Raw genomic sequence first — 57,671 nt, 5'->3', positions numbered from 1 at the left:
AGAAGCCCTTAAATAAGGCTTGAAAATGTATTACAAAGGTGCGGGGCAGCTTGCACCGATATCAATATGAGTCGAACTAACGTGGAACCAGTTAGTCATATTGAATTGGGTATAAAACATAATAACTAGGAAGGCATGATGGTTGCGGTACGAAGCGCACATTTAAACCCAAGCGAACAGTTTGAGCTAGATAATTGGATTGCGTCACTGAATCAAGACGCAAAAACCTCGAATAAACTGACCAAAGTTTATCGTCACTGTGAAGAGCTATTAAAAGATCACGAGCAAGGTGAACTTTTGCTTTGGCGTGGACGAGAGATGATTGAAATTTTGGTCACCTTGTCGATGGATCGCGCTACTTTAGTGGCGGCACAACTCTTCCCTGTCGTATCAAGCGGTGTTTTTGAGCGTGAAGCGTTTGAAGAAAGTTACGGAAAGGAAACCGTAAAGCTGATTGATGGCGTGGAAGAAATGGCGGCTTTGGGCCAGCTAAATGTCACCCTTGAAGGCAGTGCTGCCTCGGGTCAAGTCGATAATGTTCGACGAATGCTATTGGCAATGGTGGATGATTTCCGCTGCGTAGTCATCAAACTAGCAGAGCGAATTTGTAACCTCATAGAAGTGAAAAAAGCCCCTGATGCTGTGCGCCGTGCGGCAGCAAAAGAGTGTGCCAACATCTATGCGCCTCTTGCAAACCGTTTAGGTATTGGTCAGCTAAAGTGGGAAATTGAAGATTACGCTTTCCGCTACCAACAACCAGATACATACAAGCAGATTGCCAAACAGCTGTCTGAGCGACGTATTGTGCGCGAACAATACATCACCGACTTTGTTGATGATCTCACGTCAGAAATGAACCGTTCAAGCATCAATGCTGAAGTCAGCGGTCGACCAAAACACATCTACAGTATCTGGCGTAAAATGCAGAAAAAAGGCTTAGAGTTTGATGAGCTTTTTGACGTGCGTGCGGTGCGTATTATCGCAGACCAACTGCAAGACTGTTATGCCGGCTTAGGTGTGGTTCACACCAAATATAAACATCTACCTAGTGAATTTGATGACTATGTGGCGAACCCTAAGCCGAATGGTTATCAGTCGATTCATACCGTAGTTCTTGGCCCTGAAGGCAAGACCATTGAAATTCAGATCCGTACCAAGCAGATGCATGAAGACTCTGAATTAGGCGTTGCAGCGCACTGGAAGTACAAAGAAGGTGCTTCAAGCGGCGTACGCAGTGGCTACGATGAGAAAATCACCTGGCTTCGTAAGCTTATCGACTGGCAAGAAGAGATGTCGGATTCTGGTGAAATGCTGGATGAAGTGCGTAGTCAAGTCTTTGATGACCGTGTTTATGCCTTTACACCTCGTGGTGATGTGGTCGATTTACCAATGGGTGCAACCCCGTTGGATTTTGCTTACCACATCCACTCGATGGTTGGACACCGTTGTATCGGTGCCAAAGTAGCAGGTCGAATCGTCCCGTTTACGCATAAGCTAGCGATGGGCGATCAAGTTGAGATCATCACTCAAAAAGAACCGAATCCATCACGTGATTGGTTAAACCCGATCACAGGCTTTGTTCACTCAAGTCGAGCACGTGCAAAAATTAACGCATGGTTCCGCGCTCAGAGTCGTGAGAAAAACCTTGAAGCCGGACGAGATATTCTAGAAGTCGAGCTAGGCAGAGTCGGAGCGACGCTGAAAGATGCCGAGCAATACGCGCTGAAACGATTCAACGTCAATACTCCAGATGAACTGTATGCGGGTATTGGTAGCGGCGATATGCGTATCAACCAAGTCGTTAATCACATCAATGCTTTGGTCAACAAGCCGACAGCGGAAGAAGAAGATAAAAAAGCGCTCGAAAAGTTGCTTGAGTCTGACAACAAGCCCGCTCATCAGAGTCGTCCGAAAAAGGATGCCGTCGTCGTTGAAGGTGTCGATAACCTAATGACGCACTTAGCTCGTTGTTGTCAGCCAATCCCTGGCGATGTGATCAAAGGTTACATAACTCAAGGTCGCGGTATTTCAGTGCACCGTAGCGATTGTGAACAGTTAAGTGAGCTTAACCTGCATGCACCCGAACGTATCATCGATACTGTGTGGGGAGATGGTTTTGTCGGCTCGTATATCTTAACGCTGCGTGTAGAGGCCCTTGAGCGTACCGGCTTGTTGAAAGACATCACATCCTTGTTCTTGAACGAAAAAGTCAGTGTAACGACAATGAAGAGCCGTATTGACTATAAACGTCAGCTGTCGGTGATGGATTTCGATTTGGAAGTGACCAATATTGAGATTCTGAGTCGAGTGACCAGTCGAGTAGAACAAATCAAAGATGTCATGAGTGTAAAACGCCTCGGCTAACTTTCACGTTGCATTAGTCACTTTTACTGCGTTAACTGCGCTTTCTTGTTCCATCACATAGGCGAGCTATGCTCAGGAATCGCGAAAGCTTGTTGCCTTGTTAAAGTAACAACTGCTTAGTGAAAGATGCGTAATTTAGAGAATTAGACAGTATCAACAAAGGTGAGTGGTTTTGGCTGCTCACCTTTTTTAGTTTTAGAAGACGTTATAAATTTAAAAATCAAAGACAGTGAATAGGAAGAAAACGATGAATCACCCGATTGAACAACTTGAACAGATTATGGCTAAGCTGCGCGATCCTGAAGGTGGCTGTCCTTGGGATTTGAAACAAAATTTTGAAACAATTGTGCCGCATACTATCGAAGAGACGTATGAGGTGGTGGACGCGATTCACAACAAAGACTGGCCGAATCTACAAGAAGAGTTGGGCGACCTGTTGTTTCAGGTGATTTTCTACAGTCAGTTAGCAAAAGAGCAGGGCTTGTTTGAGTTCTCTGATGTGGTCGACGGTATCAATGAGAAGCTAACGCGCCGCCATCCGCATGTGTTCTCTGATACTGAGTTTGCCAGTGATGAAGAAATTAATGCGAACTGGGAAGCTGAAAAAGCCAAAGAAAAAGCACAGGCAGGCAAAACTCAAGAAAGTATTCTAGACTCAATACCAAACTCTCTACCTGCACTTTCACGTGCTACAAAGATTCAAAAGCAAGTCGCGAAATTTGGCTTTGATTGGGACTCTATCGGCCCGGTTGCAGATAAGGTTTTAGAGGAAGTTGATGAGGTGCTAGAAGAAGCACTTCAAGTAACGCCAAACGAAGAGTTAGTTGAAGAAGAACTGGGTGATTTGTTGTTTGCTACCGTCAATTTAGTGCGACATTTGGGTAAAAATCCAGAAACGGCTCTCAATAAAGCCAATCTGAAATTTTCACGCCGCTTTAAAGGTGTGGAACAAAAAGTTCGTCAGCAAGATAAAATTTTGACCGACTTTTCTCTACAACAGCTTGATTCCATGTGGGATGAAGTCAAAGTGGCGGAGAAAAGATCATCAAAGCTTTTATCATGAATTGATTTGAAGCAAAAAATAAAAAATTGCAGTGTGATAGATTTCACGTTGTGGCGATAAGGGGCTTCTGGTATATTTTCATCCCGTCCAGAAGTAATCCATTTCCCTCATTCAACCAATTTCAGGTTAAACATGACGACAAATTACATTTTTGTTACTGGCGGGGTTGTATCCTCTCTAGGTAAAGGTATTGCAGCAGCATCTCTTGCGGCTATTTTAGAAGCTCGTGGTCTTAAAGTGACTATGATGAAGCTTGACCCTTACATCAACGTTGATCCAGGCACTATGAGCCCAACTCAGCACGGTGAAGTGTTCGTTACGGAAGATGGCGCTGAAACTGACCTTGACCTTGGTCACTATGAGCGATTCATTCGCACCAAGATGACTAAGCGTAACAACTTCACAGCAGGTCGTGTTTATGCTGACGTTCTACGTAATGAACGTCGTGGTGACTACCTAGGTGCAACAATCCAGGTTATTCCTCACATTACTAACTCTATCAAAGAACGCGTAATCTCTGGCGCTAAAGGCCACGATATCGCGCTTGTTGAAGTTGGTGGTACTGTTGGTGATATCGAATCTCTACCATTCATGGAAGCGATTCGTCAGTTAGCTGTAGAACTAGGTCGTGAACGCGCGATGTTCATGCACTTAACTCTCGTTCCTTATTTAGGTGCAGCGGGTGAGCTTAAAACTAAGCCAACGCAACACTCTGTAAAAGAGCTACTGTCTATTGGTATCCAACCTGACATTCTAGTTTGTCGTTCAGATCGTGTTATCCCAGCAAACGAACGTAAGAAAATTGCTCTTTTCTGTAATGTACAAGAAAAAGCCGTTATCTCTATGAAAGACGTAGATTCAATCTACAAGATCCCACAGTTAATCCGTGCACAGGGTACTGATGATCTTGTATGTAAGCGTTTCGGTATCGATGCTCCAGAAGCTGATCTGTCTGAATGGGAACAAGTAATTTACGAAGAAGCTAACCCAACGGGTGAAGTAACGATTGGTATGGTTGGTAAGTACATTGAACTGCCTGACGCATACAAATCAGTAAATGAAGCGCTGAAACACGCAGGCTTGAAAAATCGCCTAAGTGTCACAATTAAATATGTAGATTCACAAGATGTTGAGTCTAAAGGCACTGAAGTTCTACAAGGCCTAGATGCAATCCTAGTTCCTGGTGGCTTTGGCGATCGTGGTGTTGAAGGTAAGATCCTTGCTGCACAATACGCTCGTGAAAACAAAGTACCTTACTTAGGTATCTGTCTAGGTATGCAAGTTGCTCTTATTGAGTACGCTCGTAACGTTGCGAAAATGGAAGGGGCACACTCTTCTGAATTCTGCAAAGAAACTAAATACCCTGTTGTTGGCCTAATCACTGAGTGGATTGACGGCGAAGGTAAAGTTGAAGAGCGTACTGAAAAATCTGACCTAGGCGGTACAATGCGTCTTGGTTCACAGCTTTGTCACCTTGCTAAAGGGACGAAAGCTTACGAATTATACGGTAGCGCGACGATCCATGAACGTCACCGTCACCGTTACGAAGTGAACAACAATCTTCGTCCACAAATTGAAAAAGCGGGCCTAAAAGTATCGGGTCTATCTGCGGACAAGAAACTGGTTGAAGTTATTGAGAACCCGAACCACCCATGGTTCGTTGCTGCTCAGTTCCACCCAGAGTTCACTTCAACACCTCGCGATGGTCACCCATTGTTTGCAGGTTTCGTTAAAGCGGCTGGCGAATTCCAGCGCGGCGAATTAGAAAAGTAAAAAGGAATCCAGGTAGCTGCGTAAGTTGTGCTGCTACCTTTAAATTTGACATTTATATATTCAACGAGAAGGAAACATTCAATGTCTAAGATCGTTAAAGTTCTAGGTCGTGAAATCATCGATTCACGTGGTAACCCAACTGTAGAAGCTGAAGTACACCTAGAAGGCGGTTTCGTAGGTATGGCTGCTGCTCCATCTGGCGCATCTACTGGTTCTCGCGAAGCTCTTGAGCTACGTGACGGCGACAAATCACGTTTCCTAGGTAAAGGTGTTCTTAAAGCAATTGAAGCTGTAAACGGCCCAATCGCTGACGCTCTAGTTGGTAAAGACGCTAAAGCACAAGCTGACGTTGACCAAGTTATGATTGACCTAGACGGAACAGAGAACAAATCTCAGTTCGGTGCTAACGCTATCCTTGCTGTTTCTCTAGCGAACGCTAAAGCTGCTGCTGCTGCGAAAGGCATGCCTCTATACGAGCACATTGCTGAGCTAAACGGTACTGCTGGTCAGTTCTCTATGCCTCTACCAATGATGAACATCATCAACGGTGGCGAGCACGCTGATAACAACGTTGACATCCAAGAGTTCATGATCCAACCAGTTGGCGCTAAAACTCTTAAAGAAGGTCTGCGTATCGGCGCTGAAGTATTCCACAACCTAGCTAAAGTTCTTAAGTCTAAAGGCTACAGCACTGCAGTTGGTGATGAAGGTGGTTTCGCTCCTAACCTTAAATCTAACGCTGAAGCTCTAGAAGTTATCGCAGAAGCTGTTGCAGCTGCTGGTTACGAACTAGGTAAAGACGTTACTCTTGCTATGGACTGTGCAGCATCTGAGTTCTTCGACAAAGAAGCTGGCATCTACAACATGAAGGGCGAAGGTAAAACTTTCACTTCTGAAGAGTTCAACCACTACCTAGCTGAACTAGCGAACAACTTCCCAATCGTTTCTATCGAAGACGGTCTTGACGAGTCAGATTGGGATGGCTTCAAGCACCAAACTGAACTTCTAGGCGACAAGCTTCAAATCGTTGGTGACGATCTTTTCGTTACAAACACTAAGATTCTTGCTGAAGGTATCGAGAAAGGCGTAGCTAACTCTATCCTTATCAAGTTCAACCAAATCGGTTCTCTAACAGAGACTCTAGCTGCTATCAAGATGGCTAAAGACGCTGGCTACACTGCAGTAATCTCTCACCGTTCTGGCGAAACTGAAGATGCAACTATCGCTGATCTAGCGGTAGGTACAGCTGCAGGTCAAATCAAAACAGGTTCTATGAGCCGTTCTGACCGTGTTGCTAAGTACAACCAACTAATCCGTATCGAAGAAGCTCTAGGTTCTAAAGCTCCTTTCAACGGTCTTAAAGAAGTTAAAGGTCAATAATTCCTAGCGAATTAGTCATCTAAGCTTTTTAAATGCCTCGCTTATGCGGGGCATTTTTTTTGCCTCAAATTCGTCATTCCCTAGACTGACGAAGAAAGGAGTAGGGAACTTCATTGTTACCACTCACTATTCTGTCCAATAATTCCCCGACTTATTGATTCCCTGACACCACATATCTCGCACCAATAAGCGCATTATGGTATATATGTGCCTTATTCTAGTTCCTTCTTTTTCAACCGGCGAAAGGTGTTATGCGAATTTTTGCTTTAGTACTGCTCATAGTGTTTGGCTGGCTACAACACACACTGTGGCTCGGTAAAAATGGTATTTCTGATTACTACGGTGTGAACAACGAAATCCAAGTTCAGCAGCAAGTAAATGAAAAGCTTCATCTTCGTAATGCTGAGATGTTTGCGGAAATCGACGATCTACGCCAAGGCTTAGACGCGATAGAAGAGCGCGCACGTCATGAGCTGGGAATGGTGAAAGAAGGCGAAACGTTTTATCGTATTATTGGTGAGGAATCTCATTAATGTCGAACCAACTTCAAAGCGTTATTGCAGTGGTTCCCGCTGCGGGCGTCGGCAGCCGAATGAAGGCAGACCGTCCCAAGCAATATCTTCAAATTCACGGTAAAACGATTTTAGAGCACACGGTTGAGAAACTGTTGTCTCACCCTCAAGTGTCTAAAATTGTGGTAGCGGTCAGTGATGATGATCCTTACTACCCTGAATTACCGCTTAACCTTAATCCACTGGTGATCAGAGTTTCCGGCGGAACGGAAAGAGCCGACTCGGTGCTTTCTGCTCTGGATTATATTGCCCAACAACAACTCAGTGATTGGGTGATGGTGCATGATGCCGCTAGGCCTTGTATCCAATTGAGCGATATCGACAAACTGATCTCTGGTGCTATGACCCATGATGTTGGCGCGATTTTAGCTGCGCCTGTTCGCGATACAATGAAACGTGGTGTGCAAGGACAAATTGAACACACGGTCGATCGCGTCGATCTTTGGCATGCGCTTACCCCTCAGATGTTCCGATCTAAGCCTTTACGGAAAGTCTTGAGTGAAGCCTTGCAACAAGGCGTTTCGATTACCGATGAGGCCTCTGCATTTGAGTCGAAAGGTTTATCACCAGCATTGATTGCTGGGCGTTCAGATAATTTTAAGATTACTCAGCCTGAAGATTTGGCTTTGGCTGAGTTCTATTTAAGTCAGAATAAGGAATAATGATGATTCGTATTGGCCATGGCTTTGATGTACACAAATTTGGTGGTGAAGGCCCGGTAATTATTGGTGGCGTGAGTGTCCCTTATGAACAGGGTCTTATCGCACACTCAGACGGTGATGTTGCCCTGCACGCATTATGCGATGCTTTACTGGGTTCAATTGCAGCCGGTGATATTGGTCGTCATTTCCCTGATACGGATGATGAGTGGAAAGGCGCAGATAGCCGCGAATTACTGAAAGATGTTTACCGTCGAGTAAAAGAGCAAGGTTATGTGATTGGTAATGCGGATATTACTATCATGGCGCAAGCTCCAAAGATGGCTCCTCATATAGACTCTATGTGCCAAGCTATTGCTCAAGATTTAGAAACAAGCATTAGCAATGTGAATGTAAAAGCCACGACTACTGAACGTTTAGGTTTTACAGGTCGCAAAGAGGGCATCGCATGTGAAGCGGTGGTCCTAATTACTAAAAGTGCGTAAGCACCAACACGAAAAGAACAGCATGTCAGATATTTTATCTTCATTGGCTTACCTAAACGGTAAACCAACTGCGAAAGCAAAACTAAAAGCAAAAGCCGAACACTTTGTCGTTAATGAAGACTTGGGTTTTGAGTTTACTGGTGAAGGCGAGCACTTAATGGTGCGTATTCGTAAAACTGGTGAGAACACGAGCTTCGTAGCAAACGAACTGGCTAAAGCGTGTGGTGTTAAGTCGAAAGACGTGAGCTGGGCTGGTTTGAAAGACCGTCATGCTGTGACAGAACAGTGGTTGAGCGTGCATCTGCCAAAAGGTGAGCCTGACTTTTCTGCTTTTCTCGCACAATACCCAAGCATTGAGATCTTGGCGACAGCACGTCACAACAAAAAGTTACGTCCAGGCGATTTAGTTGGCAACCAATTCGAGCTAACTTTGTCTGAAGTAACGGATTGTGATGATGTGGTAAAGCGTTTAGAAAAAGTCGCTCAAGTGGGCGTGCCAAATTACTTCGGTGCTCAGCGCTTTGGTAATGAAGGTAACAACTTATCTGAAGCTCGTCGTTGGGGTCGTGAAAACGTTCGTACGCGTAATCAGAATAAGCGCAGCTTGTATCTTTCTGCGGCTCGTTCTTGGATTTACAACTTAATTCTTTCTGACCGTATTGAGCAAGATGCGTTTGCGTCGGCATTGGTTGGCGATATTGTCGTGAAAGATGGCGCTCAATTAGCGGTAACAGCGGATAACATCGAAGCGGTAAACCAAGACATCGCGAACGGCTCTGCGTTTATTACTGTTGCTTTAGCTGGAGATAATGCGTTACCGACGACGGATGCCTCTCAAGCTTTAGAGCAGAAACACCTTGATGCTGAACCGGATCTAATGGCTCTGATTTGTGGCAACCGTATGCGCCATGATCGCCGTGAAGCTTCATTGAAACCGATGGGTTTAGCGTGGGAAGTGAACGAAGACAATGTCACTCTTAAGTTCTCTCTCGATGCAGGTTGTTTCGCAACCGCTATTGTTCGTGAATTGGTTGAAGAAGTTCACGTAGAGAGAAGCTACGAGCAATAACGATTCTGCTTGGAGCGAAGTCACTTGATATCGGAAATTAAGTGACTTGGCATTGGAACAAAAGAAAGGATACAAGATGAAGATTTTACTCAGCAACGATGATGGTGTGCATGCTCAAGGTATTCATGAGCTGGCCAATGAATTACGTGATCTTGCTGAAATTATCATTGTGGCACCTGACCGTAATCGCTCGGGTGCTTCAAATTCATTAACTTTAGAACAGCCTCTACGTGTTCAAGAAATTACCGAAAATACATATTCGGTACAAGGGACACCGACCGACTGTGTACATTTTGCGTTAAATGAACTGCTAAAGAATGATATGCCTGATCTGGTATTAACGGGTATTAATCATGGTGCTAACTTGGGTGACGATGTGCTTTATTCAGGTACAGTGGCAGCCGCCATGGAAGGGCACTTTTTAGGCGTTCAATCGGTGGCGTTTTCTCTGGTGGGTAAAAAACATTTTAAGACAGCGGCGGCCATTGCTCGTCGTATCGTCGAACAACATTTAGCAAACCCAATCCCAACCAATCGCCTATTAAACGTCAATATCCCTGATTTAGCTTTAGAGCTGCTGTCTGGTACTCAGGTGACACGCTTAGGTGCTCGTCATCATGCTGAAGATATGATTAAGCAAAAAGACCCACGAGGTCATGATATCTACTGGCTTGGTCCTCCGGGAAAAGAGCAAAATGCCGGTGAAGGCACGGATTTTTACGCTATCGAGCATGGCTTTGTATCGGTAACACCATTACAAGTTGACCTGACTGCGCACGAGTCGTTGGGTGCGATGACAACATGGTTAGAGGAGAAGTAAGTGAGTAATCCGCATGCAGAGCGCTTAATTACTTTTCTGATTGAAAATGGCATTCAGGATCAAAAGGTTCTTGATGCTATTTATCAACTGCCGAGAGAGAGCTTTTTATCGCAGGCGATGTATCATCAAGCTTATGATAATAATGCGCTTCCTATCGGACAGGGCCAGACGATTTCTCAGCCGTACATTGTTGCTAAGATGACAGAGTTGCTAGAATTACAGCAAGATAGCCGTGTTTTAGAAATCGGAACCGGCTCAGGTTATCAAACGGCGGTCTTGGCTCAACTGGTTGATCATGTGTATTCGGTTGAAAGAATTAAATCATTGCAATGGGATGCCAAGCGTCGTCTTAAACAGCTCGATTTCTACAATATTTCAACCAAGCACGGTGATGGTTGGCAAGGGTGGTCTTCGAAAGCCCCTTTTGATGCGATTATCGTAACTGCTGCTGCAGAGTCGATTCCTCAAGCGCTTTTGCAACAGCTGAAAGATGGTGGTCGATTGTTGATTCCTGTCGGTGATGACGAACAGCAATTGTTGAAGATTGTTCGCCATGGTGACGAGTTTTTATCGAGTGTTATCGAGATGGTGAGATTTGTACCTCTCGTCCCTGGTGAGCTAGCTTAATAAAAGACTAATGGTGTAGGTGGATAGAGAGTCGATGCGTTCGAAGTTGTTAAAAGGAAGTACTTTATTGCTTAGTTGTGCACTTGTTGGGTGTGCGGCGAATTCACCTGCGCCCGTTTCAAGCCTAAACAAGAATTACTCATCGATTGATCGTGGTAGTTATCGCGGCAGTTACTATGAAGTAAAAAAAGGCGACACCCTTTACTTCATTGCTTATGTCACCAATAAAGACGTTAAAGACCTCATCGGTTATAACAAACTCGCTGCTCCTTACACTATCCACCCGGGGCAGAAGCTTAAGTTGTGGCGCCCGAATTACAATGCGCCAGCGTATGGTAAATCAACAGTAGCGGTTGCAGCCGTTGCTGCGCCTGTCACGGCATCCACTACGTCATCGACAGCAAGTAAACCGAAAACTACGCCACAGAAGAGCAAAAACTCTAAACCTGCTCCAGCTCAAACTACCACCAAAGTGGTGAAAAAAGATCCACCAAAGAAGGTTGAACAATCCAAATCAAAGGAGTATGTTGGTTCTAAAGGTAAACAGAATGTTACACCGTCCACCAAACCAACAAGTGATAAAGTATCCAAATGGTTATGGCCAACTAAAGGGAGAGTAATCAAGAATTTCTCTGTAGGCGAACAAGGAAATAAAGGCATCGACATAGCAGGACAGCGAGGTCAGCCAATAGTATCTACTGCAGGGGGAACGGTTGTTTATTCGGGTAATGCACTACGAGGCTACGGCAATCTAGTGATTGTGAAGCACAATGATAATTACTTAAGTGCATACGCGCATAACGACCGACTATTAGTATCTGAAGGGCAAAGTGTGAAACCAGGGCAGAAGATTGCAACTATGGGAAGCTCTGGAGCCAGCAGTGTTAGGCTGCACTTTGAGATTCGTTACCAAGGTAAATCGGTTAATCCAAAACGATATTTACCTTAAATACAATATGCAAAAATTACGTATTGTATGGAGTGACATAGTCATTTAGCGACATATCAAGTTGTGATGTCATGCTAATTTCGCCAGGGGGAGGCGTTATGAGTATAAGCAATGCAGTAACCAAAGAAGAGTTCGATCTTAACCAAGCAACCACGGAACCGGAAGCTCTTGGAAAAGCAAAACGAACAGTCAAAAAGAAAACCGAAGCGAAAGAAGAAGTTGAAGTTACGTCTAAAAGTTTAGATGCTACTCAGCTTTATCTAGGCGAAATCGGTTTCTCACCACTACTAACCGCTGAAGAAGAAGTGCTTTATGCACGACGAGCTCTGCGCGGTGATGAAGCAGCACGTAAACGCATGATCGAAAGTAACCTGCGTTTAGTGGTAAAAATTTCACGTCGTTATAGTAACCGTGGTCTTGCACTTCTTGATCTTATTGAAGAAGGCAACCTAGGTTTGATTCGCGCCGTAGAGAAATTTGACCCAGAACGTGGTTTCCGCTTCTCAACTTACGCGACATGGTGGATTCGTCAAACCATTGAACGTGCGTTAATGAATCAGACTCGCACTATCCGTTTGCCAATCCATGTTGTGAAAGAGCTGAACATCTATCTGCGTACCGCAAGAGAGCTATCACAAAAACTTGATCATGAACCAACGGCAGAAGAAATTGCTTCTAAGCTAGATAAGCCTGTTGGTGATGTGAGTAAGATGCTTCGTCTAAACGAAAGAGTGAGCTCTGTTGATACGCCAATTGGTGGTGACGGTGAGAAAGCACTGTTGGATATTATTCCAGACATCAACAATTCAGATCCTGAGGTTTCAACTCAAGATAGCGATATCAAGAACTCGTTGATTTTTTGGCTTGATGAACTGAATCCTAAGCAGAAAGAGGTGCTTGCACGTCGCTTTGGACTACTGGGTTACGAACCGTCAACACTAGAAGAAGTAGGCCGTGAAATTAGCCTGACTCGCGAACGTGTTCGTCAAATCCAAGTTGAAGGTCTTCGCCGTCTACGTGAGATTCTTATCAAGCAAGGTCTGAATATGGAAAATCTGTTCAATGTAGAAAACGACTAAATGAACTGATGATGTTTCTTTGAATAGAAGACAAATAAAAACGCTGACTTTAAGTCAGCGTTTTTTTGTTTGTGGCTTTTGTATTTCATGCTGCTGACTTAAGCGACAGTACAAAACGACAATAGCAAGCGACAATAACAAGCTACTTGGAAAGAGACTAAAGCAACTTCTTCAAACGATAGAGTTCTTCTAACGCTTGGCGAGGAGTTAAATCATCAGGGTCAACATTCGCTAATGCTTGTTCCACTTCACTCGGTTCAGGTATCAGGCTCAGTTGGTTGGCGATATCAACGCCGCTTGGCTTTGATGTCGGAGAGTCGATACTCAATGCCTCTAACTGAGTCAGCTTCGCGCGCGCATTTTTGATTACCGCTTTAGGTACACCAGCCAATCCAGCTACCGCGAGGCCGTAAGATTTACTTGCAGCACCTTCTTGAACTGCGTGCATAAAGGCGATGCTGTCGCCGTGTTCAACCGCATCCAGGTGTACGTTCGCTAAGGTTGGGATTTGGTTCGGCAGTTCAGTGAGCTCAAAGTAGTGCGTTGCAAATAGTGTCATCGCATTAATTTGATTCGCTAGCCATTCCGCACTTGCCCAAGCCAGAGACAGACCATCGTAAGTACTGGTACCACGACCGATTTCGTCCATTAGCACAAGGCTATTTGGTGTTGCGTTGTGCAGAATATTCGCGGTCTCTGTCATCTCAACCATGAAGGTTGAACGACCCGAAGCTAAATCATCCGATGCGCCAATACGCGTAAAGATACGGTCGATAGAGCCAATCGTCGCGCTTTCTGCTGGTACATAACAACCGATATGAGCCATCAGCGAAATGAGTGCGGTCTGACGCATGTAGGTCGACTTACCACCCATGTTTGGACCAGTGATGATCAGCATCTTACGTTGATCGTTGAGGTCGATAGGGTTAGCAATAAAGGGTTCGTCCATCACTTGTTCAACAACGGGGTGACGACCAGCCTGAATTTGTACACCAGCAGACTCTGTCATTGTTGGACGACAGTAATCAAGGGTGTCTGCACGTTCAGCTAAGTTCTGTAGAACATCAAGCTGAGACACTGAATATGCAATGTTTTGCAGTCGCTCTAAATAAGGCAATAACAAATCAAACAGCTCTTCCCACAACTTCTTCTCGATAGCTAGGGCTTTCGATTTAGAGCTGAGAACTTTGTCTTCGTGCTCTTTCAGCTCAGGAATAATGTAACGTTCTGCATTTTTCAGCGTTTGGCGGCGAACATAGTGTGGTGGCACAAGATGGCTTTGTCCGCGGCTTACCTGAATGAAGAAACCGTGGACGTTGTTGTAGCCAACTTTTAGCGTGTCGATACCGTGACGTTCACGCTCTTCTTGCTCAAGCTTATCCAGAAACTCGGTTGCACCTGCAGCAAGGTCGCGCCATTCATCTAGCTCGGCGTTGTAGCCTTCTGCTATCACACCACCATCGCGGATAACCACGGGTGGGTTCTCTTTGATCGCACGCTCAAGCAGTTCAGATACTTCATCCACAGGCGAAGCATACTGAGCAAGCTGAGTTAGGTATGGGTGTTTAAGTTGCGTTAGCGTTTCAGCAAGCTCTGGTAAGAATTCCATTGCTTGGCGAAGTCGTGCCATATCACGTGGACGTGCAGAACGAAGGGCAAGACGCGCAAGAATACGCTCGATATCACCGATCTGTTTCAGCGTTGGTTGTAACTCAGTAAATAGAGCCAGATCTTTCATCTCACCAATCGCATCTAAACGTTGATCAAGAGCTGAAATATTACGCATGGGTTGATGTAACCAACGCTTAAGCATGCGGCTACCCATAGCCGTCGCGGTGTGGTCAAGCACTTCAGATAGGGTGTTATCGGTGCCGCCACTAAGATTTTGGGTGATCTCCAAATTACGGCGAGTAGCCGCATCAAGGATCACAGAATGATCTTGCTTATCCATTGTGAGTGAACGGATATGCGGAAGGGCAGTACGTTGCGTATCTTTAACGTATTGGATCAGACAACCCGCAGCGCATAAACCTAGTTTTGCGCTTTCAACACCAAAGCCAACTAAGTCACGAGTACCAAATTGTTGATTCAGTTGCTGCTTCGCTGTATCTAATTCAAATTCCCATACCGGGCGACGGCGATTGCCATTACGACTTGCCATCAAATTTACAGGTTCGAAATCTTCAGGGAACAGCAGTTCACGTGGTGACGTTCTTTGTAGCTCTGCCGCCATTGCTTCTTCGGTTTCCGGCTCACATAGTTGGAATCGACCAGAAGTAATATCAAGCGTCGCGTAGCCAAATTTACCATTGTGGTGGTAAATGGAGGCTATAAGGTTATCAACACGCTCAGAAAGCAATGCTTCATCCGTTACAGTTCCCGGTGTCACAATTCTTACGACAGCGCGATCAACCGGGCCCTTTGAAGTTGCTGGATTACCAATCTGCTCACAAATCGCTACGGACTCGCCCAACTGCACTAACTTCGCAAGGTAACCTTCAACGGCGTGGTATGGAACGCCCGCCATAGGAATAGGCTCACCGTTTGAAGAGCCACGCTTGGTTAGCGAAATATCGAGGAGTTGAGAGGCTTTTTTAGCATCATCGTAGAAAAGCTCGTAGAAATCTCCCATGCGATAGAACAGCAAAATTTCTGGATTTTCTGCTTTTAGTTTTAGGTACTGCTGCATCATAGGAGTATGTTTTTGATCGGCTTTCACAGTTAACTTCTTTCGTTTATTTCTATTGCGGCTTAGGATACGTGAAAGCGTTTCGTGCGAAAAGCGACACATGCGAAAAGATGCAAATCCAAATGATATACATCTAGATTAAGGGAAGCCAAAGATGCAGACGACTCAAGCACTTAGTGAAAAACTCGGACACTTACTTGCGAAACATAAACATGTATTAGTGACGGCTGAATCTTGCACTGGCGGTGGTGTTGCTAGCGCGGTAACGGATATCGCAGGGAGCTCCGCATGGTTTGACCGTGCTTTTGTGACCTACAGTAATGAAGCGAAACAAGAGATGATCGGTGTTCAGCTTGAAACCTTAGTTGAGTTTGGTGCTGTGAGTGAGCCGGTGGTTATAGAAATGGCTCACGGGGCACTACAACATTCAAACGGCACTATTTCTGTGTCTATCAGCGGTATTGCTGGCCCGGGCGGCGGCACGGAAGAGAAACCGGTAGGGACTGTGTGTTTTGCTTGGAAAGCAGTAAATGGGTGGAACAAAGTAGGAACGCATGTATTTACAGGCGATAGATCACAAGTACGCCAACAAGCTACGCACCATGCCTTACAAGTTATTTATGATTACCTATCAATGGAAGACAAGTAACATTTGTACAAATTATTTTCATACAGGTATAGACACTGTATGAATCAACAGTATAATAAAAGCCAATTAGTCACCCCTTTGTGGGTTAGAAATAGATTCTAAGTCGCTTGTTGAAACAACCGATTATGTGGAGATAGAAATGGACGAGAATAAACAAAAAGCGTTAGCTGCAGCCCTTGGTCAGATTGAAAAGCAATTTGGTAAAGGTTCTATCATGCGTCTTGGTGATAACCGCACAATGGACGTAGAAACTATTTCTACAGGTTCTCTATCTCTAGATATCGCACTAGGTGCTGGTGGCTTACCGATGGGACGTATCGTTGAAGTTTACGGTCCAGAATCATCAGGTAAAACAACGCTAACGCTTGAGCTTATTGCTGCAGCGCAGAGAGTGGGTAAAACGTGTGCATTCGTGGATGCGGAACACGCACTTGACCCTATCTATGCTCAAAAGTTGGGTGTTGATATCGATGCTTTGCTTGTATCTCAACCTGATACCGGTGAACAAGCTCTAGAAATCTGTGATGCACTGGCTCGCTCAGGTGCTATCGATGTTCTTGTTATTGACTCGGTTGCTGCACTAACACCTAAAGCTGAGATCGAAGGCGAAATGGGCGATAGCCACATGGGTCTTCAAGCACGTATGCTTTCTCAAGCAATGCGTAAGCTGACAGGTAACCTTAAACAGTCTAACTGTATGGCTATCTTCATTAACCAAATTCGTATGAAAATTGGTGTAATGTTCGGTAACCCAGAAACAACAACAGGTGGTAATGCACTTAAGTTCTACGCATCTGTTCGTCTTGATATTCGCCGTACTGGTGCAATCAAAGATGGTGATGAAGTTGTTGGTAACGAGACTCGTATCAAGGTTGTTAAGAACAAGATTGCTGCACCATTCAAACAAGCTGAAACTCAAATCCTTTACGGCAAAGGCTTCAACCGCGAAGGTGAGCTTATCGATTTAGGTGTTAAGAATAAGCTAGTAGAGAAAGCGGGCGCTTGGTACAGCTACAAAGGCGACAAGATCGGCCAAGGTAAATCAAACTCTTGTAAGCACCTACGTGAAAACCCAGAGATCGCTCTGGAACTTGACACTAAGCTTCGCGAATTGCTACTGACTCCTGCTGTTCTTGAAGAAAAAGGCGCAGAGAAAGAAGAAGAAAACGAAGAGCTATAAGCTAACGGTTTATAGAGCGGGTGTTTGAAAGGAACATCCGCTTTGAAAGAATAGGAAGCCTCGCATATTTTATGCGGGGCTTTTTTTGTCAAAGTATCTGTCCCCATCCTTGCAGCGCCTTGCTAGATCTATTTGGTTGTTTGAGGTAGCTTGCCAATTTTTGGTTTGTTCCCTATCTGAGCTAGTGGAATATTCTTCATTTTATCGATTTCCAACTAAAATCCTGCCCAAGGGTGTCTTTTCTACAAGAAAACTAGTCGAAGCCTTAACCATGATCTACAATACGGCAAAATTCTAACTCGACTATTTTCAGGAAGAGCTGCATGTACATGAGCACTGATGAGGTTCGCAACGCGTTCCTTAAGTTCTTTGAGAGCAAAGAACACCAAATCGTAGACAGTTCATCGTTAGTTCCACATAACGATCCAACCCTGCTGTTCACTAACGCAGGTATGAACCAATTCAAAGATTGCTTCCTAGGCGCCGAAAAGCGTGCCTACTCTCGAGCAACTACGGCTCAGCGTTGTGTACGTGCGGGTGGTAAACACAATGACCTTGAAAACGTAGGTTTCACGGCTCGTCACCACACATTCTTCGAAATGCTAGGCAATTTCAGCTTTGGCGATTACTTCAAAGAAGAAGCGATTGGGTTTGCTTGGGAATTCCTGACTGAAACATTAGGTCTGCCAAAAGATCGCCTGTTAGTAACGGTTTACGAGACAGATGACGAAGCGTTCGATATTTGGAACAAGAAAGTAGGTATTCCTGCTGATAAGATTGTTCGTATCGGCGATAAAGAAGGCGGCAAGAAGTTTGAATCTGATAACTTCTGGACGATGGGTGACACAGGTCCTTGTGGTCCATGTACTGAAATCTTCTACGATCACGGTGAGCACATTTGGGGCGGCCGTCCTGGTACACCTGAAGAAGATGGTGACCGTTTCATCGAGATCTGGAACAACGTATTCATGCAGTTCAACCGTCACGCTGACGGAACTATGGAACCGCTACCTAAGCCAGCTGTAGATACTGGTATGGGTATTGAGCGTATCTCTGCAATCATGCAGGGCGTTCACTCTAACTACGAAATTGATGTATTCCAAAAGCTAATCAAGGCGACAGCAGAAGTAGTAGGTCACGACGACCTATCTAACCAATCGCTGCGCGTTATTGCTGACCACATCCGTTCTTGTTCATTCCTAATCGCTGATGGCGTAATGCCTTCAAACGAAGGTCGTGGCTACGTTCTACGTCGTATTATTCGTCGTGCAGTTCGTCACGGTAACAAGATTGGTGCACAAGGCGTGTTCTTCCACAAACTTGTGGGTGTACTGGCTGAAGTGATGGGCTCTGCAGCTGAAGAACTTAAGAAACAACAAGAGCTTGTTGAAAAAGTACTTCGCATCGAAGAAGAGAACTTTGGTCGCACGCTAGAGCGCGGCATGGTTATCCTAAACGACGCATTAGACGCACTTGAAGGCAAAGAGCTTGACGGTGAAACAGTATTCAAACTTTACGATACATACGGCTTCCCTGCTGACCTTACTAACGATGTAGCTCGTGAACGCGACTTTACTATCGATGAAGAAGGCTTTGAGAAGGCGATGGAAGCACAGCGTAAGCGTGCACGTGAAGCAGGCCAATTCGGTACTGATTACAACGCGACGATCAAAGTAGACACGAACACTGAGTTCTGTGGTTACACAGCGACTGAAGGTGCGGGTGAAATCTCTGCGCTATTTGTTGACGGCGAAGAAGTATCTTCACTATCGGCTGGCGACAAAGCAATCATCATCCTTGAAGAGACACCATTCTACGCTGAGTCAGGCGGTCAATGTGGTGACGCTGGTACGCTAAAAACAGCATCTGGTCTATTCAAAGTACAAGACACTCAGAAGCTAGGTAACGCATTTGCTCACCACGGTGAGCTAGTTGAAGGTGTATTTGCTCAAGGCGATAAAGTAGAAGCAACGGTTGACGCTGAGCGTCGTGCTGCTATCTCACTAAACCACTCTGCAACTCACTTACTTCACTCTGCACTGCGCGAAGTTCTAGGTGAGCACGTTGCACAAAAAGGTTCTTTAGTTAAGCCAGACAACCTACGTTTTGACTTTTCTAACCTTGAAGCGGTAACACCGGCACAGATTAAAGAAGTAGAGCGTTTGGTTAACGTACAAGTTCGTAAGAACCACGTGATTGAAACCAACATCATGGACATCGAGTCAGCGAAAGAAAAAGGTGCAATGGCACTGTTTGGCGAGAAGTACGATGATGAAGTTCGCGTTCTGTCGATGGGCGATTTCTCTACTGAGCTTTGTGGTGGTATCCACGCAAGCAATACGGGTGATATCGGCCTATTCAAGATCACATCTGAAGGTGGTATCGCTGCAGGTATTCGTCGTATCGAAGCGGTAACGGGTGAAGCTGCTCTAGATGCAGTAGAAGCTCAGGCTAACGCTTACGAAGAGAAATTGGCTGAATCAGCTAAGAAAGCGAAATCGCTAGAGAAAGAAATCCAACTGCTTAAAGAAAAGATGGCTGCTGCAGAAAGCGCAAATATCATGGGCAAAGTAGAAGACATCTCTGGTACTAAAGTTTTGGTTGCTGCAATTGAAGGCGCAGACAACAAGAACCTACGCACTATGGTTGATAACGCTAAAAACCAAGTAGGTAGCGGCATCATCCTGATTGCGAATATCGCAGACGGTAAAGTTGGCTTGATTGCTGGCGTAACCAAAGACCTTATCGGCAAAGTAAAAGCGGGTGACCTCGTTAAGATGGTTGCTGAGCAAGTTGGCGGTAAAGGCGGCGGTCGTCCAGATATGGCTCAAGCGGGTGGTACCGACGTTGAAGCACTACCTGAAGCGCTTAAATCTGTGCGTACTTGGCTAGAAGAGCGTCTTTAAGCTTAAGTAATTGATACAAAGATGCCCGATCAGTTGATTGGGCATCTTTTATTTTGCCTATTGGAAGCGTGATTAAACAAGGTTTGATTGAGATTAACCAAGAAGTCCAATGGAAACGTTAGACTCCTTGGTTAATTTTTTATTGCTTCGCTCTGACGCGGAGTATTTGTTTTTTTGTCATATATAGACATTGGTCTTGGGAAGGTGAGGACGGGTGAAAATGCCTCTTATCGTGCAGAAATTTGGTGGAACGTCGGTGGGTTCAATAGAGCGGATCCATCATGTAGCAGAAAAAATCATTGAAGCGAAAAATGAAGGGAACCAGATCTTGGTTGTCGTTTCTGCTATGTCAGGTGAAACAAATCGGTTAGTTAACTTAGCTTCACAAGTTGATAGTGTCCCAAACGCTAGAGAATTGGATGTGTTGTTAACGGCTGGAGAACAAGTTTCCATGGCTTTGTTGGCGATGACGTTGCACAAGTTGGGTTATGAAGCGACATCGATGACCGGCTATCAAGCCAAGATACACACCGATTCTAATCATAATAATGCGACGATTGAGCGTATTGATACCGCTCCTATTAGAGCGCTGTTAGATGATGACCAGATTGTCATTGTTGCAGGTTTTCAAGGCGTTAATGCGAAAGGTGACATCACAACCTTAGGGCGAGGTGGTTCAGATACCACGGCTGTTGCATTAGCGGGCGCGCTTCAAGCTAAAGAGTGTCAGATCTATACCGACGTTGATGGCGTATATTCCTGCGACCCTAGAGTGGTTAAGCAATCTAAAAAATTAGACACCTTAGACTTTCCCTCTATGGAAGAAATGGCTCGCAGAGGCGCGAAGGTTTTGCACCTGCCATGTGTTCAGCATGCATGGCGACACAATGTACCACTGAGAGTACTTTCGAGTTTTGAAGAAGGCGAGGGCACTCTCATCGCGGGTAATGATTGTTTGAATGATATTGCTGGAATAGCCATTCAAAGAGATATGGTTCGCATCGAATGTTTGAATCAAGATTTACCGTCTCTCATGTCGCATTGCCAGTTGTTAGGGATCGAAGTCTGTAGTGTGATCGAGGAAACAGAACGGGCAGCGCTCATTATCAAACCGGACATAAGTGCTAAATTAAAACTAGTTTTTGCTGAAAAAATCCGTAATAGTGAATATGTTAGTTTGTTAACTGTGGTAGGAAGCCGAACGCAAGAAATTGTGGTCAGTTCACATGGATTGTTGTCTGAAGGCGAAATTGATGTACAACATCACTTATTGCAGCAGCAGTCTTTAACTTTGGTGATATCACCAACGCAAGTCGATATAGCTGCTAACATATTACACAATGCATACATCGTAGCGCGTGAAACACAGGGTTATCTTAAAAAAGAAGTGCATTTTGGTTAAATAAACTCAATCGATAGTTTACGAAAATATAACTTTTGTTGGATAATGCTCTCGTAGCTAGATAAATTTAGAGATTACTCAAGGAGCAAAGAATGCTAATTTTGACTCGCCGTGTTGGCGAAACACTGATGATTGGTGATGAAGTAACAGTTACTGTACTAGGCGTTAAAGGTAACCAAGTACGTATTGGTGTTAACGCACCTAAAGAAGTATCTGTTCACCGTGAAGAGATCTACATGCGCATTCAAGCTGAAAAAGGTAATGGTAACGTTGCATCTGGCAACTACTAATACTTTTGCGTAGAAGAGGGGCTAGCATTGTTGCTAGCCTTTTTTGATCTTGGGGTGCACATAATCACAACTTAGCAATAGGTTGATTCACTAGCTGGCTTAGTTATAGATGCTGGATGGAGTGCTTGATATAGAAAAGCCACGCCACCAGAGTTAACTCTTATTGAAGCACCGTGATATTTGTTTGCCATAGTTCAAGTTTTACTGACTTACCCTATGGCGAAATCGAGCATCCCGTAGTATGGTGCAATCAGCAGTGACACTTACTGCGAGATAAATTAGATAATTGTTTTCCGCTGTTAATTATTGCCAATCTTTCACCTTAATTTTTAAGGGAAAAAGCTCTAATTGGATGTTATAAGTTCAATTTGCAAGCGCTTTGATTAAATTGCAAACGGTTGAATGTTTTTGTCCGGTTTTTTTCAATAAAGTGTTTGACATATTTTCGGTAAAACGTAATATGTGCCTCCGCAAGACGGTGAGGTGGCCGAGAGGCCGAAGGCGCTCCCCTGCTAAGGGAGTATGTGGTTTATAGCCGCATCGAGGGTTCGAATCCCTCCCTCACCGCCATTTCTTGCACGTTTGAATTTGCAAGCAAACACAGAAGTAACAATGTGCGCCCTTAGCTCAGCTGGATAGAGTACCTGGCTACGAACCAGGCGGTCGGAGGTTCGAATCCTCCAGGGCGCACCATTCTTTAGATTACTTTGTTAATAAGTAATGGATAAGAATAATGAATTTGGTGAGGTGGCCGAGTGGCCGAAGGCGCTCCCCTGCTAAGGGAGTATGTGGTTTGTAGCCGCATCGAGGGTTCGAATCCCTCCCTCACCGCCATTCATTACAGGCCTATGGCCTTTTTTTTGTTTCGTAGAAACAAGAATGTGATATATTTCACAACTTCTTCACTTGAAGATACCGTGCGCCCTTAGCTCAGCTGGATAGAGTACCTGGCTACGAACCAGGCGGTCGGAGGTTCGAATCCTCCAGGGCGCACCACTATTTAGGGTTTTCATTAATCCTGATGTTGAACGTTTAGTTTTGCTTTATTGCCTTAACTGCTTTATTGCTTTAACTAACAGCTTAATATCGAAACCGTTGCGCCCTTAGCTCAGCTGGATAGAGTACCTGGCTACGAACCAGGCGGTCGGAGGTTCGAATCCTCCAGGGCGCACCACTATTTAGGGTTTTCATTAATCCTGATGTTGAACGTTTAGTTTTGCTTTATTGCCTTAGCTAAAAGCTCAGTGTCGAAACCGTTGCGCCCTTAGCTCAGCTGGATAGAGTACCTGGCTACGAACCAGGCGGTCGGAGGTTCGAATCCTCCAGGGCGCACCACTATTTAGGGTTTTCATTAATCCTGATGTTGAACGTTTAGTTTTGCTTTATTGCCTTAACTGCTTTATTGCTTTAACTAACAGCTTAATATCGAAACCGTTGCGCCCTTAGCTCAGCTGGATAGAGTACCTGGCTACGAACCAGGCGGTCGGAGGTTCGAATCCTCCAGGGCGCACCACTTTTAGGGTTTTCACTAATCCTGATGTTGAACGTTTAGTTTTGCTTTATTGCCTTAACTGCTTTATTGCTTTAACTAACAGCTTAATATCGAAACTGTTGCGCCCTTAGCTCAGCTGGATAGAGTACCTGGCTACGAACCAGGCGGTCGGAGGTTCGAATCCTCCAGGGCGCACCACTATTTAGGGTTTTCATTAATCCTGATGTTGAACGTTTAGTTTTGCTTTATTGCCTTAGCTAAAAGCTTAATATCGAAACCGTTGCGCCCTTAGCTCAGCTGGATAGAGTACCTGGCTACGAACCAGGCGGTCGGAGGTTCGAATCCTCCAGGGCGCACCACTATTTAGGGTTTTTATTAACCCTGATGTTGAACGTTTAGTTTTGCTTTATTGCCTTAGCTAAAAGCTTAATATCGAAACCGTTGCGCCCTTAGCTCAGCTGGATAGAGTACCTGGCTACGAACCAGGCGGTCGGAGGTTCGAATCCTCCAGGGCGCACCACCTTATTAAAGAAAGCCTCGTTTATACGAGGCTTTTTTTATGTCTGCTGCAAATTTGTTGCGATAATGTTAAATTTTATCGTTGTTTAACTTGTTGTATTTAAAGTAATTCTTGATTGCTTCTTTGTTATTCCACCTTTCTCATATCATTTCTAAGAAAAGCCTTGTTTAAGTCACAGTTTAAATATCTATAAATGACGTATTTGACAGATTTATGTGATCTGATAGGCGAATAATTAACCTTATGTGTGCGTTATCCGTAACAGAACCTTAAACAAAATTGACAAACTTTTACCAATCGAGATAATCCATGGGTCGGGATCACTATTCGCTGAAATCCTGCACGTATGTCAGGATGACGAAGAAAGGAAGCAACATGACTAATATTGGAAGCCTGCTAGGAGATGCGGCGACTCTAATGATAACGGGGATGTCCGTTGTCTTTATTTTCCTAACTATTCTAGTTTATCTCGTTCGGTTGATGTCAAAACTGGTACCAGAAGAAGTACCAGAGCCGATCGCAGCACCTAAAAAAATTAAAAAATCACAATCAAACCCTTCAGCTGTTAGTCCACAGGTAGTGGCAGCAATTTCGGCCGCGGTTCATCAATACCGTGCGTCTACTGCTAAGTAGCATTTAAAGGATTAAAAAGGAGTTTATGAGCATGTCTAAACCACTAGCTATCACAGATGTGGTACTTCGTGACGCGCACCAGTCACTATTTGCTACTCGTATGCGTATCGAAGATATGCTGCCAATTGCGGCAGAACTGGATAAAGTCGGTTACTGGTCTTTAGAGACTTGGGGCGGCGCAACGTTTGATTCGTGTATTCGTTTTCTAGGAGAAGATCCGTGGGAGCGTTTGCGTGAGCTGAAAAAAGCGATGCCAAACACACCAATGCAGATGCTACTGCGTGGTCAAAATTTATTGGGTTACCGTCACTACGCGGATGATGTAGTAGAGAAATTTGTTGAACGTGCCCATAAGAACGGCATGGACGTATTCCGTATTTTTGATGCGATGAATGACGTACGTAACTTTGAAACAGCAGTGAAAGCAACGATTGATGTTGGTGGTCACGCTCAAGGTACGTTGTCTTACACAACCAGTCCGGTTCACAACTCAGATACTTGGGTTGATTTGGCTAAACGCCTAGAGGATCTAGGCTGTCATTCACTATGTATCAAAGATATGTCAGGTTTATTAAAGCCGTATGAAGCGGAAGAGCTGATTACACGTATCAAAGCATCGTGTGACGTTCCTCTAGCGTTGCATAGCCACGCGACAACCGGTCTATCGACAGCAACAGCGGTTAAAGCCGTTGAAGCGGGTATCGATATTCTAGACACCGCTATTTCTTCAATGAGCTGTACTTACGGTCACACGCCAACCGAAACGGTTGTTGCGATGTTAGAAGGTACAGAGCGTGATACCAATCTTAAGCTTGATCAGATCGAACCCATCGCGGCTTACTTCCGTGATGTACGTAAAAAGTACGCGAAATGGGAAGGTCAGCTAAAAGGTGTTGATTCACGTATCTTGATTGCCCAGGTTCCTGGCGGCATGTTAACCAACATGGAAGGTCAGCTTAAAGAGCAAGGCGCAGCCGATCGTATGGACGAAGTGCTCGAAGAGATCCCTCGTGTACGCAAAGAGCTGGGTTACATTCCTTTGGTAACACCTACTTCTCAGATTGTTGGTACTCAAGCGGTTATCAACGTTCTAACGGGTGAGCGCTACAAGAGCATCACTAAAGAGACTGCTGGTCTACTGAAAGGTGAATATGGTCAAGCGCCTGCTGAGGTTGATGCTGAACTGCAAGCGAAAGTGTTAGATGGTGCAGAGCCAATCACGTGTCGTCCTGCTGATTTACTTAAGTCTGAAATGGATACGTTAACGACAGACCTTTTAGAAAAAGCGAAATCAGATGGCATTTCACTCGCTGAAGATACCGTTGATGATGTACTGACATACGCACTTTTCCCACAAGTCGGCCTTAAGTTCCTTAAGAACCGTCGTAACCCTGAAGCATTTGAACCTGCACCAACTGCAGAAACGGCAGCTCCTGTTGCGGCACCACAGCCTGTTGCAGGCAGCATTGAAAGCTACAGCGTGAAGGTTGATGGTCAAGTTTATGATGTTGAAGTTGGCCCACAAGGCGAACTCACATCGGTATCTCCATCAGCTAAGCCAGCACAAGGGGCTCAAGCTGCACCTGCAGCGGCTTCTGATGCAGAAGCAGTTCCAGCTCCATTAGCAGGCAACATCTTCAAAGTTATCGTTCAGCCAGGTGTTGAAGTGGCTGAAGGCGATGTGCTACTGATCTTGGAAGCGATGAAGATGGAAACGGAAGTTCGTGCTGCTCGTGGTGGTATCGTTCAGGAATTGAATGTTAAAGAAGGCGATGCAGTTACTGTAGGCGCTCCACTACTAAGCTTAGCGTAAGGGAGTACCATGGAAGGATTGATGACCTTATGGTCTGAAACAGGGATTGCTAACTTTGAGTTCGGCCAGATTTGTATGATGCTGGTCGGTTGCTTATTGTTGTTTTTGGCAATTCGTAAAGGGTTTGAACCGTTACTTTTATTACCGATTGGTTTTGGTGCTGTATTAGCAAATATTCCAAATGCTGGGTTTACTGATCCCGGTGGTTTGCTTTACTACGTTTACTACATTGGTATTGAAACGGGTATTTTCCCACTGCTGATCTTTATGGGTGTTGGTGCAATGACGGACTTCGGTGCGTTGATTGCTAACCCTAAAACGTTATGGCTAGGGGCTGCGGCTCAGTTTGGTATCTTCGCAACGCTATTTGGTGCGATCTTGCTGAACTATGTTCCAGGAATGGAATTCTCAATGGCAGATGCTTCGTCAATTGCGATCATTGGTGGTGCCGATGGCCCAACCGCGATCTTCTTGGCGAGTAAGTTATCTCCTGACCTACTAGGTGCCATTGCAGTTGCGGCTTACAGCTACATGGCTTTAGTTCCTATTATTCAGCCACCTATCATGAAAGCGCTAACGACGCCGGAAGAACGCAAGATTAAGATGGCGCAGTTACGTCACGTTAGTAAAGCCGAGAAGATCCTTTTCCCGCTTGCTGTACTACTGATGACGATTCTGTTCCTACCTTCAGCAACACCTCTAGTAGGTATGTTCTGCTTGGGTAACTTAATGCGTGAAGCGGGTGTGGTTGATCGCCTTTCAAAAACAGCTCAAAACGAATTGATTAACGTCGTAACTATTTTCCTAGGCCTAGGTGTTGGTTCTAAGCTTCAAGCGGACACGTTCTTGAACTTAGAGACGCTGGGTATTTTAGGTTTAGGTGCGGTGGCGTTCAGTATTGGTACGGCGGGTGGCGTGTTAATGGCGAAGTTGCTTAATCGCTTCTCTAAAGAAGACATCAACCCATTGATTGGCGCGGCCGGTGTATCAGCGGTTCCGATGGCGGCTCGTGTTGTAAACAAGGTTGGTCTTGAGGCAAACCCTCAAAACTTCTTGTTGATGCATGCGATGGGCCCGAACGTGGCAGGTGTACTTGGTAGTGCGGTTGCGGCGGGTATTCTATTAGCTCTAGTGGGTTAGTAGGTCACGTATCGTTACGTTAATTGGTCGTCAATTTACGAATGAGCGGTTAACTTAGCCTTATTAAATGGTTTATAGTCAAAGGGATGCTTTCGCATCCCTTTCTTTTTATCAATTAGGGTGCTTGCTCATTAGGGCTTTTATCAATCAAGGAAATGTGGAAATGGAAAATAAACAGATAGCGATTACTCAATTCGGCGGTGTCGAAAACCTCAGTATTCAAACCCGTGCTATTCCTGAGCCTAAGGCTGGAGAAGTGGTGGTTAAAGTTTCCTTTTCGGGCATTAATCCGATTGATGTTAAAACCCGTGCAGGTCTAGGTTGGGCTGCAGCCCAGAATAAAGATAACCTGCCTTGGGTTCCAGGTTATGACATTTCAGGGCAAATTGTCACCCTAGGCGAACAGGCAGAGCGTTTTACTGTTGGTGATAACGTTGCCGGCTTTATTGGTTTCCCACTGCAAGGTGGCGGTTACAGCCAATATGTGTGTGTCCCAGAAGCGGCATTAAGCATGGTTCCTGATTCGGTGACTCTAGAAGCGGCTGCGGCATTACCATTAGCCAGTCAAACAGCAGCCCAAGCGCTCAACAAAGCTGAAGTGAAAGAGGGCGATCGCGTACTTATCTTGGCGGGCGCAGGCGGCGTTGGTCATCTAGCGGTTCAAATCGCCGTGGCAGCGAAAGCCGAGGTTTACACAACTTGTAGTGAAGCGAATCTTGATTACTTAGCAACGTTAGGCGCTCATGCGATTAACTATAAATTTGCGCCAGCATCGGAAAGAGTCTCTGATGTCGATGTGCTGATTGATTTGGTTGGTGGCGATACCGCTCTCGATGCGTTGAAGTGCCTAAAAGATGGCGCAAGAGTGGTGACAGTCCCAACTTTATCTGCTGAATTGATCTGCGAAAAAGCAACATTATTAGGCTTTACTGCATCAGGCATGCTGGTTGAACCAAACCCAGAGCAAATGGACACTATGTTGTACATGGTCAGTGTCGGATTGCTCAAAACAGAAATTCAAGGTATCTACCAGTTAGACGAAGCGCAGTCAGCTCATTTACAGGTTGAAACCGGACATACCAGAGGCAAGGTACTACTTAAAATGCAAGAAGGTTGATATGCAGTGCTAGAGTTTTTTAATTCTCTGTTTGAAAACATAGCGCTGTGGTTCTCTGACTCGGCGCTGTGGGTACTCTTTATTAGTGGCTTCTTGAGTGCCACATTATTGCCCGGGGGATCAGAAGCGAGCCTTGTGGCAGCCTTGAGCTTAGATCAGTTCTCAACATCATCGATCATTTTGCTGGCGACACTTGGTAATACCTTAGGTGGCCTGACCAACTATTGGATTGGTTTGTGGTTGCCTAATCGAACTCAATCTGAAAAGCATGGTCATAAGGCTATGGCTTGGCTGAGCCGTTATGGTTACTGGACATTGTTATTCAGTTGGTTACCCATCATTGGTGATCCTTTATGTCTGGCTGCGGGTTGGCTGAGAATGAAATTTATCCCTAGCGTTATTTTGATAGCGATTGGCAAAGCCGCTCGCTACAGCTTACTTGCTGCTATCTACTTCGGTTTTTTCTAAGGAGAACCTATGAAAAAGGTTTTACTTGGTACATTTTCTCTTATCGCCATTGCTGGCTGTTCTTACAATGTACCTAGCTCAACACCCTTCTTTTCCTCGTTACCGGAAGGCGTCACTCTGTTAGAAGAGGTTAAGCCTTCTAAAGATAAAGTCGTGATTCCTTATGCGAAGTATCAGCTTGAAAACGGCTTGACCGTTATTCTTTCTCCTGATGATTCTGATCCACTTGTTCATGTTGATGTGACCTATCATGTGGGTTCTGCTCGTGAACAGATTGGCAAATCAGGCTTTGCTCACTTCTTTGAACACATGATGTTCCAAGGCTCTGAGAACGTCGGTGATCAACAGCACTTCAAGATCATCACCGAAGCGGGTGGTTCGTTAAATGGCACCACCAACCGTGACCGAACTAATTACTTTGAAACCGTTCCATCTAATCAACTTGAGAAAATGCTGTGGTTGGAATCAGACCGCATGGGCTTCTTGTTGGATGCCGTTTCTCAGAAGAAATTTGAAGTTCAAAGAGGCACCGTTAAGAACGAGCGAGCTCAAAGCTACGAAAACCGTCCTTATGGCTTAATGTGGGAACGCATGGGTGAAGCGCTTTACCCTGAAGGTCACCCGTACTCGTGGCAACCAATTGGTTATGTGGAAGACTTAGACCGTGTGGATGTGAATGATCTTAAAGCCTTCTTCCTACGCTGGTATGGCCCAAACAATGCCGTGTTAACGATCGGTGGTGATATCGACGTTGATGACACGCTAGAGTGGGTTAACAAGTACTTTGGCCCTATCCCTCAAGGACCTGAAGTTAAGGCGGCAGAGAAGCAACCTGCAGTGCTGACTGAAGATAAGTACATCACCTTAAAAGATAATATTCGTCAGCCGATGGTGCTTGTTGGTTGGCCAACAACGTATCGTGGTGAAGAGACGCAGGCTTCATTGAATGCACTGTCCAATGTGTTAGGTTCTGGCACCAACAGTTACCTGTATCAAAACCTCGTAAAAACGCAAAAAGCGGTGAGCGCAGGATCTTTCCATGATTGTGCTGAGCTTGCATGTACCATGTATGTGTATGCGATGGGTAATTCAGGTGAAAAAGGCGATTTGACGGTTCTAAACAAAGAGCTGATGGATACCTTAGATCAATTCTCGAAAGAGGGCGTTGAACAAGAGCGTTTAGATCAGATCACTGGTATGGCAGAAGCGGATGCAGTTTTTGCACTACAAAGTGTTAAAGGTAAGGTTTCACAGCTTGCGTCTAACCAAACCTTCTATGGTCAGCCGGATCGCATTGAATCGCAACTCGATCAAATTCGAGCGGTTACTCCAGAAAGCGTAAGCAAGGCATACCAAGATTTCATCGAAGGCAAGCACAAGGTTACGTTGAGTGTGGTTCCTAAGACAAAACTCGACTTAGCGGTTCGTGAGGCTACCTTTACCACACCTGCACGTACCCTTCCTGAATACAGCAAGGTGACGGAAGACCAACTGGATTTCAGAAAGGCGCCAAACACATTTGATCGCAGCGTGATGCCAGAAGTGAACTTTGGTGTTGAAGCGACCATGCCTGAGTTGTACCGCATGCACTTTGCGAACGGCACTGACTTGATTGGTACCGTGACCAGTGAAACGCCGACAGTACAGCTGCAAATTCAACTGCCTGCAGGCGAACGCTATGTTCGTAAAGGTCAAGAAGGCTTAGCGAACCTAACGGCTTCGATGATGGAAGAGGGGTCGACTAAACGAACGGTTGAAGAACTACAGGCGACCTTAGATAAGCTTGGCAGTAGCGTTAGCATTGGCGCAGGCAGTTATACCACGGATATCTCGGTTTCAACGCTAGAGAAAAACCTGCCTCAAACCTTAGCGATCGTACAAGAGGTTCTGTTTGAGCCTAAGTTTGATGAGCAAGACTTTGAACGTGTTAAGAAGCAGATGCTTGAAGGTGTTGTCTATCAGCATCAACAACCAAGCTGGATGGCTTCTCAAGCAACCCGTGAAGTGCTATTTGGCGACAGTATTTTTGCTCGAGCAAGCGATGGCACCAAGGCGTCTCTATCGGAGCTAACCTTAGATGATGTGAAAAAATTCTATGCACAACACTACACACCGGAAGGTGCCAATATTGTTGTTGTGGGAGACATCTCGAAGAAAGAGGTGGGGAAACAGCTACAATTCTTTGAACAGTGGCAAGGCGATGCGGCACCACTAACGCGTCCTCAGATCATCAAAGAGCTTTCAGGACAGCATCTGTATTTAGTTGATAAACCGGGTGCGCCGCAAAGTATTGTTCGTTTAGTGCGTAAAGGTTTACCTTTCGACGCGACTGGTGAGTTGTATTTGAGCCAGCTAGCCAACTTTAACTTAGCCGGTAACTTCAATAGCCGCATTAACCAAAACTTACGTGAAGACAAGGCGTACACTTACGGTGCAAGCGGTTACTTCGCGAGTACTCGTGAAACTGGTGCGGTAGTATTTAGTGCTCAAGTGAGAGCAAATGCGACGGTTCCATCGATTCAAGAGTTTATCGCCGAGCTAAATGAATTTAGTCAGAGTGGATTAACTGACGAAGAGGTGAAATTTATGCGCCTTGCCGTCGGTCAACAAGATGCGCTTAAATACGAAACGCCAAGTCAAAAGGCTGGATTGTTGAGTAATATTGTTGCATTGAGCCTTGATGAAGATTACCTACAACAGCGTAATCAGATAGTTGAAACGGTTTCAAAAGAGACCTTAAACGAGCTATCGAAGAAATGGTTTGACCCGAATGATTATCAAATAATTGTTGTTGGCGACGCGACTTCGCTTCGTCCTCAACTAGAAAAGTTAGATATTCCAATAGAAGAGCTTGAAATCATTCGTTAGAGTACACATTAAAGGGGGAGGGAAAAGACTCTATTTTCCTCCTCCAACCTAATTTATGATAGTTCTAATCAGAACGATATAAGATAAGTGAACTGAATTTTGACTGATTTTGCTGCGCGACTAAAGCAAGTTGCAACCAACCCTAAGACCTTCTCTCAATTTGGTCGTGGTGTTGAAAGGGAAACGTTACGCTACACGGAAGATGGGCATCTTGCTACTGGGCCGCACCCTAAGGCTTTGGGATCTGCGTTGATGAACGGATGGGTAACGACCGATTTTTCCGAGTCGCTACTGGAGTTTATTACGCCTGTTTCTAACGACGTTCCGACTCTTTTGAATCAGTTGTCTGATATCCATCACTTCACACAAACCAAGTTAGATGGCGAAAAGATGTGGCCGCTTTCTATGCCTTGTTACGTAGGCAGTGAAGATTACATTCAGCTAGCGCAATACGGCACCTCTAACAACGGCAAAATGAAGACGCTATATCGTGAAGGCCTAAAGCGCCGTTACGGTAGCCTGATGCAGATTATTTCTGGTGTTCACTTCAACTTCTCTTTCCCAGAAAGTTTTTGGGATAGCCTGTTTGGAGAGCAAACAGAAGAAGCGCGTTGTGAAGCTAAGTCAGATGCGTACTTTGGTTTGATTCGTAATTATTACCGTTTTGGTTGGTTAATCCCATATTTCTTCGGTGCTTCACCTGCACTATGTCCTTCTTTCATCAAAGGAAGAGAGACAAAGTTACCTTTTGAGAAGGTTGGCGAGACACTGTATCTGCCAAAAGCAACGGCACTTCGCCTGAGTGATCTTGGCTACACCAATAGTGCTCAAAGCGTATTAAAGATTGGCTTCAACAGCCTAGACCAGTACCTTGAAGGTTTGAACCAAGCGATTCGCACGCCATCAGAAGAGTTTGCTGAGATTGGCACTAAGGTTGATGGTGAATACCGTCAATTGAATAGTAACGTTCTTCAAATCGAGAACGAGCTTTATGCGCCAATTCGTCCTAAGCGCGTGGCGAAAAGTGGTGAAAAACCATCGGAAGCACTGGCTCGTGCTGGTGTTGAGTACATTGAGGTTCGTTCTTTGGACGTAAACCCATTCAGCTCAATTGGTATCAATGAGCAACAAGTTCGCTTCCTCGATCTATTCTTAACTTGGAGTGTTCTATCTGACTCTGCTGAGATGGATAACTGCGAACTTGAATGCTGGCGCGATAACTGGAACAAGGTGATCTTAGAAGGTCGTCAGGTTGGTTTAGAACTCAAGATTGGTTGTGATGGCGAGAGACTGTCTCTGCAAGATTGGGCTAAACGCGTATTCAAAGATCTTCGTGTTATCGCTGAGTTGATGGATGCTGAGCAAGGTGGTCGTGCATACCAAGAAACGTGCGATACGCTTGAAACTTGGATCGATAACCCAGAGCTGACTATTTCTGGCCAGTTGCTAGAAGAGACCAAAAAATTAGGTGGCTTGGGTAAAGTAGGTTGTGCGTTAGGAAAAACGTACGCTCAGCAACACAAAGCACACCAATATAAAGTTTACTCAGCTGAGTTGATGGAAGCGGAAGTTCAACGCTCTGTGATTGCTCAGCAACAAAGTGAAGAAGCAAGCACTCAAGATTTTGACAGCTTCTTAACGGATTATTTTTCGTATTTAAAAGCATAGCGAGACTTTGGTGGAAAGGAAGCAAGCCTTATTAGGCCAGCCTAAACGCGTAAGTGGAAAATGGTTGCCAGTAGTGACTGTTGGTGTTGTCTCTAGCCTATTGGTTGGATGTGCCACGCCACCGCCAAAGCAGCAAGATAACTTGTGTAGCATCTTCAGAGAACACCCGTCGTGGTATGAAGATGCTCTCGATATGCAAGAAGAGTGGGGCACGCCGATCAACGTAGCGATGGCTTTTGTGAAACAAGAGAGTAGCTATCGTCATGATGCGCGCCCGCCTAAAGATTACATTCTTGGCTTTATTCCGTGGGGACGCGTGAGTAGTGCCTACGGTTATGCACAAGCTCAAGACCCTGCTTGGGAAGACTTCCAAAAGGCGACCAATAACGGTGGCTCAAGAACCAACTTTGATGATGCATTGATGTTCATCGGTTGGTACACCAGCGAGACGCGTCGTCAGCTTGGTATTTCACTATGGGATCCGTATAACCAGTATTTGGCTTATCATGAAGGTCGTGGTGGTTATAAGCGTAAGTCATACAATAGCAAACCATCATTGATTAAGGTGGCGCGCAAAGTCGAACAGCAAGCAAAAGATTATGGATGGCAGCTTAAACAGTGTCGTAAAGAACTAGAAGACAATAGAAGTTGGTTTTTCTAAAGCCAACCGTCACGGAGAAGAGCAATGCCTTTATTAGATAGTTTCACTGTTGATCACACGCGTATGAACGCACCTGCAGTTCGTGTAGCTAAAACAATGCAAACCCCAAAAGGGGATACCATCACTGTGTTTGACCTGCGTTTTACTGCGCCAAACAAAGACATTCTATCTGAGAAAGGTATCCATACTCTAGAGCACCTATACGCAGGATTTATGCGTAATCAATTGAACGGTTCGGATGTGGAGATCATTGATATTTCACCGATGGGCTGTCGTACTGGTTTCTACATGAGCCTAATTGGTACGCCTTCAGAGCAGCAAGTGGCAGACGGTTGGTTGGCTGCAATGCAAGATGTGCTGAAAGTTGAGAATCAAAATAAGATCCCTGAGCTGAACGAGTATCAATGTGGTACTGCGGCAATGCATTCTTTGGATGAAGCTAAAGATATCGCTAATGCGATAATTGCTGCTGGTATCTCTGTAAACAAAAATGATGAACTGGCATTGCCTGAGTCTATGCTGCAAGAGCTTAAAATCGACTAATCACTTTTCTTCACTCTAGATGCTTTTCACTTTAGAAGCGCTTCACTCTAGATACATTTCACTCTAGAGACAGAGCGAGTTAGATACTAAAAGGCCCGGTTCAATGAACCGGGCCTTTTTCGTCAACGTATTTTAGAGCTAAGCAGTTGTCGCATGTGAGCTTGTGATTACTCACTTAGTTATCCTAGTCCAGCAAACCACTTTTATCCGTTAACGATCTGCGGGAACACGCGAACGAGCTTGATACGGTTCTCTTCGAGTTCAACAATTTCCATTGGATGACTCGCAACCTGAACACTCAAGTGACTTTCTGGAATGTCTTCAAGGTGTTCCAGTATTAAACCATTAAGTGTTCTTGGGCCATTTGTAGGCAGTGTCCACTGCAAGCCTTTGTTTATGTCACGGATATTGGCGCTGCCTTCAATCAAGAAGCTGCCATCGCTTTGCGGTGTGATCTCTTCAGATAAGCTTGGTGCAATTGAGGTCGTAAACTCACCAACGATTTCTTCTAGAATATCTTCAAGGGTAACCAAGCCGTTGATATCGCCATACTCATCCACAATCAAACCGATGCGCTGTTTATTGCGCTGAAACTTAAGTAGTTGGATATTGAGTGGTGTCGCTTCAGGAATAAAGTAGATCTCATCCGCAGCACGCAACAGTGTCTCTTTATTGAATTCGTTCTTTTCAAGCATCAAGCGGTAAGCTTCTCGTAACCTAAGCATGCCAACCACTTCATCTATCTGGTCACGATATAACACAATACGCCCATGAGGGGAGTGAGTTAATTGGCGAACGATAGATTTCCAGTCATCATTGATGTCGATGCCAGTGATTTCATTTCGAGGCACCATGATGTCGTTCACGGTCACGTGTTCTAAATCTAAAATAGATACCAACATATCTTGGTGGCGTTGAGGTATTAGGCTTCCCGCTTCATTTACCACGGTTCTCAGCTCTTCAGAGCTTAAGTGGTCGGTCGCATCGTGGCGGGCTTTGACACCTAAGATACGAATAAAACCGTTGGTAATGAAGTTCACCAATATCACCAATGGTGACAGTACCTTCATCAGTATGATCAAAAGGATACTACTGGCGTAAGAGACACGCTCTGGAAACAGAGAAGCGATGGTTTTTGGGGTTACCTCGGCAAACACTAGGATCACGAGAGTCAGGACACCGGTAGCAATCGCTACACCGATATCCCCGTAGATGCGCATACCAAGAATAGTCGCGATCGCAGACGCAAGAATGTTGACGAGATTGTTGCCGATGAGAATGAGGCCGATCAATCTGTCTGGGCGGTTCAGAAGTTTTTCTACGCGTTTGGCACCTTTATGACCCGTATTGGCCAAGTGCTTTAAACGGTAGCGGTTCAAGGACATCATGCCCGTTTCGGAACCAGAGAAATAACCAGAAATTACAATGAGACACGCGAGTAGCGCAAATAAGATACCCGTTGATATGTCGTCCAAAACTATTCTTTTCCTATTTGTGTATCTTGATTAATTTATGACCGAACATGGTCGAGATGTCAATTGAATCTAACGGACTCAATATTTTAAAGGCAAGGTGTGTGAGACATTGCCTTCATTTTACAGACTAATTCAGGATGATTTCCTGAACGAAGCGGCTACCGAAGTAGGCTAATGTGAGCATGCTGGCACCGGCAAGTGCGAACCAAGTGACTTTTTGTCCACGCCAACCTTTCTGATAGTGACCCCATAGAAGGATGGAGTAGATAACCCAAGCAATAAAAGACAATACAGCCTTGTGTGCTTTTCCTTGAGCAAACATATCTTGTACGAAGATAAGGCCAGTCAATAAAGTACCTGTTAATAAGCCATTACCGATCAGAATGATCTTGAAAAGCTGTCTTTCCACCATCATTAAAGGAGGTAGGTTAGGGTTTATCACTAACGCTTTTTTCTTTTTAAGTTTGTGATCTAGCCACGCAAGTTGTAGGGCGTATAGCGCACCGATAGTCAACGTCGCGTATGAGAACAAAGCCAAAGAGATGTGCAGTAGCAGCTTTGGGTCATTCTCTAGATGTTTAATGAACGTGCTTGAAAGAAAAGTGGCAGCCATCAGATTTAGAGCAGCGAAGCTATAAACAACCGGCAAGATGAACCACAAACGGGTTTTGAGCATCGCACCGCTCATGACCAAAGAGATGATTAAACTGATCAATGAAGCAACGTTCAAGATACTGAGGTTTTGGCCACTGGCATTAAAAATTAAATCGCCAAGCAACCAAGCATGGAAAGCTAAAGCAAGTAATGCGCTGATAAACACCGTTTTTACACGGATTCCTGTTTGGTGCACGAGACCTGGAATGATCGTGGAAATCGCCATTGTATAAAGAAAGGCTGCTGCGATCGCAATAAGACTGTCCATGGTATCCATTTAAATGATTACTAATTGGCGAATTATACCTCGCATCGCTCTTTGGGGCTATGGTGAACCTCATTCAATTCCAAGTGAATAATGTCTCACATCACAAGCGTGGATGATTAACGCTCTACAACGGGTATGACTCTAATCCGCGCTAATGTATACTCACAGTAATAGTCGCAGTTTTGAGCGAAGAGAAAACTATGTTTGATAATTTAACGGATCGTCTATCCAAAACGCTGAAGAACATCAGCGGTAAAGGTCGTCTGACCGAAGACAATATAAAAGAGACGCTGCGTGAAGTACGTATGGCGCTACTTGAAGCCGACGTTGCACTGCCCGTTGTCCGCGATTTTGTTAAGCGCGTAAAAGAAGGCGCTGTGGGTGTTGAGGTTTCTAAATCTCTAACACCTGGTCAAGAATTCATTAAGATCGTTCAAGCTGAGCTTGAAGCGGTGATGGGTGAGTCTAACGAGGCTCTTGACCTAGCAGCACAGCCGCCAGCTGTTATTTTAATGGCAGGTCTACAAGGTGCGGGTAAAACCACATCGGTAGGTAAGCTATCTAAGCTCCTGACTGAGCGTGACAAGAAGAAAGTTTTGGTGGTGTCTGCCGACGTTTACCGTCCAGCGGCAATCAAACAGCTTGAAACGTTAGCAAGCGATGTTGGCGTCGACTTCTTCCCATCTTCAGCTGATCAAAAGCCTCTTGATATTGCAAACGCTGCAATCGACCATGCGAAGAAGAAATTCTACGACGTGCTAATTGTCGATACTGCTGGTCGTTTGGCTATCGATGAAGAGATGATGGGCGAGATCAAAGAGCTTCATACTGCCATTAAACCAGTAGAGACTCTGTTCGTTGTTGATGCAATGACTGGTCAAGATGCTGCGAACACTGCAAAAGCTTTTGGTGATACGCTACCACTAACCGGTGTTATCTTGACGAAAGTTGATGGTGATGCGCGAGGTGGTGCTGCACTGTCTGTTCGTCATATCACTGGCAAGCCGATTAAATTCTTAGGTGTTGGTGAAAAGACTGACGCACTAGAACCATTCCACCCAGATCGTGTTGCTTCTCGTATCTTAGGTATGGGCGACGTACTGTCTCTTATTGAAGACCTACAGAAAAACGTTGATACCGAGAAAGCAGAGAAACTGGCTAAGAAGTTCAAAGAGAAGAAAGGCTTTGACCTTGAAGACTTCCGTGAGCAGCTTGGTCAGATGAAAAACATGGGCGGCATGATGGGCATGATGGATAAGCTTCCAGGTATGTCTCAGCTACCAGACAACGTTAAAGATAAAGTTGATGACAAGATGTTCAAGCAAATGGAAGCGATCATCAACTCTATGACAATGAAAGAGCGTCAGCGTCCAGACCTAATCAAAGGCTCACGCAAAAAGCGTATTGCTGCAGGTTCTGGTACGCAGGTACAAGATGTAAACCGTATGCTTAAACAGTTCACTCAAATGCAGAAGATGATGAAGAAAATGCAGAAAGGTGGAATGAAAGGCATGATGCGCAACATGCAAGGCATGATGGGCGGCGGTGGAGGTATGGGCGGAATGGGTGGTGGTTTTAACCCGTTTGGTCGATAATCTACAAATGTAAGCTTTAGCTACGTTACTTTTCATAGTGTTAGCCGTGTCACAGAAAGTGTCCGGTTGCTATGTTGGTGAAAAAATAGCTAAAGCCCTTGCATTGCACCGGAATAAGAGTAAAATTCCGGGGCTTTAATTTGGCACGAGACCCCAAGCTATTTACTTATACTTGGGGTTAATTATTTTATTAAGAAAGCAAAGAGGACGACATGGTAACCATTCGTTTGGCACGTCACGGTGCAAAGAAGCGCCCATTTTATCAAATCGTAGTTGCGGATAGCCGTAACTCTGTAACTGGCCGTTTCATCGAGAAAGTAGGTTTCTTTAACCCTACTGCTCAAGGTCAAGAAGAAGGTCTACGTCTAGACCTAGATCGTGTTAACCACTGGGTTGGTCAAGGCGCATCTCTATCTGATCGTGTAGCTAAGCTAGTTAAAGACGCTCAAAAAGCGGCTTAATTCTTTTTTAAAGAGAAATAGCTTATGTCGATGAAGGGTAAAGAAACGATGAGCGAGCAAAATAATAGAATTGTCATGGGTAAACTTGGGTCTACCTATGGTATTCGTGGCTGGCTTAAAGTGTTCTCCTACACAGACAATGCTGAAAGCATATTTGATTACAGCCCTTGGTATTTAAACCAAAAGGGTAAGTGGGTTGAGTACAAAGTTGAGAGCTGGAAACGTCATGGCCAAGGTTATGTATGTAAGCTAGCGGGATTAGATGTTCGTGAAGACGCGCAACTGATGACTAACTTTGAAATTGCTATTGACCCTGCTTCGTTACCTGAATTGTCAGAAGATGAATTCTACTGGCGCGAATTGTTCGGTATGCAAGTTTTTACCACTAAAGGTTACGACCTTGGTGAGGTCACTGACCTATTAGAAACTGGCTCGAACGATGTTCTAGTAATTAAAGCAAATCTTAAAGATGCTTTTGGCCAAAAGGAACGGTTAGTACCGTACCTTGAAGAGCAAGTGATCAAGAAAGTTGATCGCGAAGCTCGCCGGATCGAAGTTGACTGGGATCCTGGATTCTAATTCCAAATTACAGAGCGAGAGAACACATGTGGGTTGGCATTATTAGCCTGTTTCCTGAAATGTTCCGTTCTGTTACTGATTTTGGAGTAACAGGTCAAGCGGTTAAAAAAGGTCTTTTATCTATTGAGACATGGAATCCTCGCGATTTCACTCATGATAAACATCGCACTGTTGATGATAGACCTTACGGTGGTGGTCCTGGCATGTTAATGATGGTTCAGCCTTTGCGCGATGCTATCCAAACTGCCAAGCAAGCAGCACCGGGAAAGACGAAAGTAATCTATCTTTCACCTCAAGGTCGTAAACTCGACCAGAAAGGTGTTGAAGAGTTGGCAACAAACGAGAACTTGCTTCTTATTTGTGGTCGCTATGAAGGGGTAGATGAGCGCATTATTCAATCTGAAGTCGACGAAGAATGGTCGATTGGCGATTTTGTGATGACGGGTGGCGAACTGCCAGCCATGACGTTGATTGATTCAGTCTCTCGGTTTGTTCCGGGTGTACTTGGAGATTTCGCTTCAGCAGAAGAAGATTCTTTTGCAAATGGTTTGCTAGATTGTCCCCATTATACGCGCCCTGAGGTGCTAGACGATAAAGATGTGCCATCGGTACTCAAGTCTGGAAACCATAAGGACATTCGTCGCTGGCGATTAAAACAATCGTTGGGCCGAACTTGGCTAAGAAGACCAGAGCTCCTGGAAAACCTAGCTCTGACTGACGAACAGGAACAATTACTGGCTGAATTCATTAAAGAGCAACGCTCTTAACGAAAAGCAAGCAGTAACCTATTAAATTTAGTATCAGTTTATTCTAGGAATTTATACAAATGAGCAACATCATCAAGGCTCTTGAAGAAGAGCAACTAAAATCAGACCTTCCTAAATTCGCACCAGGTGACACTGTTGTAGTTCAGGTTAAGGTAAAAGAAGGTGACCGTGAGCGTCTACAGGCTTTCGAAGGCGTTGTAATCGCTATTCGTAACCGTGGTCTACACTCTGCATTTACAGTTCGTAAGATCTCGAACGGTGAAGGCGTAGAGCGTGCGTTCCAAACTCACTCTCCAATGGTTGATAGCATCGAAGTTAAACGCCGTGGTGCAGTACGTCGTGCCAAGTTGTACTACCTACGTGAGCGTTCTGGTAAGTCAGCTCGTATTAAAGAGAAGCTTACTAAGAAGTAATTCTTTTTGCATTCTATCGATAAAAGCGGAGCCATTTGGCTCCGCTTTTTTGTGTCTGCTATTTAGAGCTGAGTAGGAAGGAGAGCCTCAATTTGCTCGTTCCTCGCACTTGAGGATGACGGACTAAAACGAAACTCACATTTAACCGTCATTCCCTAGACTGACGAAGGAAGGAGTAGGGAATCTCTATTAGTACCATGCTATATGCAATAAAAAAGGATTGACGTAAAACGCCAACCCTTCAAAATTTACTCGCTACTCGCTACTCGCTACTCGCTACTCGCTACTCGCTACTCGCTACTCGCTACTCGCTACTCGCTACTCGCTACTCGCTTAGTGTGGATCTTCCGACCAACCATCGCTATCCGACATATCCGGTGCGCCAGCGATACTGTTCTCTTCGTCTGCCCATTCTCCAAAATCAATCATCTGACATTGCTTGCTGCAAAACGGGCGATGTGGGCTTTGTTCACCCCATTCAACGTCAGCATTACATTGAGGGCATTTAACGATGGTGATTTTTTTCGACATAGTGATTCTTTATTTGGAGGTATAATAACAATGAGTTTAGGCCTGAATAAGTACTCAAGCCAAACGATAAAAGACAATTAATTAGGTGCAGATTGCTAATTCAAATTCGATGTCTTGAGTGCAGGCTTGCCCAGTTTCAAAGCTCATGAACTTAACGGCAAAACGGTTTTTATGCCCGGAGATCATCGGGTAGGCACCGTATTGCATTGGAATAGAAAGGCGAAGGATATTCGCTTCATCAGCATCGCTCTGGAAGAAGCCAGCGCGAGCAATTTGCTCTTTAAAGTGACCAGTCTCTCTGGTGAGCTTTAACCATAGTGTTAGCGCTTCATACAGAGGCTGTAGGCTATCCATCCAAGCTTTGGCATCTCGCATTCTCTTATCGAGAGGAAGATGCAGCCAATAATGCAGTGCGGGTAAATCAAAGCAGCATGAGCCACCTGGTAAATTAAAGCGTTGACGTATGGCACTCAAGAAGCGATCTTCTTTAAGTGACTGCCCAAAACGCTCCGCCTGCATCAGTTCACGATAGATATTACTAATATCGTTGAGTAGTGAAGTTAGCATCTCTTGATCGACACCTTCAACATCTAACCAGCTTTTGTAGGTTACACGCTGCTTCTCAATATCTTTTGCGAGTTCACTCTTGAGTTGGATCTGTTCGAAGATTTCAATCAGATCAAAGATGGAACGGAAAAAGAGTTGATACTGTTGAGCATCGGAAAATGTAGAAGACAAGTGCAGCTGCCTCAAGAGTGATTCAACTCTTAAGTAGATGCGTGTTTTCTCATTTAGAGGATGTTCAAATTTGTGGGTGATCATCGAGCAAACCTTCATTCAACATTATTCTATTTTGACCCATCTACAGTACTGATTGCCAGATACTTTTGATGTAAATCTGTGATTTGAAGCAAAAGTTCTTGGTTTTTAGTATGGTTTTTAATCACGTCATCTGCAACTGCTAAGCGTTGTTCTCTTGAAGCCTGTGATTTTAAAATTGATGCAACTTGTTCCCTAGAAACATTATCACGACTCATCGTACGCTCTATTTGCACTTCTGTTGGCACATCAACGATTAATACGCGATCGGCCATGCTCTGCATTTGGTTTTCAACCAATAGCGGTGCGACTAATAAACCATAAGGGGATGTGACTTTAGACAGGTCACTGTCAATTTTGTTACGGATCATGGGATGAAGCAGGTCATTGAGCCATTGTTTCTCTGTGGGATCCGAGAAGATTAACTCACGTAGCTTACTTCGGTTGAGTGCTCCATCTTCAAGTAAGATAGCCTCACCAAAATGGTCGGTAATCTGCTTTAAGCCGTCACTGCCCACTGCAACGACTTCGCGTGCAACGATATCAGCATCGACAATATCAATATTAAAATGCTCATTGAAGAGGTTAGCAACGGTGGTTTTTCCACTGGCGATACCACCGCTTAATCCGATAATGATTGCCATGGTTAAATTCCTAGTACAGAAGTGAAATACCAGCCCATGATGTCGTTGCCCCACATCAAACTCACCCAACCCGCAATCGCAAGGTAAGGTCCAAATGGAAAGGCTTTATCTATACCTTGTTGTTTCAAGCGAAGTTGAATCAATCCGAAAACTAAGCCGACAAGTGAGGATAGAAGAATGATCATTGGGAGATGTTGCCAACCAAGCCAAGCGCCAAGCGCAGCCAGAAGTTTGAAGTCGCCGTAACCCATGCCTTCTTTGCCTGTTAACAGCTTGAACAGCCAATAAACCGACCAAAGTGCTAGGTAGCCTGCCATTGCGCCAATCACTGAATCTTGAAGCGATACAGGGCTGATATTAAACAGAGCTAACGCGATACCAGACCAAACTAAAGGTAAGGTAATTTGATCAGGCAACAGCATCGTATCGAGATCGATAAAGGTTGCGGTAATCAATGCAAACGTGAAAAAAATCAGAGCGATGGCGTAGTAACTGAAACCAAAGTGGCTCGCGACTACGGTACAAAGTATCGCCGTAAGCAACTCGACTAATGGATAGCGAGCGCTAATTGGGTTAGCACAGCTATGGCACTTGCCCTTTAAGAACAACCAACTTAATACTGGAATATTGTCGATGATTCTTAATTGGGTTTTACATTTAGGACAAGTAGAACGAGGGATACTGAGATTGAACTTTCCCTCTGGTGCTGGAATTTTATATTGAGAGAAATACTCCGAGCACTCTTGTTGCCACTCTCGTTCCATCATTATCGGTAAACGGTGGATGACTACGTTGAGGAAGCTGCCGATAAGAAGGCTAAAAATAAAAGCTAATACGGGGAATAGCCAAGGATAGTAGTGAAATACTTCCATAGTGTCCTTTACCACTTAATCAAGGTGAGCAGAGGTTGGCTGCTCATGGGTGTTTAGTTGCTTTTAACTATCCTAACACACTCATAAGATTAAAGATCGGTAAGTACATCGCGACAACAAGTCCGCCAACTACGGTGCCTAAAAATACGATGATCAGTGGCTCTAGAATCTTACCTAGGTTATCGACGGTGTTGTCTACTTCGAACTCGTAAATGGAAGCGACTTTATTGAGCATATCATCAAGATTTCCGGACTCTTCACCAATCATCACCATCTGCAAAACCATCTCCGGGAAGGCATTGGTATTGCGCATTGCAATGTACATCGGCATGCCAGCAGCAGTCTCACGGTGAACCTCGATGATTGCCGATTCATAATGTAGATTACCCGCCGTTTTAGCCGTTGTTTTAAGGCTGGTTAAGATAGGAATCCCAGAACTAAAACTGGTTGATAGCGTTCGGCTGAACTTTGCAATTGATGCCTTAGTGATGACAGCACCCAAGATAGGGAAGCGTAAACCAAGACGACTGGTTGAAAGTCGAATCGAGTAAGATCGCTGACGCAGTTGCTGAAAAGACAGAATTAATAAAACAATACCGATCGCAGTATAAAAACTGTAGGCCTGCATCCAGTGGGAAAGATAAAGCACTTGCTGAGTGAACCAAGGTAAGTCTGCTCCGAAACCAGAAAACATCGATTCAAATTCCGGGATGACCATGGTTAGCATTAAGTAGGAAACGGTAAGGGCGACCGCTACAACCATTGCTGGGTAGATGAGAGCCTTTATAACCTTGGATTTTAGTTGCTCACTCTTTTCTCGATAGGTCGCCAAGCGTTCAAATACTTGTGCAAGGTTGCCGGAGAGTTCGCCTGTCGCGACCAAGTCGGTATAGAGATCATCAAAGTGGCGGCTTGCGGTTCGCATCGCTTTTGAGATTGGCGTGCCGGCTTCTACACCTTTGCAGATGTGCGATAAAATCGATTTCATTTCTGCTTTGCGGTGATTGTCTGACACTAACTTGATGGCTTGAACGATGGGCACACCAGTAGCCAACATGGTAGCCAGTTGGCGAGTAAAAATAGTGATATCTTTGGCTTTGACTCGATGGGTTAAACGAGTGATTGCTGAGATGCTTTTCTTTTTGATTTTCTTAATCTGAATATGCTGCTCTTTGAGCTTCTCTCGCACTTCTAATTCGGTGAGCGCTAAGCTCTGCCCTGATACTTTCTTGCCAGAACTATTGATTCCCTTCCAATGGTAGTTTTTTAGTTGTGATTGTTTGCTTTTACTACTCATTTTCGCTCCGTGAATTATAGGTATAGAACACGTTGTAGCTCTTGATAGCTGGTGGTGCCTTCAAGCAGTTTATCTAGTCCTGACTCTTGTAAAGTTCTCATGCCTTCCCGGCGCGCTAAGTTTTCAATGGCTAACGCGTTCGGTTTGTCAATCAGGCTGCTTTTTAGCTGCTCGCTAAACGGCATGACTTCATAAATACCGACTCGCCCTGAGTATCCCTGATTACACTCATTACACCCTTGTGAGTTGGCTTTGTAGATGATTTGGCTATTGGGAATAGAGTGGCGTAGAAATATATCAGGTGAGTCATCAGCGGCTTTACAGTGGTCGCACAATCGTCTTGCTAGTCGTTGGGCGATAATCAGGCTTAATGATGAAGCGAGGTTAAAAGGTTCTATCCCCATATGAGAGAGGCGAGTCACGGTTTCTGCTGCAGAATTGGTGTGCAGTGTCGAAAGCACTAAGTGGCCTGTTTGCGAGGCTTTGATCGCGATCTCTGCGGTTTCCAAATCACGGATCTCTCCGACCATCACCACATCAGGATCTTGTCGTAAAAATGATCGCAACGCTTCAGCGAAACCAAAGCCGATCTTAGGTGTCACTTGTACCTGATTGATGCCACACAGGTTAATTTCAACAGGATCTTCGGCTGTTGAGATGTTGCGTTCTGTAGTGTTAAGAACGCGAAGGCCAGTATAGAGAGAAACCGTTTTACCGCTGCCGGTTGGTCCGGTCATTAAGATCATCCCTTGTGGGCGTTTCAATGCATTAAGGTAGAGTGTTTTTTGATCCTCGCTGTAACCGAGCTTATCGATATCGAGATTGGCAGCGCTGCTATCTAAGAGACGCAGTACGATCTTTTCTCCCCATAATGTTGGCAGCGTCGATACACGCATATCAATCGCCAGTTCGTCGTTTAAACGTAATTTAATACGACCATCTTGAGGTAAGCGACGCTCGGCGATATCGAGTTTGGCGAGAATCTTCAAGCGCGCCGATAGACGACGACTTAAATGAGAGGCGGGCTGTTGAATTTCGACAAGGATCCCATCGCAACGTAGACGTACGCGGTAGTTTTCTTCATAAGGTTCGAAGTGGATATCCGATGCGCCTTTACGTGCTGCATCGACTAAAATCTGATTGATAAAGCGACTGACAGGGGAGTCATCTTGGCTGAGGTCTTCAATGGACGTTATCTCGTCGTCAGATATCTCAACAAGGTTGGCTAGCTCATCTTGGGTGATCTCTTTACGTTTCGAATCTTGCCCGGAAATAGAACGGCCATACAGCTTTCGTATTGCACCTTCTAGTTCAGAGTAGTTAGCGACAACCAATTCAATCTGTAATCCTGTCGCGAATCGAAAGTCGTCTTCAGCTTGTAAGTCGGTCGGATCAGCCGAGGCGAGCGTAAGAGTAGAACTAGAGACTGAAATCGGTATCGCACGATACTTAGTAATCAGTTCACGAAGTCCTAATTGTTCACACAGGGATTCGTAGTCAGTATTGGCTAATCGTACTAACGGTAAGCCGAAGATGGTTTTAATGTTGTTTGCTAAGGAATCGCCGCTGAAGAAATCCAGAACGAGTAAAGCTTCAGGTGTAGAAACACCTGAATCTTGTATATGTTCCGCAACAGCTTGTTCTTGAGTCAGGCTAAGCAAGTCAGCCTGACGAAGAACGGTTGGAAGGTTGGTGAGCATTTAATAGGTCGCAGTACAGCTGTTCGGTCTTGATTCTGAAGGGACATTTTTGGATGCACATACCCAACCTGAATCATTATTCTTTTTAAACTGAACGCTAGCAGTGCTACCTTTTAATGAGCCTTCACTAAAACCAAATGTAGCGGTCCCGCCACTGACTGCTGTAGCTAATGTTATAGAACCCAGAGCATTCATTGCTGCTGTTCCGCCAACTTTAGTAATATCTGTTGGAAATGTATTCCCATTTTCTTGTTGGTACATATCAATATTTGTAAGTAAACCTCTTACAGTAGCAGTAGCAGATGCGACTTCTGTTTTTTGGACATAGTTTTTATAAGCAGGTATTGCCACTGCAGATAAAACACCAATAATCGCCACTACAATCATTAATTCAATCAGCGTAAAACCTTTCTGATTTGTTCTTTTATTTTTGTTATTCATTGTTCTATTCCATTATTTAGTTTGTTTCAGCGCAAGCACTGGTTGATGGAAAGAATAGAAGTCGAGATGGGGAAGTGGAATGGTGTTCAGGTTTGGCCGCGAGTGGTTTCGTGTTTATTAGTGTGGTGTTTCATATGGCGCGCAAAATTATGCGACCAACTTAAATAAGTGATTGAAATATTGATAATTTAGGTAATAAAAAAGGCACTGTTATCAACAATGCCTTTGACGGAAATATATTTACTATTCAGTTGATTACGCTTTAAATCTCATGGATAGGTCCATCGCTTTTAGATGCTTAGTCAGTGCACCAACAGAGATGTAATCAACACCGGTTTCTGCGAACTCTGCGATAGTGTCTAATGTTACATTGCCTGAGTTCTCTAATGCTGCGCGGCCAGCATTGATTTTCACGGCTTCACGCATCATGTCTGTGGTGAAGTTGTCTAGCATGATGATGTCTGCGCCAGCGCTGATCGCTTGCTCTAGCTCTGCTAGGCTTTCTGTTTCTACTTCCACAGGTTTACCTGGGTTCAGCTCTTTTGCCGTCGAGATAGCTTTCTCAATGCCACCACAGGCGATGATGTGGTTTTCTTTGATTAGGTAAGCATCGAAAACGCCGATACGGTGGTTAAAACCGCCACCACAAGCGACAGCGTATTTTAGTGCGCTGCGAAGGCCCGGAATTGTTTTGCGAGTGTCTAACAGGCGGCATTCTGTGTGCTTAACTTTGTCTGCGTAGATCGCTGTTGTTGTCGCACAGCCAGATAGCGTTTGAATGAAGTTCATTGCATTACGCTCACCGGTTAATAGCGCACGTGCTGGGCCAGTTAAGCTACAAAGCGTTTGGTTTGGTTCAACCTTGTCGCCATCTTCTACGTTCCACTCGATAGTTACCTCACCGCCCAATTGCTTAAACACTTCATCAGCCCAAGCTTTACCACAGAACACACCGTGCTCACGGGTAATGATGGTAGCGCTGTTGATTGCGTCTGCTGGGATTAGACTTGCCGTAATATCAGCCGCTGGATCTAACGTTCCGCCTAGATCTTCTTTGATGGTCTCAGCCACTGAGCGAGTGATCTCGAGAGGCAGTTGCTCTTTTAAGTAGTCAAGGCGTTGGTGGCTGTTATGTGTGTTTTTCATCGCAAATCTAATCTTGAAAGGGAGTGGGAATGGAATGATACTCTTGCTTAACTTCAAATTAAAGAGGCTAGCGTGACTGCTCTATGGGTAAGGTCACATCTTATTGTGCTAGCAGAAAAGAAAGTGAGACCAAGATGACGATCAGCTTCAACGGATGGTATGACAACGCTCGGCATGTTCCTTCCCCGTATTTTGATGTTAGACCTAGCGTCTGCGATATCTCTCTGCTGGTGGTTCACAACATTAGTTTACCTCCGGGGCAATTTGGTGGACCTTACATCGAACAGTTTTTTACGGGCAAACTTGACCCAGAAGAACACCCGTTTTTTCAAGTGATTCACCAAATGGGTGTGTCTGCACACTGCTTGATTCGTCGTGATGGTGAGGTTGTGCAGTTTGTTTCGTTCCTTGATAGAGCTTGGCACGCTGGCCAGTCCAGCTTTGCCGGCCGTGAAAGGTGTAATGATTACTCGATTGGTATTGAACTGGAAGGCAGTGACTTTGTGGCTTACACCGAGCAGCAGTATCAAGCGCTTACCCAATTAACGGAAACACTGGTATCGAGCTTCCCTCAAATTACCACTGAACGAATCACAGGCCACCAATATATTGCGCCTCTGCGCAAAACCGATCCTGGCTTGGTTTTCGACTGGCAGAAATTTAAAGAAAAGCTCAAGGGCTAAGCCTCAACTTTAGATAGCCTTACTGCTGTTAGGCGTTCAATAGTCAACGCCTGGCATAATGACTTGTGAATTTTTGTTGTTGCTATGTAAAGAAAGTGGTGGAGAGGAGAGCATCAATAAATCGAGAGTGTGACGAGCTTATCAAACGCTAATTTATTAAAACTTATGAACAGAATTTCCATCCTAAATGTGCGCTTGGTTTGATTTTTAAACAAGTGGCACTAATCTTTCTGAAACAATTCATTTTTATCCTGAAACTTTCTAGCACGAAACCTCCCCAAAAGTATTACCCCTGTAAATGGTAAGACCAATTTAGTTGCTGTTTTAAATTTCATTTGTTAAATCATGGTTAATTCATGCTGTGTTCTATGATGCAGGTCAATTTTGCACTGGACAGTGGCGTTTTAATTATGTTAATTTCTGCCCAACTTAAAATTGGTATTACCAATTGTCAGCGAAGAAAAAGAAGAACAACAAACTATGGCTTATCAAAGGATTCGTCAGCCAAAACTCTCGGACGTTATCGAACAAGAGTTAGAAAGGTTGATAGTGGAAGGAACACTGGCTCCAGGGCAGCAGTTGCCGCCTGAGCGCGAACTAGCGAAACAGTTCGATGTGTCTCGTCCTTCAATCCGAGAAGCGATACAACGTTTAGAAGCAAAACGCTTGCTTACTCGCCGTCAAGGTGGAGGTACGTTTGTTAGCGAAAATATCTGGAAAAGCTTTTCAGATCCTTTGCTTAATTTGTTGTCGTCCCATTCTGAAACCCAACTAGACTTGTTGGAATCGCGTCATGCGATGGAAGGGATTTCGGCTTACTTTGCGGCATTACGTGGCACTGATGAAGACTTTGCTCGAATTCAAGCATGCCAAGAAAAAATTCACGGCGCGCAAGATAAGGGTGATATTGAAGCCGAATCTGCAGCAGTGATGGCTTTTCTTATTGCTTTAACAGAGGCAGCGCACAATGTGGTGTTATTACACATTGTTCGTAGTTTGGCTCCGTTACTCGAACAAAATGTCTTAGAAAATTTAAAGCTGTTGCATCGTCGTAAAGACGTTGTGGAGAAAGTGAGTATACATCGAGCTAACATTGTAGATGCGATCGTTTCAGGGCAGCCAGAACAGGCGCGTGAAATGTCACATTCTCATTTAGCTTACATCGAAGAAACATTGATGGATTTGACCAAAGAAGAATCGCGCCGCGAACGTTCTTTACGTCGAATTCAACAGGGTAAATAGCCGTAATACTTCGGCTATTTACGTGTTTAGTAGAATCCAACTAACAAAAAGGATAGATCGCCATGTCTGACATGAAGCATGACGTTGATGCTCTGGAAACTCAAGATTGGTTAGAAGCTCTTGAGTCAGTAGTACGTGAAGAAGGTGTAGAACGTGCACAGTTTTTACTAGAACAAGTTCTAGATAAAGCGCGTTTAGATGGTGTTGATATGGCTACAGGCATCAACACGAACTACATCAACACAATTCCAGCAGCACAAGAGCCAGCTTACCCTGGTGACGTAACTCTTGAGCGTCGTATTCGTTCGATTATTCGCTGGAACGCAATCATGATCGTATTGCGTGCTTCTAAGAAAGACCTAGACCTTGGTGGTCACATGGCTTCTTACCAGTCAGCTGCAGCGTTCTACGAAGTATGTTTCAACCACTTCTTCCGTGCTCCAAATGAGACGGACGGTGGCGATCTAGTTTACTACCAAGGTCACATCTCTCCAGGTATCTACTCTCGTGCATTCGTTGAAGGTCGTCTAACTGAAGAACAGCTAGATAACTTCCGTCAAGAAGTTGATGGTAAAGGTATCCCTTCTTACCCGCACCCGAAACTGATGCCTGAGTTCTGGCAGTTCCCTACTGTATCTATGGGTCTTGGTCCTATCTCTGCGATCTACCAAGCGCGCTTCCTTAAGTACCTTGACGGCCGTGGCCTGAAAGAAACTTCAGCGCAACGCGTATACGCGTTCCTAGGTGACGGTGAGATGGATGAGCCAGAATCACGTGGTGCTATCTCTTTCGCTGCGCGTGAGAAGCTAGACAACCTATGTTTCCTAATCAACTGTAACCTACAGCGTCTAGACGGCCCTGTAATGGGTAACGGTAGCATCATTCAAGAACTTGAAGGCCTATTCAAGGGCGCAGGTTGGAACGTTGTTAAAGTTATCTGGGGTAGCAACTGGGATTCACTACTGGCTAAAGACACGACTGGTAAGCTTCTTCAACTAATGAACGAAACTATCGATGGTGACTACCAGACATTCAAATCTAAAGATGGCGCATACGTACGTGAGCACTTCTTTGGTAAGTACCCAGAAACAGCTGCACTAGTTGCAGACATGACTGATGACGAAATCTTCGCTCTTAAGCGTGGTGGTCACGATTCTTCTAAACTGTTTGCTGCTTTCAACAATGCGAAAGAGACAAACGGTAAGCCAACTGTAATCCTAGCTAAGACTGTTAAAGGTTACGGTATGGGTGATGCAGCTGAAGGTAAGAACATTGCACACGGTGTTAAGAAAATGGACATGACTCATGTTCAACACCTACGTGATCGCCTAGGCCTAGAAGACATTCTTTCTGATGAGAAAATCACAGAGCTTCCTTACCTGAAACTAGAAGAAGGTACGCCTGAGTACGAATACATGCACGCTCGTCGTAACGCTCTACACGGTTACACGCCTGCTCGTCTTCCTAAGTTTACTCAAGAGTTCAAGGTTCCTGAGCTAGACGCATTCGCACCTCTACTAGGTGAACAGAAGCGTGATATCTCTACAACTATGGCTTATGTACGTACGCTAAATATCCTTCTTAAAGATAAGAACATTGGTAAGAACATCGTTCCTATCATCTGTGATGAAGCTCGTACATTCGGTATGGAAGGTCTATTCCGTCAGGTTGGTATCTACAACCCACACGGTCAAGAATACACACCTGAAGATAAAGGCATCGTTTCTTACTACAAAGAAGCAACGTCTGGTCAAGTTCTTCAAGAAGGTATCAACGAACTAGGTTCTATGGCTTCATGGGTTGCTGCTGCAACTTCATACAGCACAAACGATCTACCGATGATCCCGTTCTACATCTACTACTCAATGTTCGGTTTCCAACGTATTGGCGACATGGCTTGGTTAGCAGGCGACCAACAAGCTCGTGGCTTCCTACTAGGTGCTACTGCAGGTCGTACAACACTGAATGGTGAAGGTCTACAGCACGAAGATGGTCACTCGCACATTCAAGCGAACACGATCCCTAACTGTATCTCTTACGACCCAACGTTTGCTTACGAGCTAGCGGTTATCATGCAAGACGGTATCCGTCGCATGTACGGTGAGAATCAAGAGAACGTTTACTACTACCTAACAGTAATGAACGAGAACTACGCAATGCCAGCAATGCCAGAAGGCGCTGAAGAAGGCATTCGTAAGGGTATCTACAAGCTTGAATCTCACGCTGGTGCTAAGGGCAAAGTTCAACTAATGAGCTCTGGTACTATCATGAACGAAGCGCGTAAAGCCGCTGAAATTCTAAGCGAAGAGTACGGCGTAGCATCTGACGTATTCTCTGTAACGTCGTTCAACGAACTAACTCGTGACGGCCAAGCGGTAGAGCGTGACAACATGCTTCACCCAGAAGCTGAAGAGAAAGTACCGTATATCACGACTGTTCTTGGTAAAGAACCTGCAATCGCAGTGACTGACTACATGAAAAACTACGCTGAGCAAGTACGTGCGTACATGCCAACTGAGTCTTACAAAGTACTTGGTACAGATGGTTTCGGCCGTTCTGACAGCCGTGCAAACCTACGTCGTCACTTCGAAGTTAACGCTGGCTACATCGTAGTTGCAGCTCTAACTGAACTGGCTAAACGTGGTGATATCGAGAAGTCTGTAGTTGCACAAGCAATTGCTAAGTTCGATATCGACACTGAAAAAACTAACCCGCAATACGCATAAGACTGGCATTAAGGTAGGTAAATACAATGACAATCGAAATTAATGTACCAGACATCGGTGCTGACGAGGTTGAAGTAACTGAGATTCTTGTAAACGTTGGCGACAAGGTTGAAGAAGAGCAGTCACTGATCACTGTTGAAGGCGACAAAGCTTCAATGGAAGTTCCTGCGTCTCAAGCGGGTATCGTTAAAGAAATCAAGATTTCAGAAGGTGATTCTGTTTCTACTGGTTCTCTTATCATGATCTTCGAAGCGGAAGGTGCTGCAGCAGCACCGGCTGCGCCAGCAGTTGAAGCGGCGGCACCTGTTGCAGCTGCTCCTGCTGCGGCGGCTGAGCTTAAAGAAGTTCACGTTCCTGATATCGGCGGTGATGAAGTTGAAGTAACTGAAATCATGGTAGCTATCGGCGACGCAGTAGAAGAAGAGCAATCTCTTCTTACTGTTGAAGGTGATAAGGCTTCAATGGAAGTTCCTGCACCATTCGCTGGTATCGTTAAAGAAATCAAGATCGCTTCTGGTGATTCAGTATCTACTGGTTCTCTAGTGATGGTATTTGAAGTGGCAGGTTCTGGCGCTCCAGTTGCAGCAGCTCCTGCTCCAGCGGCGGCACCAGTTGCAGCGGCTCCAGCAGCATCTGCTGAGAAAGAAGTGAACGTTCCAGATATCGGCGGTGACGAAGTAGAAGTTACTGAAATCATGGTAGCGGTTGGCGATACAGTAGAAGAAGAGCAATCTCTAATTACTGTTGAAGGCGACAAAGCTTCAATGGAAGTGCCTGCACCATTCGCTGGTACAGTAAAAGAAATCAAGATTGCAGCTGGCGACAAAGTGTCAACAGGCTCTTCAATCATGACTTTCGTTGTTGAAGGCGCAGCTCCAGTAGCTGTAGCGGCTTCAGCTCCAGCACAAGCAGCAGCTCCGGCACCTGCACCTAAAGCAGAAGCAGTAGCTCCAGCAGCTGGCGACTTCCAAGAGAACGGTGACTACGCGCACGCATCTCCAGTTGTTCGTCGTCTTGCTCGCGAATTTGGCGTTAACCTTTCTAAGGTTAAAGGTACTGGTCGTAAGAGCCGTATCCTTAAAGAAGACGTTCAGTCTTACGTTAAAGATGCACTTAAGCGTCTTGAGTCTGGTGCTGCAGCATCTGGCAAAGGCGGCGACGGTTCTGCTCTTGGTCTACTACCATGGCCAAAAGTTGACTTCAGCAAGTTCGGCGAAACTGAAGTTCAGAAGCTTTCTAAGATTAAGAAAATCTCTGGCGCTAACCTGCACCGTAACTGGGTAATGATCCCTCACGTTACACAGTGGGACAACGCAGACATCACTGAGCTAGAAGCATTCCGTAAAGAACAGAACGCAATCGAAGCGAAGAAAGACACTGGCATGAAGATCACTCCACTTGTGTTCATCATGAAAGCTGTTGCTAAAGCGCTAGAAGCATTCCCGGCATTCAACTCGTCTCTTTCTGACGATGGCGAAAGCATCATTCTTAAGAAGTACGTAAACGTGGGTATCGCAGTTGATACACCAAACGGCCTAGTTGTTCCTGTTTTCAAAGACGTGAACAAGAAAGGTATTTACGAGCTATCTGAAGAACTAATGGTTGTTTCTAAGAAAGCACGCTCTGGTAAGCTAACAGCAGCAGACATGCAAGGCGGTTGTTTCACAATCTCTAGCCTTGGTGGTATTGGCGGTACTGCATTTACTCCAATCGTAAATGCTCCAGAAGTAGGTATCCTAGGTGTATCTAAGTCTGAGATTAAGCCAGTTTGGAATGGTAAAGAGTTCCAACCACGTCTACAGCTTCCACTGTCTCTATCATACGATCACCGCGTGATCGATGGTGCTGAAGGTGCACGCTTCATTACTTTCCTAAACAGCGCACTATCTGACATTCGTCGTCTAGTACTGTAATTGAGAAAGTAATTATTAAGGTGACTTTCGGGTCACCTTAATTCTTTATATAAAGACTATTTTTAGAGAACAGTTTCCGGCATTTCTCATAAACTGCGGGGGAATTGTTGTCTAGCTCACAGGCTAACTTAAAGCTACTTTCACACTGTTAACATCTCTGTAAAATGTTTCCTGTTTGAAAGCCCAATAATTTTAAGAACATCTACTCAGCCTGTTAGGGATAATGACTACAAGAGGTCACAATGAGCAAAGAAATTAAAGCCCAAGTTGTTGTACTTGGTTCAGGTCCTGCTGGCTACTCAGCGGCATTCCGTTGTGCGGATTTAGGTCTAGAAACAGTACTAGTTGAACGTTACAGCACTCTTGGTGGTGTATGTCTAAACGTTGGTTGTATTCCATCAAAAGCACTTCTTCACGTATCTAAAGTAATTGAAGAAGCAAAAGCGATGGCAGAGCACGGCGTTGTATTCGGCGAGCCACAGACGGACATCAACAAAGTTCGTATCTGGAAAGACAAAGTAGTTGATCAACTGACTGGCGGTCTTGGCGGTATGGCTAAGATGCGTAATGTTACTGTTGTTAACGGTTTCGGTAAGTTTACTGGTCCTAACAGCATCGAAGTTGTTGGCGAAGAAACGACAACAATTAACTTTGATAATGCAATCATTGCAGCGGGTTCTCGCCCAATCAAACTTCCGTTCATCCCACATGAAGACCCACGTATTTGGGATTCTACGGATGCACTAGAACTAAACGAAGTACCAGAAAAACTGCTTATCATGGGCGGCGGTATCATCGGTCTTGAGATGGGTACGGTTTACCACTCTCTAGGTTCTAAAGTTGAAGTTGTTGAGATGTTCGATCAAGTTATCCCTGCTGCGGATAAAGACATCGTTAAAGTCTTCACTAAACGCATCAAGAACAAGTTCAAGCTAATGCTTGAAACTAAAGTGACGGCTGTTGAAGCGAAAGAAGATGGTATCTACGTTTCAATGGAAGGCAAAAAAGCACCAGCTGAAGCTGAGCGCTACGATGCTGTTCTTGTTGCTATCGGTCGTGTTCCAAACGGTGCACTTATCGACGCTGAAAAAGCGGGTATCGAAGTTGATGAGCGTGGTTTCATCAATGTTGATAAGCAAATGCGTACTAACGTTCCTCACATCCACGCGATCGGTGACGTTGTTGGTCAACCAATGCTTGCTCACAAAGGTGTGCATGAAGGTCACGTAGCTGCTGAAGTTATCTCTGGTAAGAAGCACTACTTCGATCCTAAAGTAATCCCATCAATTGCGTACACTGAGCCAGAAGTTGCTTGGGTAGGTAAGACTGAGAAAGAAGCGAAAGCGGAAGGCCTGAACTACGAAGTTGCTACTTTCCCTTGGGCTGCTTCTGGTCGTGCAATCGCTTCTGACTGTGCAGACGGTATGACTAAGATGATCTTTGATAAAGATACTCATCGCGTAATCGGTGGTGCTGTTGTTGGTACTAACGGTGGTGAACTTCTTGGTGAAATCGGCCTAGCAATCGAAATGGGTTGTGATGCAGAAGATATCGCTCTTACTATCCACGCTCACCCAACTCTACACGAGTCTGTTGGTCTAGCTGCGGAAGTATTCGAAGGTTCAATCACTGACCTTCCAAACAAAAAAGCAGTTAAAAAGAAGAAGTAATTCTTTCTTAGCGACTCGCTAATGTTTTTGAAAGCCGCTGATTCGTCAGCGGCTTTTTTATGTCCGAAGAAAAGTTGCTCGTTATGCCTGTAAGAGATCCCCAACTCGCTCGTCCCTCGCTCTTGAGGATGACGAAGTGAGGTGTTGAAGTTAATGCTTTGATGATGCCTCTAGCGTAAAGGTGAGAACTTTAGCTCTATATTCCCGTCGTTCTATAGACTGACGTAGGAGGTAGTCGGAAACCTTTGTCTTTAGTGTTTGATTAATTTCTTCGCTTTTCGTTCACGGTGACGGATGCAGTAAAGCGCAATGGTTCTTTATTCCCGTCATTCCCTAGACTGACGGAGGAGGGAATAGGGAATCTCATTCTGGTTTTCTATCGGTAATAAAAAAGGGCTGGCGTAAAAGCCAACCCTTTAGTTTTGTGCGAATCTCGAATCTACTTATAGATGCACAGCATGTTCAAGTAGCTATCCGTTAAGCTTGAAAGCTCTTCTGGCGTTTCTACACGTTTCGCTTGAATGAACAGCGAGTAGCAGATGCCGTGGAATAGGTTTGCTAGATGCTTAGGGTCGTGATCGTCGCAAACTTCGCCGCGTTCAATCGCTTTACTAAACATGTTTTGTACTAACATCTGGTTAGTGCGGTTAGTGGTTACGAATAGAGGCCATACTTCATCACGAGTCGAAGCGCTCCATTCAAACCATACGTTCAACCAATGGCTATCGTGAGCCACTAACGTCACCATTTCAGTCGCAATATTATGTAGGTTTTGTTTTGCGTGAATATCTAGATCGATATTGTCTGAAAGGAAGTTAGAGAATTGGCGTACAACATGATTAAGCACTTCATCAACCAGATCTTCACGGGTAGGGAAGTAATTAAATACCGTTGCT

The 57,671-nt window shown here is 44.8% G+C and carries 49 protein-coding genes and 10 tRNA genes (2 of these 59 only partly in view); 47 read left to right on the top strand and 12 right to left on the bottom strand.

Features of this window, described 5'->3' with window-relative positions; all coding sequences use genetic code 11:
* From rlmD to rpoS, 13 genes are all read left to right on the top strand, one after another.
* A protein-coding gene (gene rlmD / locus AC3CH4_RS12925) for a 23S rRNA (uracil(1939)-C(5))-methyltransferase RlmD (RefSeq protein WP_065110783.1) crosses the window boundary here: on the top strand, nucleotides 1-2 show a 2-nt sliver of it. It extends 1,318 nt beyond the left edge of the window; only 2 of the gene's 1,320 nt are visible here; the start codon falls outside the window, past its left edge; only part of the stop codon is in view: it crosses the left edge, with 2 bases visible at nucleotides 1-2.
* A gap of 136 nt (nucleotides 3-138) precedes the next feature.
* Entirely contained in the window at nucleotides 139-2,364 is a 2,226-nt protein-coding gene (gene relA / locus AC3CH4_RS12920; protein WP_488543039.1) for a GTP diphosphokinase, read from the top strand.
* A gap of 247 nt (nucleotides 2,365-2,611) precedes the next feature.
* Nucleotides 2,612-3,427 carry a nucleoside triphosphate pyrophosphohydrolase gene (gene mazG / locus AC3CH4_RS12915; protein ID WP_488543038.1) on the top strand — a complete coding sequence of 272 codons (816 nt, stop codon included), beginning with the start codon at nucleotides 2,612-2,614 and terminating at the stop codon, nucleotides 3,425-3,427.
* A gap of 132 nt (nucleotides 3,428-3,559) precedes the next feature.
* Nucleotides 3,560-5,200, top strand: a complete 1,641-nt coding sequence (gene pyrG, locus AC3CH4_RS12910; protein WP_102454352.1) for a CTP synthase — start codon at nucleotides 3,560-3,562, stop codon at nucleotides 5,198-5,200.
* A gap of 81 nt (nucleotides 5,201-5,281) precedes the next feature.
* Nucleotides 5,282-6,580, top strand: a complete 1,299-nt coding sequence (gene eno, locus AC3CH4_RS12905; protein WP_029405988.1) for a phosphopyruvate hydratase — start codon at nucleotides 5,282-5,284, stop codon at nucleotides 6,578-6,580.
* A gap of 251 nt (nucleotides 6,581-6,831) precedes the next feature.
* Complete coding sequence (ftsB, locus tag AC3CH4_RS12900; protein WP_004735394.1) at nucleotides 6,832-7,113, top strand: cell division protein FtsB; 282 nt, start codon at nucleotides 6,832-6,834, stop codon at nucleotides 7,111-7,113.
* Entirely contained in the window at nucleotides 7,113-7,814 is a 702-nt protein-coding gene (ispD, locus tag AC3CH4_RS12895; protein WP_488543037.1) for a 2-C-methyl-D-erythritol 4-phosphate cytidylyltransferase, read from the top strand. Before ftsB ends, ispD begins: the two co-directional genes overlap by 1 nt.
* 2 nt (nucleotides 7,815-7,816) lie before the next feature.
* Nucleotides 7,817-8,296: a 2-C-methyl-D-erythritol 2,4-cyclodiphosphate synthase gene (gene ispF, locus AC3CH4_RS12890; RefSeq protein WP_004735397.1), complete on the top strand. Its 480-nt coding sequence runs from the start codon at nucleotides 7,817-7,819 to the stop codon at nucleotides 8,294-8,296.
* A gap of 22 nt (nucleotides 8,297-8,318) precedes the next feature.
* Nucleotides 8,319-9,365: a tRNA pseudouridine(13) synthase TruD gene (gene truD / locus AC3CH4_RS12885; protein WP_029405000.1), complete on the top strand. Its 1,047-nt coding sequence runs from the start codon at nucleotides 8,319-8,321 to the stop codon at nucleotides 9,363-9,365.
* Nucleotides 9,366-9,441: 76 nt separating this feature from the next.
* Nucleotides 9,442-10,185 carry a 5'/3'-nucleotidase SurE gene (gene surE / locus AC3CH4_RS12880; RefSeq protein WP_488543036.1) on the top strand — a complete coding sequence of 248 codons (744 nt, stop codon included), beginning with the start codon at nucleotides 9,442-9,444 and terminating at the stop codon, nucleotides 10,183-10,185.
* A complete protein-coding gene (locus tag AC3CH4_RS12875) occupies nucleotides 10,186-10,812 on the top strand; it encodes a protein-L-isoaspartate(D-aspartate) O-methyltransferase (RefSeq protein ID WP_004735402.1) in 627 nt (208 codons plus the stop codon). It begins immediately after the preceding gene.
* A 34-nt stretch (nucleotides 10,813-10,846) separates the two neighbouring features.
* Nucleotides 10,847-11,761 carry a murein hydrolase activator NlpD gene (gene nlpD, locus AC3CH4_RS12870; protein ID WP_488543035.1) on the top strand — a complete coding sequence of 305 codons (915 nt, stop codon included), beginning with the start codon at nucleotides 10,847-10,849 and terminating at the stop codon, nucleotides 11,759-11,761.
* Nucleotides 11,762-11,859: 98 nt separating this feature from the next.
* The gene (rpoS, locus tag AC3CH4_RS12865) at nucleotides 11,860-12,840 is read left to right on the top strand and encodes an RNA polymerase sigma factor RpoS (protein ID WP_004735404.1); all 981 of its coding nucleotides are present in this window, start codon (nucleotides 11,860-11,862) and stop codon (nucleotides 12,838-12,840) included.
* A 157-nt stretch (nucleotides 12,841-12,997) separates the two neighbouring features.
* On the opposite strand, the gene mutS is transcribed toward rpoS, so the two are convergent.
* Nucleotides 12,998-15,559: a DNA mismatch repair protein MutS gene (mutS, locus tag AC3CH4_RS12860; protein WP_488543034.1), complete on the bottom strand. Its 2,562-nt coding sequence runs from the start codon at nucleotides 15,557-15,559 to the stop codon at nucleotides 12,998-13,000.
* Between the two features lie 124 nt (nucleotides 15,560-15,683).
* On the opposite strand from mutS, the gene pncC reads away from it, so the two are divergent.
* From pncC to luxS, 24 genes are all read left to right on the top strand, one after another.
* Nucleotides 15,684-16,178 carry a nicotinamide-nucleotide amidase gene (pncC, locus tag AC3CH4_RS12855; RefSeq protein ID WP_029222254.1) on the top strand — a complete coding sequence of 165 codons (495 nt, stop codon included), beginning with the start codon at nucleotides 15,684-15,686 and terminating at the stop codon, nucleotides 16,176-16,178.
* Nucleotides 16,179-16,317: 139 nt separating this feature from the next.
* Nucleotides 16,318-17,358 (top strand): recombinase RecA, encoded by a 1,041-nt coding sequence (recA, locus tag AC3CH4_RS12850; RefSeq protein WP_004735435.1) that lies wholly within the window; start codon nucleotides 16,318-16,320, stop codon nucleotides 17,356-17,358.
* Nucleotides 17,359-17,681: 323 nt separating this feature from the next.
* Nucleotides 17,682-20,264, top strand: coding sequence for an alanine--tRNA ligase (gene alaS, locus AC3CH4_RS12845; protein ID WP_017087203.1), 2,583 nt, complete (start codon nucleotides 17,682-17,684; stop codon nucleotides 20,262-20,264).
* Between the two features lie 220 nt (nucleotides 20,265-20,484).
* Nucleotides 20,485-21,666 (top strand): aspartate kinase, encoded by a 1,182-nt coding sequence (locus AC3CH4_RS12840; RefSeq protein ID WP_080583151.1) that lies wholly within the window; start codon nucleotides 20,485-20,487, stop codon nucleotides 21,664-21,666.
* Between the two features lie 92 nt (nucleotides 21,667-21,758).
* Nucleotides 21,759-21,956: a carbon storage regulator CsrA gene (gene csrA / locus AC3CH4_RS12835; protein WP_004415691.1), complete on the top strand. Its 198-nt coding sequence runs from the start codon at nucleotides 21,759-21,761 to the stop codon at nucleotides 21,954-21,956.
* Between the two features lie 477 nt (nucleotides 21,957-22,433).
* Nucleotides 22,434-22,526 (top strand) — tRNA-Ser (locus AC3CH4_RS12830).
* Nucleotides 22,527-22,572: 46 nt separating this feature from the next.
* Nucleotides 22,573-22,649 (top strand) — tRNA-Arg (locus AC3CH4_RS12825).
* Between the two features lie 48 nt (nucleotides 22,650-22,697).
* Nucleotides 22,698-22,790: transfer RNA gene (locus AC3CH4_RS12820), tRNA-Ser, on the top strand.
* A gap of 85 nt (nucleotides 22,791-22,875) precedes the next feature.
* Nucleotides 22,876-22,952, top strand: a tRNA-Arg gene (locus tag AC3CH4_RS12815).
* A 101-nt stretch (nucleotides 22,953-23,053) separates the two neighbouring features.
* Nucleotides 23,054-23,130 (top strand) — tRNA-Arg (locus tag AC3CH4_RS12810).
* 84 nt (nucleotides 23,131-23,214) lie between these two features.
* Nucleotides 23,215-23,291, top strand: a tRNA-Arg gene (locus AC3CH4_RS12805).
* Between the two features lie 101 nt (nucleotides 23,292-23,392).
* Nucleotides 23,393-23,469 (top strand) — tRNA-Arg (locus tag AC3CH4_RS12800).
* A 100-nt stretch (nucleotides 23,470-23,569) separates the two neighbouring features.
* A tRNA-Arg gene (locus tag AC3CH4_RS12795) sits at nucleotides 23,570-23,646 on the top strand.
* An 84-nt stretch (nucleotides 23,647-23,730) separates the two neighbouring features.
* Nucleotides 23,731-23,807: transfer RNA gene (locus AC3CH4_RS12790), tRNA-Arg, on the top strand.
* 84 nt (nucleotides 23,808-23,891) lie between these two features.
* A tRNA-Arg gene (locus tag AC3CH4_RS12785) sits at nucleotides 23,892-23,968 on the top strand.
* Nucleotides 23,969-24,343: 375 nt separating this feature from the next.
* Nucleotides 24,344-24,601, top strand: coding sequence for an oxaloacetate decarboxylase subunit gamma (locus AC3CH4_RS12780; protein WP_010435831.1), 258 nt, complete (start codon nucleotides 24,344-24,346; stop codon nucleotides 24,599-24,601).
* Nucleotides 24,602-24,632: 31 nt separating this feature from the next.
* Nucleotides 24,633-26,414: a sodium-extruding oxaloacetate decarboxylase subunit alpha gene (gene oadA / locus AC3CH4_RS12775; RefSeq protein WP_237300304.1), complete on the top strand. Its 1,782-nt coding sequence runs from the start codon at nucleotides 24,633-24,635 to the stop codon at nucleotides 26,412-26,414.
* Nucleotides 26,415-26,423: 9 nt separating this feature from the next.
* Entirely contained in the window at nucleotides 26,424-27,554 is a 1,131-nt protein-coding gene (locus AC3CH4_RS12770) for a sodium ion-translocating decarboxylase subunit beta (protein WP_237291064.1), read from the top strand.
* A gap of 163 nt (nucleotides 27,555-27,717) precedes the next feature.
* Nucleotides 27,718-28,671, top strand: a complete 954-nt coding sequence (locus tag AC3CH4_RS12765; RefSeq protein WP_004735496.1) for an NADP-dependent oxidoreductase — start codon at nucleotides 27,718-27,720, stop codon at nucleotides 28,669-28,671.
* Between the two features lie 6 nt (nucleotides 28,672-28,677).
* Nucleotides 28,678-29,139 (top strand): YqaA family protein, encoded by a 462-nt coding sequence (locus tag AC3CH4_RS12760; protein WP_004735497.1) that lies wholly within the window; start codon nucleotides 28,678-28,680, stop codon nucleotides 29,137-29,139.
* 9 nt (nucleotides 29,140-29,148) lie between these two features.
* A complete protein-coding gene (locus AC3CH4_RS12755; RefSeq protein WP_488543033.1) occupies nucleotides 29,149-32,007 on the top strand; it encodes a M16 family metallopeptidase in 2,859 nt (952 codons plus the stop codon).
* Between the two features lie 99 nt (nucleotides 32,008-32,106).
* Nucleotides 32,107-33,675 (top strand): glutamate--cysteine ligase, encoded by a 1,569-nt coding sequence (gshA, locus tag AC3CH4_RS12750; RefSeq protein WP_029222726.1) that lies wholly within the window; start codon nucleotides 32,107-32,109, stop codon nucleotides 33,673-33,675.
* A gap of 10 nt (nucleotides 33,676-33,685) precedes the next feature.
* Complete coding sequence (locus tag AC3CH4_RS12745; protein ID WP_004735500.1) at nucleotides 33,686-34,336, top strand: transglycosylase SLT domain-containing protein; 651 nt, start codon at nucleotides 33,686-33,688, stop codon at nucleotides 34,334-34,336.
* Between the two features lie 24 nt (nucleotides 34,337-34,360).
* The gene (gene luxS / locus AC3CH4_RS12740) at nucleotides 34,361-34,879 is read left to right on the top strand and encodes an S-ribosylhomocysteine lyase (protein WP_017079953.1); all 519 of its coding nucleotides are present in this window, start codon (nucleotides 34,361-34,363) and stop codon (nucleotides 34,877-34,879) included.
* Between the two features lie 203 nt (nucleotides 34,880-35,082).
* Here the strand turns inward: luxS and AC3CH4_RS12735 are convergent, their stop codons facing one another.
* Nucleotides 35,083-36,354: an HlyC/CorC family transporter gene (locus tag AC3CH4_RS12735; RefSeq protein ID WP_054541869.1), complete on the bottom strand. Its 1,272-nt coding sequence runs from the start codon at nucleotides 36,352-36,354 to the stop codon at nucleotides 35,083-35,085.
* A gap of 127 nt (nucleotides 36,355-36,481) precedes the next feature.
* Nucleotides 36,482-37,276 carry a cytochrome C assembly family protein gene (locus AC3CH4_RS12730; RefSeq protein WP_017079954.1) on the bottom strand — a complete coding sequence of 265 codons (795 nt, stop codon included), beginning with the start codon at nucleotides 37,274-37,276 and terminating at the stop codon, nucleotides 36,482-36,484.
* Nucleotides 37,277-37,476: 200 nt separating this feature from the next.
* Here AC3CH4_RS12730 and ffh point away from each other — a divergent pair, with 200 nt between their 5' ends.
* The 5 genes from ffh (at nucleotide 37,477) to rplS (ending at nucleotide 41,091) form a co-directional block, all read left to right on the top strand.
* Nucleotides 37,477-38,871 (top strand): signal recognition particle protein, encoded by a 1,395-nt coding sequence (gene ffh, locus AC3CH4_RS12725; RefSeq protein ID WP_004735506.1) that lies wholly within the window; start codon nucleotides 37,477-37,479, stop codon nucleotides 38,869-38,871.
* A gap of 212 nt (nucleotides 38,872-39,083) precedes the next feature.
* The gene (gene rpsP, locus AC3CH4_RS12720; RefSeq protein WP_004735508.1) at nucleotides 39,084-39,332 is read left to right on the top strand and encodes a 30S ribosomal protein S16; all 249 of its coding nucleotides are present in this window, start codon (nucleotides 39,084-39,086) and stop codon (nucleotides 39,330-39,332) included.
* Between the two features lie 24 nt (nucleotides 39,333-39,356).
* A complete protein-coding gene (gene rimM / locus AC3CH4_RS12715) occupies nucleotides 39,357-39,911 on the top strand; it encodes a ribosome maturation factor RimM (RefSeq protein ID WP_004735510.1) in 555 nt (184 codons plus the stop codon).
* A 26-nt stretch (nucleotides 39,912-39,937) separates the two neighbouring features.
* Nucleotides 39,938-40,678, top strand: coding sequence for a tRNA (guanosine(37)-N1)-methyltransferase TrmD (trmD, locus tag AC3CH4_RS12710; protein ID WP_004735512.1), 741 nt, complete (start codon nucleotides 39,938-39,940; stop codon nucleotides 40,676-40,678).
* Between the two features lie 59 nt (nucleotides 40,679-40,737).
* A complete protein-coding gene (gene rplS, locus AC3CH4_RS12705) occupies nucleotides 40,738-41,091 on the top strand; it encodes a 50S ribosomal protein L19 (RefSeq protein WP_004735514.1) in 354 nt (117 codons plus the stop codon).
* 333 nt (nucleotides 41,092-41,424) lie between these two features.
* Here rplS and yacG read toward each other — a convergent pair whose 3' ends face one another.
* The 8 genes from yacG to nadC all read right to left on the bottom strand — a co-directional run bounded on the left by yacG (nucleotide 41,425) and on the right by nadC (nucleotide 48,541).
* The gene (gene yacG / locus AC3CH4_RS12700) at nucleotides 41,425-41,622 is read right to left on the bottom strand and encodes a DNA gyrase inhibitor YacG (protein ID WP_004735515.1); all 198 of its coding nucleotides are present in this window, start codon (nucleotides 41,620-41,622) and stop codon (nucleotides 41,425-41,427) included.
* 81 nt (nucleotides 41,623-41,703) lie between these two features.
* Nucleotides 41,704-42,444, bottom strand: coding sequence for a cell division protein ZapD (gene zapD / locus AC3CH4_RS12695; protein WP_488537291.1), 741 nt, complete (start codon nucleotides 42,442-42,444; stop codon nucleotides 41,704-41,706).
* Between the two features lie 26 nt (nucleotides 42,445-42,470).
* Complete coding sequence (gene coaE / locus AC3CH4_RS12690) at nucleotides 42,471-43,085, bottom strand: dephospho-CoA kinase (protein WP_017087401.1); 615 nt, start codon at nucleotides 43,083-43,085, stop codon at nucleotides 42,471-42,473.
* Nucleotides 43,086-43,087: 2 nt separating this feature from the next.
* Complete coding sequence (locus tag AC3CH4_RS12685) at nucleotides 43,088-43,957, bottom strand: prepilin peptidase (RefSeq protein ID WP_004735439.1); 870 nt, start codon at nucleotides 43,955-43,957, stop codon at nucleotides 43,088-43,090.
* A gap of 67 nt (nucleotides 43,958-44,024) precedes the next feature.
* Complete coding sequence (locus AC3CH4_RS12680) at nucleotides 44,025-45,254, bottom strand: type II secretion system F family protein (RefSeq protein ID WP_488543032.1); 1,230 nt, start codon at nucleotides 45,252-45,254, stop codon at nucleotides 44,025-44,027.
* Nucleotides 45,255-45,268: 14 nt separating this feature from the next.
* Nucleotides 45,269-46,954 carry a type IV-A pilus assembly ATPase PilB gene (pilB, locus tag AC3CH4_RS12675; RefSeq protein WP_171330431.1) on the bottom strand — a complete coding sequence of 562 codons (1,686 nt, stop codon included), beginning with the start codon at nucleotides 46,952-46,954 and terminating at the stop codon, nucleotides 45,269-45,271.
* Complete coding sequence (locus tag AC3CH4_RS12670) at nucleotides 46,955-47,395, bottom strand: pilin (protein ID WP_171330433.1); 441 nt, start codon at nucleotides 47,393-47,395, stop codon at nucleotides 46,955-46,957.
* A 255-nt stretch (nucleotides 47,396-47,650) separates the two neighbouring features.
* Nucleotides 47,651-48,541 (bottom strand): carboxylating nicotinate-nucleotide diphosphorylase, encoded by an 891-nt coding sequence (gene nadC / locus AC3CH4_RS12665; RefSeq protein ID WP_017079961.1) that lies wholly within the window; start codon nucleotides 48,539-48,541, stop codon nucleotides 47,651-47,653.
* An 83-nt stretch (nucleotides 48,542-48,624) separates the two neighbouring features.
* Between nadC and ampD the strand changes: the two genes are divergently transcribed.
* The 5 genes from ampD (at nucleotide 48,625) to lpdA (ending at nucleotide 56,775) form a co-directional block, all read left to right on the top strand.
* Entirely contained in the window at nucleotides 48,625-49,224 is a 600-nt protein-coding gene (gene ampD / locus AC3CH4_RS12660) for a 1,6-anhydro-N-acetylmuramyl-L-alanine amidase AmpD (RefSeq protein ID WP_237291071.1), read from the top strand.
* Between the two features lie 480 nt (nucleotides 49,225-49,704).
* On the top strand, nucleotides 49,705-50,466 hold the full coding sequence (gene pdhR / locus AC3CH4_RS12655) for a pyruvate dehydrogenase complex transcriptional repressor PdhR (protein ID WP_004735446.1): 762 nt from the start codon (nucleotides 49,705-49,707) through the stop codon (nucleotides 50,464-50,466).
* Nucleotides 50,467-50,528: 62 nt separating this feature from the next.
* Entirely contained in the window at nucleotides 50,529-53,192 is a 2,664-nt protein-coding gene (aceE, locus tag AC3CH4_RS12650) for a pyruvate dehydrogenase (acetyl-transferring), homodimeric type (RefSeq protein ID WP_076647675.1), read from the top strand.
* A 26-nt stretch (nucleotides 53,193-53,218) separates the two neighbouring features.
* On the top strand, nucleotides 53,219-55,105 hold the full coding sequence (gene aceF, locus AC3CH4_RS12645) for a pyruvate dehydrogenase complex dihydrolipoyllysine-residue acetyltransferase (protein ID WP_488543031.1): 1,887 nt from the start codon (nucleotides 53,219-53,221) through the stop codon (nucleotides 55,103-55,105).
* 242 nt (nucleotides 55,106-55,347) lie between these two features.
* The gene (gene lpdA / locus AC3CH4_RS12640) at nucleotides 55,348-56,775 is read left to right on the top strand and encodes a dihydrolipoyl dehydrogenase (protein ID WP_004735450.1); all 1,428 of its coding nucleotides are present in this window, start codon (nucleotides 55,348-55,350) and stop codon (nucleotides 56,773-56,775) included.
* A gap of 439 nt (nucleotides 56,776-57,214) precedes the next feature.
* Here lpdA and AC3CH4_RS12635 read toward each other — a convergent pair whose 3' ends face one another.
* Nucleotides 57,215-57,671: the 3' portion of a LuxR/HapR/OpaR family quorum-sensing transcriptional regulator gene (locus AC3CH4_RS12635; RefSeq protein WP_017079965.1), read on the bottom strand. 149 nt of this gene lie beyond the right edge of the window; only the last 457 of its 606 coding nucleotides appear in the window; its start codon lies beyond the right edge, outside the window — the gene reads right to left on this strand; the stop codon is at nucleotides 57,215-57,217.

This window comes from Vibrio sp. QJM3NY_26, from assembly GCF_057786005.1.
This window is presented reverse-complemented; position numbering and strand designations above follow the sequence as displayed.

Bases quoted from the DNA above. Each gene is read 5' to 3' on its own strand.
- rpsP (WP_004735508.1), top strand. From the start codon at position 39,084: ATGGTAACCATTCGTTTGGCACGTCACGGTGCAAAGAAGCGCCCATTT.
- recA (WP_004735435.1), top strand. From the start codon at position 16,318: ATGGACGAGAATAAACAAAAAGCGTTAGCTGCAGCCCTTGGTCAGATT.
- yacG (WP_004735515.1), bottom strand. From the start codon at position 41,622: ATGTCGAAAAAAATCACCATCGTTAAATGCCCTCAATGTAATGCTGAC.
- alaS (WP_017087203.1), top strand. From the start codon at position 17,682: ATGTACATGAGCACTGATGAGGTTCGCAACGCGTTCCTTAAGTTCTTT.
- eno (WP_029405988.1), top strand. From the start codon at position 5,282: ATGTCTAAGATCGTTAAAGTTCTAGGTCGTGAAATCATCGATTCACGT.
- AC3CH4_RS12780 (WP_010435831.1), top strand. From the start codon at position 24,344: ATGACTAATATTGGAAGCCTGCTAGGAGATGCGGCGACTCTAATGATA.
- nlpD (WP_488543035.1), top strand. From the start codon at position 10,847: ATGCGTTCGAAGTTGTTAAAAGGAAGTACTTTATTGCTTAGTTGTGCA.
- mazG (WP_488543038.1), top strand. From the start codon at position 2,612: ATGAATCACCCGATTGAACAACTTGAACAGATTATGGCTAAGCTGCGC.
- ffh (WP_004735506.1), top strand. From the start codon at position 37,477: ATGTTTGATAATTTAACGGATCGTCTATCCAAAACGCTGAAGAACATC.
- truD (WP_029405000.1), top strand. From the start codon at position 8,319: ATGTCAGATATTTTATCTTCATTGGCTTACCTAAACGGTAAACCAACT.
- csrA (WP_004415691.1), top strand. From the start codon at position 21,759: ATGCTAATTTTGACTCGCCGTGTTGGCGAAACACTGATGATTGGTGAT.
- nadC (WP_017079961.1), bottom strand. From the start codon at position 48,541: ATGAAAAACACACATAACAGCCACCAACGCCTTGACTACTTAAAAGAG.
- AC3CH4_RS12685 (WP_004735439.1), bottom strand. From the start codon at position 43,957: ATGGAAGTATTTCACTACTATCCTTGGCTATTCCCCGTATTAGCTTTT.
- pilB (WP_171330431.1), bottom strand. From the start codon at position 46,954: ATGCTCACCAACCTTCCAACCGTTCTTCGTCAGGCTGACTTGCTTAGC.
- aceF (WP_488543031.1), top strand. From the start codon at position 53,219: ATGACAATCGAAATTAATGTACCAGACATCGGTGCTGACGAGGTTGAA.
- lpdA (WP_004735450.1), top strand. From the start codon at position 55,348: ATGAGCAAAGAAATTAAAGCCCAAGTTGTTGTACTTGGTTCAGGTCCT.
- ampD (WP_237291071.1), top strand. From the start codon at position 48,625: ATGGGTAAGGTCACATCTTATTGTGCTAGCAGAAAAGAAAGTGAGACC.
- relA (WP_488543039.1), top strand. From the start codon at position 139: ATGGTTGCGGTACGAAGCGCACATTTAAACCCAAGCGAACAGTTTGAG.
- AC3CH4_RS12765 (WP_004735496.1), top strand. From the start codon at position 27,718: ATGGAAAATAAACAGATAGCGATTACTCAATTCGGCGGTGTCGAAAAC.
- rplS (WP_004735514.1), top strand. From the start codon at position 40,738: ATGAGCAACATCATCAAGGCTCTTGAAGAAGAGCAACTAAAATCAGAC.
- zapD (WP_488537291.1), bottom strand. From the start codon at position 42,444: ATGATCACCCACAAATTTGAACATCCTCTAAATGAGAAAACACGCATC.
- AC3CH4_RS12770 (WP_237291064.1), top strand. From the start codon at position 26,424: ATGGAAGGATTGATGACCTTATGGTCTGAAACAGGGATTGCTAACTTT.
- AC3CH4_RS12755 (WP_488543033.1), top strand. From the start codon at position 29,149: ATGAAAAAGGTTTTACTTGGTACATTTTCTCTTATCGCCATTGCTGGC.
- aceE (WP_076647675.1), top strand. From the start codon at position 50,529: ATGTCTGACATGAAGCATGACGTTGATGCTCTGGAAACTCAAGATTGG.
- pdhR (WP_004735446.1), top strand. From the start codon at position 49,705: ATGGCTTATCAAAGGATTCGTCAGCCAAAACTCTCGGACGTTATCGAA.
- luxS (WP_017079953.1), top strand. From the start codon at position 34,361: ATGCCTTTATTAGATAGTTTCACTGTTGATCACACGCGTATGAACGCA.
- rpoS (WP_004735404.1), top strand. From the start codon at position 11,860: ATGAGTATAAGCAATGCAGTAACCAAAGAAGAGTTCGATCTTAACCAA.
- AC3CH4_RS12730 (WP_017079954.1), bottom strand. From the start codon at position 37,276: ATGGACAGTCTTATTGCGATCGCAGCAGCCTTTCTTTATACAATGGCG.
- AC3CH4_RS12680 (WP_488543032.1), bottom strand. From the start codon at position 45,254: ATGAGTAGTAAAAGCAAACAATCACAACTAAAAAACTACCATTGGAAG.
- oadA (WP_237300304.1), top strand. From the start codon at position 24,633: ATGTCTAAACCACTAGCTATCACAGATGTGGTACTTCGTGACGCGCAC.
- surE (WP_488543036.1), top strand. From the start codon at position 9,442: ATGAAGATTTTACTCAGCAACGATGATGGTGTGCATGCTCAAGGTATT.
- AC3CH4_RS12670 (WP_171330433.1), bottom strand. From the start codon at position 47,395: ATGAATAACAAAAATAAAAGAACAAATCAGAAAGGTTTTACGCTGATT.
- rimM (WP_004735510.1), top strand. From the start codon at position 39,357: ATGTCGATGAAGGGTAAAGAAACGATGAGCGAGCAAAATAATAGAATT.
- ispF (WP_004735397.1), top strand. From the start codon at position 7,817: ATGATTCGTATTGGCCATGGCTTTGATGTACACAAATTTGGTGGTGAA.
- pncC (WP_029222254.1), top strand. From the start codon at position 15,684: ATGCAGACGACTCAAGCACTTAGTGAAAAACTCGGACACTTACTTGCG.
- coaE (WP_017087401.1), bottom strand. From the start codon at position 43,085: ATGGCAATCATTATCGGATTAAGCGGTGGTATCGCCAGTGGAAAAACC.
- trmD (WP_004735512.1), top strand. From the start codon at position 39,938: ATGTGGGTTGGCATTATTAGCCTGTTTCCTGAAATGTTCCGTTCTGTT.
- ftsB (WP_004735394.1), top strand. From the start codon at position 6,832: ATGCGAATTTTTGCTTTAGTACTGCTCATAGTGTTTGGCTGGCTACAA.
- AC3CH4_RS12840 (WP_080583151.1), top strand. From the start codon at position 20,485: ATGCCTCTTATCGTGCAGAAATTTGGTGGAACGTCGGTGGGTTCAATA.
- ispD (WP_488543037.1), top strand. From the start codon at position 7,113: ATGTCGAACCAACTTCAAAGCGTTATTGCAGTGGTTCCCGCTGCGGGC.
- pyrG (WP_102454352.1), top strand. From the start codon at position 3,560: ATGACGACAAATTACATTTTTGTTACTGGCGGGGTTGTATCCTCTCTA.